The organism is Kosakonia sp. AG348 (genome assembly GCF_003337365.1).
In the GTDB taxonomy this organism is placed as follows: Bacteria; Pseudomonadota; Gammaproteobacteria; order Enterobacterales; family Enterobacteriaceae; genus Kosakonia.
In genome coordinates this window covers 634939-689067 of the sequence record NZ_QPJR01000002.1, presented here as the reverse complement: position 1 = coordinate 689067, position 54129 = coordinate 634939, and the positions used below count along the sequence as shown (strand labels likewise).

Genomic DNA, 54129 nt, shown 5'->3' with positions numbered 1-54129 from the left:
TTAAACTCTTCGGGATAACGCTTACCGCTCATGGGCACCTCTCTTTAAGCCATCTTAAATGACTCTGAGGTGTCTGTTAAACCCGTGGCGATTCAGTTGATAAAGATCGTTTTACTTACAACAAGTATTCACAGTTACCTCAGATAAGTTCCAAATGCTGCCGACACCATGTCCATTCACAAATTGTTCACTGCTAAATCCCCAAGTCGGCTCATCTTTTCACGCACACAGCCTCCGCAAATAGCGAGGTGAGAAACTATTAAAATGCCCTACAAACAAGATTTCATTGCTGCTCTACTGGCTGCTAAAGAGCAGGGTATCGGCGCAATACTGGCGTTTGCTATGGCGTATCTGCGCGGGCGCTATAACGGTGGCCCGGTTGTGAAAACGCTCATTGATGCCACCATGTGCGCGATGATTGCTTGGTTCGCACGTGACCTGCTGGACTTCTTCGGCATGGCTAAAAACCTGACGTACATAGCCAGCGTATTTATTGGCTACGTAGGGACCGATTTTATCGGCGGGTTTATCAAGCGTTTTGCCGCCAGAAAAGCAGGAGTGGACGATGCGAATCAGCAATAGAGGAATTGCTTTAATTAAGCAGTTTGAAGGTATGCGGCTGACGGCGTATCAGGACAGCGTTGGCGTGTGGACGATCGGCTATGGCTGGACACGCCCTGTCGATGGAAAGCCGATCCGCGCAGGGATGACAATCAAAGAGGACACGGCAGAACGCCTGCTGCGAACCGGTCTTGTTGGCTATGAAAGCGACGTGTCGAAACTGGTAAAAGTTAAACTGACGCAGGGCCAGTTCGATGCGCTGGTTTCTGTCGCCTACAACCTCGGCACCCGCGCGCTCTCCACCTCAACGCTGCTGAAAAAGCTTAACGCAGGTGATTACCTCGGCGCTGCCGATGAATTCCTGTGCTGGAACAAAGCAGGCGGGCAGGTGCTGGCTGGTCTTACCCGACGTCGCGAGGCAGAGAGCGCTCTGTTCCTGTCGTGATTGGCGCGCTGGTAAAACGCTACTGGTTTCAGTTGTCAGTTATCGCTTTCATCACCGTGCTTGGACTGCTGGTAAGTCGCTACCGCGGCAACGCCATCACCTATAAAGAGCAGCGCGATAAAGCCACCAGCGATTTAAAACTGGCAAAAGATACCATCACTGATATGCAGACCCGTCAGCGCGACGTTGCCGCACTGGATGCCAAATACACCGGAGAACTGGCACATGCACAGGCCACTATTGATCAGCTTGAACGCGATGTTGCTGCTGGCAAACGCAGGCTGCAACTCAACGCCACCTGTAGAAAGGACGGAGCGTCCACCTCCGGCAGCATGGGCGATGCAACCAGCCCCCAACTTACTGGAGCCGCTGAGCGGGATTATTGGCGTCTCAGAGCCAGAATCGAAACCATCACCGGGCAAGTGAACTATTTGCAGGACTACATCAGGCAGCAATGCCTTAAATAGCGGTGAAGCTCAACGTTTATGCATGGCTCATTGTGATGCATAATTATGATTCAATGCATCTTACTTGAGTGAACTATGGAAATAGACATTGGACATTTCACACGTGTTAAGGGCGATACTGTCTATGCAGAAGTGACGATTTATACCGATCCCGATTCGGGTGGTGAAAACGTGTCTCTGTATCTGAAGTTGCCTTACCAGCATGAAGCAACGCTTGCTGAGTTAGAGGAACTGGCTAAAAAAGAGGCCTTTAAACAAATGCGCTCTGCGGCGGATTGGTTAGCAAAAAATTCTTGTTAGTTGTACCTGACCTGCTCCCCGTTGATTAATATACCGCGATGTTAGTAATGTCTTCATCAGCAACATGAGGACAACCCCATGAAGAAGCGTTTTTCCGACGAACATATCATCAGTATTCTCCGCGAGGCTGAAGCCGGGGTTTCTGCCCGTGAGCTCTGCCGTAAGCACGCCATTTCCGACGCCACCTTTTACACCTGGCGTAAGAAGTATGGCGGTATGGAGGTGCCCGAGGTTAAGCGCCTGAAGTCGCTTGAGGAAGAGAACGCCAGGCTCAGGAAGCTGCCTGCCGAAGCCATGCTGGATAAGGAGGCGCTTCAGGTGGCTCTGGGGCGAAAGTACTGACGACAGGCCAGAAGCGGGAAGCCGTGGTGTTGATGTGTGATGCGACCGGTCTGTCGCAACGTCGTGCCTGCCGGCTGACAGGTTTGTCCCTGTCGACCTGCCGTTATGATGCTCAGCGTCCGGTTGCTGATGCACATTTATCAGGGCGTATTACTGAGCTGGCGCCTGAACGCAGACGTTTTGGTTATCGGCGCATCTGGCAGTTGCTGCGTAGGGAGGGCCTTCACGTCAATCACAAGCGGGTATACCGTATTTACCACCTTAATGGACTGAGCGTAAAACGCAGACGGCGCCGTAAAGGGCTGGCGACCGAGCGGTTTCCGCTTCTGCGCCCGGATGCACCGAACCTGACATGGTCGATGGATTTCGTTATGGACGCACTGGCCAATGGTCGCAGGATCAAATGCCTGACCTGTGTGGATGATTTCACGAAGGAGTGTCTGACGATCACCGCTGCTTTCGGTATTTCAGGCGTTCAGGCCACGCGTATTCTGGACCGCATCGCGTTGTTTCGGGGGGATCCGACGACAATAAGAACCGATCAGGGCCCGGAATTTACCTGCCGCGCGCTCGATCCATGGGCCTTTGAGCATAGTGTGGAACTACGGCTTATCCAGCCAGGTAAGCCAACGCAGAACGGATTTATTGAGAGTTTTAACGGACGTTTTCGCGATGAGTGTCTGAATGAACACTGGTTCAGCGATATTCTTCATGCCCGGAAAACGATTAATGACTGGCGGCAGGATTATAACGAGTGCCGTCCCCATTCATCGCTGGATTACCAGACACCAGCTGAATTCGCAACGGACTGGCGAAACAGGAAATATGAAGAAAAACCAACCGATATTACTAACTGAAGGTTGTATCTAATCCCGGGGGCAGGTCATAGCCTCTAAGAGGTGTGAAAAACTAGCTTCCTGAGTTTTTGTTAGCATATCGCCATTGACTCTATAGGCCAGGTAAAGGCTTCTTTATGGGGATCTCTTCACATTGCTGATGAAGACATTATTCATATTGGGGTATGTCAACCAACGGGGGAGATCATGAGATTTTATCTTCACTTTGCAGGACCCAACGCAATGTATTTGGGCCCTGCCAGCCACTTATTGGGACATGCTGTGAATTTTTTCCTTTAATTCCGATACCTTATTGTAATATTCAGTACCTTGCTTAATTTGCTGCAGATGTTTATCAACTATCTGACTGAAGGAACGCCCTTGCTTATTCACGGGGTTAGGGTTAGCTCCGTGCTCCAGCAGAAAGTCAACTTTATCCAAATCGGCTTTAAAAAAAGCGTCAACAAGCGGAGTGTTACCCAGGGTATCCCGGGTGTTTACATCGGCACCCCGTTCTATTAACAATGCAAGCGTGTCTGTGTTTTTTGAATTTAATGCTGAAAAAATAAGAGGAACATTCAGTAATTTATCCCGAGAATTTGGATCAAGCCCGCCGTCAAGCATAGCTTTTAACCAAATATCCTTGTCACCCATAGCCATCATCTGAGCGGGTGTCCCTGGCATATTCGTTTGAGCTTGCTGGGGATCTGCACCAGCGCGCACAAGCTCGGTGACAATATCTAACCTTTTTTGAGCGTTGCCATTATACATGGCCTCATTAAGAGCAAAAAAAAGCAGAGTCAGTTGTTCATGTCCTGGTGTGTTCAGGTCAGTGACTTTTGACAGCCGAAGAACTGATTCACTGTCTGCAGCCTGAATAGCTTTAGCCAGAACCAGCTGCGGGCCGGCAAAATGTTTTTCAGGATCTATCTTTTTCATATCATTACACGCCGATAAAAGAACAAACAGAAAAGAAAAAAGCATCACGGATGCGAGTTTTTGCATGCTAAACCCTACTTTTAATGATTCCAATATCCTCATCCTTTTGCGCCTCAATGCAGTTTATTACCTGTACCATACTGTGTTTGTCCAGCATGCTTCCAGTACCTCCAGTAAGCCCGGTGGGGTTACCTATCGCATTAGGGAACATATTTGAAACGCCTGTTTTTAGTGCAAAAAGGGATGTGTCAAAATTCGCATCTGTCAGGTCCTTAATGCTCACTTCCTGAATTTTAGTCAGCATCTCTCCATTGACTCTGTAGGCGGATATTGCAGAGCCATCACCCATAAGTTGGGCACCATATTTTTCGACCGTTTCGTGATTGAGCCCTGCGGCGTTGAATGTCCACGTTTGCTGACCGCTGGCCATTCCGGCTGCAGAAGCCAGTCCGCCGCCAAGAGAATGGCCAGCTATGTCAATTTTGCTGGCATTTTCTGCAATCATGCGGCCAATATTTACTGCTTTTTCATAATACGATGAGCTAAAGCCTGCTCCCTGAGCAAAATTATTGCCCCAGTCGGCCGTTTTATCTGGTCGCGTCCCCCTGAAAACAACTGTTGGGTTCATATCATCTCCAAAAACATATTTGTCAGGGGCATAAACGCGACTAAAAAAATTGGGTTCAACCGCCTTGTCAAACAACATCTCGCGTTTTAAGCCAAGAGAGGACAAGGCATTCTCATCATTACTTATATCAACCCACCCCTCGGGCACATCCGGCATCGATTCGAGAGCGTTTATTGGTTGTCCCGCACGTCCATAAACGTTCTGAGCAAGCTTCGCCTTTTCAACGGCCACATTATTCTCTGCCAGCCGGTTAGCTGCCGTCTGCGCATCGGGATATACGCTACGCTGGCCTTTACTGATGAGATTTTTTCTCTCCTGCCAGCGCTCGGCTTTTGTGAGGGGGCGAGTGGGCTCATCCAGTCGGCTACCACGACCGCCACCCGCGCTGGGTTCTTCACCTCGCATGGGTGAATCAGTGCGCGTAAATTGCCCTCGAGGTATATCTGTTGGCGGGGGACGTTTACCGAATATACCGACCATTTCTTCATAGCGACGGGTGATAGAGCTCACCGGATAAGTAACGGACAGATTCATCGAAAAAAGCTGAAGGCGCCCCTCCTTATCAATGAAGAACAGCGCTGTCACCGGCGACCATAAACGGAAGCTGTCATCGATAGCCACCATTGTGCCACGTTCAAGATCCACTGCAGCGACAGTACGTATATCCCGACCTGACTGATTGGGATTTGCGCCATTACGTGAGCGAAGCGTGTCCTGACGGCTTAGCATGGCACTTACCGAAGAGGGAGGCATCGTTCTGATTCTTTGCACTGCGAGTTGAGGATGGATAATGAATGAAAATCGCCACGGAGCGACTTTTTCTTCAAAAATGTAGGTCAATGACATGTAATTTGTCATGATACCGACTCCCGGTTCACGCCATTCCATTTACGGGTGTGCATTTGTTCTCCTGAAGAGAAATAACGGCTTTGCGGGAGGGAATCCGCAGTCCGGTCGCTGGCAAACTCCAACCCGGCCCGATAAAGAAGCATATAAATTCTTGCAGAAATTTACAGTAATGACACTAAAAGTCGCCTACCAGGATCAGTGGGTAAGTTTCATGGGCTTTTTGGGGTTGGTAAGAGGGAACTTGAACTACGCCCAGCGACGATGAAAGCGGATTAAATAGGCTTCCCAGGAATTGAATAGCTGCTTACGGATAAGTCGTGTTAACGCATGTTATGCTTTTGTTTTATTAATACTTGTGCTCGAAACCAAAACAAAAACGACTCGCGACGTTGTGAAAAAAAGTGGTTATCAAAGAAAGTTTTATAATCATAGGGTTATTGCTCATTGTAAACTCAACATATCGAGAGCGTAAATTCGTTATTTTTATCAATGGGATATAGATAGTCTCATCAATCATTATTACGCCACATGGGCTAGGTTGAGTCTGCAGATCTGAGCGACAAAGGCATGAGCGACCCGATTATCGCGCACATGTGATCCAGTTTCTGGGTTAAATAAGAACAGGGCCCGGTTGGTTCCCGTTTTTTATGGTTATATACCAGCCTAATTAAAAATAAGAATCCGCTATATGGTTGAGGCAATAAATACTATTTACTCTAATAATGTGTGCTTACTTTAGAGGTATAAAGATCATGTTTAAACGTCGCACTCTTAATGCTGCACTTGCGGCGGTGATTTCGTTGGCCGTATTTTCCGCGCCTGTATTCGCAAATCCGGGAAATGGTAATGGTAATGGAAACGGCGGCGGTCATGGCAACAGTAACGGCAATCATGGCAATAGCGGTAACCATGCTAATAAAAGTAATAACCCCTCTTCCGATGACCAGGTTAACCGTAAAAACTATGGAAAGCCGGACCATGTTGAGTCAGATATTAGTGCCTCGCGTGCCCGTTCCCTGGCAGTCAATTACGGCCTGACCGGCTATCAGTCTCTCCCGCCGGGGATTGCGAAAAATCTTGCCCGTGGCAAACCCTTGCCTCCGGGGATTGCAAAAAAAGCAGTACCGGCCTCCATGCTTGGCCAATTGCCTTACTATCCCGGTTATGAGTGGCGCATTGTCGGAGATGATCTGGTTCTGGTCGCGCTGAGCACCGCTATTGTTACCGCGATCATCAATGGTGTTTTTAATTAATACAGCTCACGTTTTACCCACAAAGCCCCGCAACCTGCGGGGCTTTTTTATACGCCGGAAAAAGAAAGACGCGAATTCTGTGAATACTTAACAAGTCCGTCTCAGCGTTGGCGTTTTTCAGACGAAAAGGCAAGGATTGAAAATTGCCTTCCGCTGCTCAATGAGCTCTACGCTTAGGGTGATGACAGACGAGTAGAATATTTTTTTGACTTAAGGCAAATACAGGCCGGCGGAATATAATTGCCGGTCGCTATTTGTTAAATTGTTCCCTTTTATAAAATAAGCCTTACAAAGGAAGATAATGAAAATTAACGCCGGATATGCGGTGCTATTGGTAACGTCATTATTACTCCCGGGTTGCACCAAGACCGGTTCTGCAACGCAGCGCGCAGGGGGGAACGATAAGGTCGATAACATGTTTGCCGGGTATAAAGGGACACAGGTAACCGCGGCGGAAAGCGATATCAACCGCTATGCAGGGCAGATCAAATCGGCGACTGAAAGCCACCTTTTTGAGGGGGATCGTTACGCAGGGAAATCATGTACGCTGCAAATCAGTCTTGCTGAGAATGGCGCTTTAGAAGATGCGCGGCCGATAAGCGGCGATCTAGCGCTTTGCCGCGCGGCTATTATCGCTGTCACGCAAGCGAGACTCCCGAAACTACCTTCACCAGCGGCGTATGCGGCCTTAAAAAACGCGACGCTGGAATTCAAACTGTAATGGGGAATACAGGAGGCAAAGATAAGCGACTCGCTTTTTCACTATTGCCTGCCGGTGCAGGGGGGAGAAAATTACTCCTGCACCAGCCACATGTCCGACTCTTCAAACATCTCTTCGAGCATACGGTTGAGCTTTTCACGATCGCTTTTGCTGGCGTCGCTGTTCAGGCCATTGGCCTGCATCGGTTTTACGCGCACGTCGGCATCAGGAAAGATGCGGTGCACACGTTTAGTTAGTTCTTCGAGGATAATCTCTTTAGCGCCGGGTAAACCCGCAACATTACGCTTGTCATAAACCAGTTCAACAAACACAAGGCAGCCCTTTTCACTGTTTTTTCGTACAGCACTTATACTGGATGAAAAGCCAGTATTCAAGCAAAGAATCCTTTTGCGTTTAGCAAGGGGGCGATCTTTGGGCAGTGATGGAAGGCGTTGCACAAAAAAATCCCACACGAGGCAGGATGGTCAGTCGTGTTTAATTGACACTCTCTTCCTTTTTAAAATGCTCACCGTTTATCTCATGCTGGAACGAATGCCGTCACAAGCCTGATAGATCTTCGGGATGGTCTAAAACGCACTATTTTTAGCGATCGGGTTCATGTCGGGCATGGCGGCATTAACATTGAGCACCTGACTATATTTCATTACCAGACCGGAGATAAAGACATATACCCGCTTAATAATGAAGACGAGCATTAAAGTAATTAATTTTACTTAAAACCTACTTTCGCCAGGCACATTGAGCAATTATCGGCAGCACTAATCTACGCTTCAACCGCATTTTGTGCGTACTCCTGTGCGCCGCGGCGGCGGTGTGATACTGTTGTATCTATAAGTTTTATGTATTGTTTTACAGGAGTTGTTGTGTTTGCCGAATATGGAGTTCTCAGTTACTGGTCCTATTTTATCGGTGCTATTTTCATCATTTTATTGCCGGGGCCGAATACCTTTTTTGTATTGAAAACCAGTGTTGCCCATGGATTACGAAATGGCTACGTTGCAGCGAGTGCCGTGTTTATTGGTGATGCGGTCCTGATGTTTCTGGCCTATGCAGGCGTTGCCACGCTGATTAAAACCACGCCGGTATTATTCAACATCGTTCGCTATCTTGGGGCGTTTTATCTGCTCTACCTTGGCGTCAAAATGTTGTACAGCACGCTCAAACGTGGCGCGAAAGAAGAGGGCGACCATGACGTGCATAAAGGCGATATCTTCAAGCGGGCGCTGATATTAAGCCTGACGAATCCGAAAGCGATTTTGTTTTATGTCTCCTTCTTTGTGCAATTTATCGACATTACCTTTGCAAAACCAGGGATGTCATTCTTTATTCTCGCCAGTACGCTGGAGTTGATCAGTTTCTGCTATTTCAGTTTCCTGATCGTTTCCGGTTCGTATCTCACACAGTGGGTAAAAACCAGGAAAAAGCTCACCCGGTTGGGTAACTCACTGTTGGGGCTGGTTTTTGTTGGTTTTGCCGCACGCCTGGCGACGCTGCAATCCTGAACCTGAGGCAATAGAGATGCGTTTCTACATCGCGGCTTACCGAAATGCTTTTCGCCGTAGCCATACATTAAGCGGAAAACAACTGGCCACATTTCTGCTTTATAGCGTTGTGGTTTTTGCGCTGTTGATGGGGTTGTATCTGCTGGCGTGGCAAGTGGTGATTTATACGCCGGTGATAAATTATTTAACCGCGCCGGGCGTGATGCAGTTTTCAATCTATGCCGTTCATTTTTTCCAGCTGATTGTCTTGTTACCCGTGGCTATCCACCTTTTGAAAATGGTGGTCGCTTATCTTTGTCGCAAATAATTATCCCAGTGCAATAACCTGATCGCTAAAAAAACCACGTCCGAAGACGTGGTTTTGACGGGTTCACTGTGTTAATTCAGGCATACGATCCATTACAAATCTCAATACTTTTTCTCCATCCATCGACGCGAAAGGGTAACTTTCAATAATGGCAATGGGGGCTTCTTCAGCTATGTGATTTTTGAGTTCACCAAGTTTGTACTGAATGTGCGGCGCAACTAAAAAACAGTCAAAAGCAGGGGCGACGCTGGCGAAGTTATCCACGCCGACAGCGCTGACGAGCAGGGGATAACCATGTTCATTAGCCGCTTTTTGCATCTTTTTGGCCAGTGATGTGGCGGTATTGCCAAAAAGACAACATATTAATAGTTTTTTCATAGGTGCCTCCTCTGGTAGTTGCGACCACACTATGCCCGTCGTTGGCGAGAAAATGAGCGCGATATCCAGGTTTACACCACCTAATACGAAAGTTCATGCAGGCATAATTCAAAGCAGTTTATTCATGTTATAGCCAGTAATCTGGTAACCATTCGCTTCATACACTTTTCTGGCATGTTCGTTTTCGGTCGCCACGCGAAGTTTAATTTGCCGAATCCCCGCCGCGCGAAGATTTGACTCCAGAGATTGCATTGCCTGGCTTCCCAAACCTTTGCCGCGAAAGGCAGGACGCAGGTAAAAATCATAAATAAAAGCGGATTTATCGATAAAGTCGGCTCTGTACCATAGCGATCCCACAATCCGGGTCATGCCGTTGTCGACAAGCGTAATCGTTGTCAATGAATGGCCGGGTGTTTTCTGCGCCTCCGGCAAACTGGTTTCGATTTCTCGCCTGGCTTGTTCTGTCGCCTCATCCTGGGATAAACGGTAATTTGCTGCAATTTCTGTAGCATAATCAGGGATAAAATAAGCAACGAAATCAGCGAATTCAGCCGCTGACATGGGACGTAACCGAATCATTTTCGACCTCAATGTATTCTCCGGGCGTTTTCGCCCGGAGCTCGCTTTGCAAAGGGTTACCGGAATACCGATATCGCTTCCGCCAGGCGAATGGCCTGCTGGTTCAGGCGACCGGTTGCTTCCGCTCCTTCTTGTACTCGTTGTGCATTCTGGTGGGTGATCTTATCCAGATCTTCCACCGCCAGGCTGGCTTCACTCAACGCCGTTGCCTGCTCGGCGGTTGCCGCGCTGATCTGTGCTATCAGCGAGGTCACATTTTGCACTTGCTCAACGATCTCCTTCATGGTTTTTCCCGCGTCGTCCGCCAGTTGGCTGCCGGAATTAACATGCGTCACGCTATTCTCAATCAATGCTTTGATTTCGCTGGCGGCTCGCGCACTACGCTGCGCCAGACTGCGTACCTCTCCTGCGACAACGGCAAAACCTTTACCTTGTTCACCCGCTCGCGCCGCCTCAACTGCCGCGTTCAGCGCCAGAATGTTGGTCTGGAAGGCGATGCTGTCGATAATACTGGTGATACTGGCGATTTGCCGTGAGCTTTCTGCAATCGCCGTCATCATTTCTATCATCTGGTGCATCACCTGGCCACCTTGCCGTGCGGCATCGCGCGTACCTTGTGACAAGGCGGTGACTTCGGCGGCGGTTTCCCGGTTGCTTTTTACCGTGGCGGTTAATTCGTTCATCGTCGCGGCCGTTTGCTCAACGTTCGCCGCCGCCTGTTCTGTCTGGCGGCTCAGGTCATCATTGCCTTGTCTCAGAGACTCCGAGGCTTTCAGCACGGTCATCGCCTGGCCGCTGACATCGTTGACCAGCCAGCGAAACATCAGCCCGAGCTGGCTTATCGCGCGCAATGTCATACCGACTTCATCTACCCGATTGGGTTGATCGACTTGATGTGCTTCGCCACTCGCCACCTGTAAAGCCTGGCGGTACAAGCGCTCAATCGGGCGGACAATTTGCAGCTCCAGCCAGATATTGATAAACAGCAGCAGGAGCGTCATAAAACTGGCGAAACTGACCAGTTGACCGGGCGTCAGATCGTGCCCCCAGGCAGCGGCAAGGCTGAATAGCAACGCGATGATCAACGCCGAACGTAACCGCCAGCGCAGAGGCATGGTGACAAACAGGGAGCGCCAGCGCATCAGGCCCGTGCGGATAATTAACCCTTTATGGAAACGTCGACCGCTCGCCTGGCCTTCACGAAACTGGCGATAAACCTCTTCGGCGGCAGTAACTTCTTCTGCCGCTGGCCGGGTACGCACCGACATGTAACCCTTCACTTTTCCCTGGCGAATCACCGGAATCGCGTTAGCGCGCACCCAGTAATGATCGCCATTACTGCGGCGGTTCTTTACCAGTGCTGTCCAGGGTTCTCCCTGTTTCAATGTCGACCACATATCGGCAAACGCCTGCTTTGGCATATCCGGATGGCGCACCAGATTGTGCGGCTGGCCTTTGATCTCCTCCAGTGAGAAGCCGCTGACATCAATAAATGCATCATTGGCATAATTGATGTAACTGTCCGGATCGGTGGTGGACATTAACGTTGCATCATTATCGAAAACGTACTCTTGCTGTGTAACGGGCTCATTGTTGCGCATAGTGAGTATTCTCGGGAAAAAGGAAGGGCGTGGGATATTGCTAAATTCTTATATCTATTTACGGCATGGTTCACTCTGAGCTTTATATTTTTTGACGCACTTCTGATAACCGTAAAACAAAAAGAGGTTTTGCGCCATAAACATAGCCATACAAAATAAAAGTGCTTTAATTATGGTTAGATTGAAAAAACATTATATATCTGAATTTTTTATCGCCTGGTCAGAAAGGCCGTTTGTGAACATGCCAGATAGTTAGTGTGCTGACGAATATTTAAGATAAGGCACATAAATAAATAGCTGAATCGTTCTCTGGCTCACTAAATACAGCAATGAGCATTTCCGCTGCGTACGGATTCAGCTAATCTGAAATGAACAACAACGAAAGGATTGTTCATATGAAAGGTAATGTCGTTCATCACGAACACCGCATTGGGTTTATTGTTATCCGCGATGAGAACGGCGAGTTCGCTGTCGCGGAGCTACTGGGGAGCTACGATGTCGAAAGGGGCGATGTCGTGTCCGGCGAGCTGCAGACCAGCGGCGGCGGAACGTTATTCAATGAGACGCAGGATGAGTCGATGGATGTTTTTATGAAGGGGTACGGGCTATCGGAACAGGATGCGATAAGCTATATCCTGCGTACGCATTAAACCGCAACAGCGAGCGTGGCTCGCCTCTGCCGGGCGAGCTGACGCAACCCTTCACTTTTTTCCGGACCGGGCATTTTTCCACCGGGAAAGCCGTTTTTCCGTGGTCATGCAGAACCTTAAGTTAAATTTCCGCGCCCTTGACTGAGAACAGGCAAGGGCAGTTGCAGACGATTCTGCAAGACAATTATCCGACTCTGCGTAATGCTAATGTCAGATTAACGCATTATCTTTTTTCTCATACTTTAGCCGTTTTTATGTTTTTACCTTTCAGGTATTTAAAGTTAATGAGCTTAGGATAGATGATGAATACGATCCCGCATAAGATCCACCAGGTCTACACCCGGGGGATGGCAGCGCTACCGGCAGAGGTGCATGCCTCCATCGACAGTCTCAGGCAATTAAATCCCGGCTGGGAATATTATTTTTACGACGAGAAAAAAATGCTGGCCTATCTGCATGAGCATTATGGTCAGGAGATGCTGGCGTTATATGAAAAAATAAATCCGCAGTATGGCGCTGCGCGCGCGGATTTTTTTCGCTATTTATTGATGTATCGTGAAGGTGGCGTTTATTTAGATATCAAAAGCTCTTGCACTGTTCCGTTTAGCGAAGTTATTCCGCCAGATTGCGAAATATTATTATGTAACTGGGATAATAAACCGCAGGGTTGCGATAATAATATGGGCAAACATGAAGAGCTTGCTTTTCTGAAAAATGGCGAGTACCAGCAATGGAATATTATTGTCGCTCCGGCTTCACCTTATATTAAAGCTGTTATTGATGAGGTCGTTGAGCGGCTTAAACGCTATAAGCCGTGGCGCTATGGTGTCGGAATGCGGGGGGTGTTAAATACCACCGGGCCAATTCCGTTTACGCTGGGTATAGAAAAAGTGCGTAAGTGTGAGCGTTTTCGCCAGCGGGAAAATCACCGTGACGTGGGGCTGGTTTATCGCAATGTCAGTAAAAAAGTCATTAAACAATTTAATGCAAGCCACTACAGCAAATTACGAACGCCTGTTGTTACGTTGACCGGAGCGGATCATTTCTATTATTTACTCTGGCGCGCTTTTGTTTTTCCGTTCTGGCGTTTGAAGAAAAATACGATTAATGAGAGCAGGAAGGTGCTGAGCAAGCTAAAGTCGCGTTGTACCTGAAGGGAAGAGAAAAGTAAAAGAAAGATGGCAGTTTCGACATCAAAACTGCCAGCGAAGATTTTTTGAGATTGTTAAAGCGTATATCCATCACTTGCGCACTTTATAACCTGTAGGCATAAAGTGCGCAAACGCAAATTTTTCTGCGGTTGGATTGATAAAATTTATGATCAGCGTATTAATTCATCACTATTGCTGATTGACCAACCCGGAGCCGTGCCCGGAGCTGGTCATCAGGAGCTATGCCGGGATGCGCTGCTCATGCAGTTTGAAAATTTGCACCATCTCCAGCAGATTCTCAGCCTGCTGCTGCATCGCGTGCGCGGCGGCTGAAGATTCCTGCGACAGCGTAGCGTTCTGCTGCGTGGCGGCATCCATCTGGGTAATAGCGATGTGTACCTGATCGATGCCCGTACTTTGCTCATTACTGGCCAGCGAAATCGTCTCCACTAACTGGCTGACGCGTCCCACGCTTTGCATGATCTCTTCCATGGCGTTACCGGCGTTTTTCACCAGCGTATTGCCTTCATCAATACGACTGACTGAGCGCTGGATCAAATCACTGATCTCTTTCGCCGCTGTCGCGGAACGTTGTGCCAGCGCACGAACTTCAGAGGCGACAACCGCAAAGCCGCGGCCTTCGGTTCCTGCTCGTGCGGCTTCCACGGCAGCGTTCAGCGCCAGGATATTGGTCTGGAAGGCGATACTGTCGATTACGCCAATAATGTTGCTGATTTCGCCGGAGAGCTGATTAATTTCACTCATCGTGGTGACAACTTTTTCCACCACTTCGCCGCCCTGGTTTGCCACACGGGTCGCTTCCCGGGTGATATCGCTGGCAACACGCGAATTCTCGGCGTTGTTTTTTACCACCGAGGTGAGCTCTTCCATCGATGCCGCCGTCTGTTCCAGCGCGCTGGCCTGCGCTTCATTACGCGACGAAAGCTCACGGCTGCCGCTGGCGATTTGCTGCGACGCACCGGCAATCGTTTCGGTGCCGGAACGCACGCCGGTAACGATACGCGTCAGGTTACCGTTCATCTCCTGCAGGGCCTGCATCAGTTCGGCGGTTTCATCGCGCCCGGACACCACGATAGCAGACTGTAAATCACCGGCTGCGACATTGCGGGCAACCGATACCGCCTGTGCCAGCGGGTGAGTGATACTGCGGATCAGCCACCAGGTGATCAGCATGCCGACCATCAACGTGAAGGCCATTACCAGCATGAGCATCAGGCGTGTCTGCTGGTAATGCTCATGATTACTCGCGTCGGTCTGCGCACGGATAAGCTCCGCTTGTTTCAGCGTGCTGGCGACCATCTCATCAATCATCCGTGTCGGTTCACGATCGATTCCTGTCACCAGATGATCGACGCGTTGGGCGCTGGTGGCGTCCTGAACACTGTATTGCTGCAGCGCAGCCAGATAATGGCTTTCCAGTTCAGCATGTAAATTGATGGTCTTGATGGCCTCGGTATTGGGCAGCCCAATTTGCGGCAGCAGTTCGCTGAGCGTTTTCAACAGCGCCTGCGTTTTCTGGCTCTGTTCGACAAAGGCGTTTTTATACTTGTCGAACGCTTGTTGTCCCTGCGTGCCGCGCAGCAGGGTGTTTTTCCACTCCTGCACCTGAATCTTAAACTGCACCTGCGCGTTGCGGGCCGTGTCGATACTCTCCGCAACCACCTTCTCCGTGGCCATGATCTGTTGGTTTTGTACTAATCCGCTGGCGTTAATCGACAACCCGCGAATACCCATAAACAGCGTTGCCAGTAAAAGAATGGCCGCCAGGAAACCGAGCCGTTGCCCGATAGTGAGATGGTTGAGTTTCATCAATCGATACTTCCCATAGTCAGTGAGGCGCAAAAATGAGCGCACACCAGCAATATCGACGGGTTTAAGCACAGCTTTAATGAGGGAAGGGCAGTAAACACGCAGAATTTGAGTTAACTACTTGAAGCGGAATGTGATCGGTTTTTTATGACATTTTCGTGACAAAGCCTGACTGTTGGGAAATACAACAGTCAGGCTAATTTATCGACATTACGAACCGTACAAATGTTGCTGCTGCGGCTCTGTCGCCATCTTCGATAATAAGCGGAACGGTTTGTTATCCGCGAGCCAGGCCGGGATCTCCTCGGGTGATAGCGGACGTGAGAAAAGATAGCCCTGCGCTTCATCGCAGCCGTATTCGGCAAGCATTCGCGCGGTTTCCAGATCTTCAATCCCTTCCGCCAGCACCACATAATGCAACTCTTTGAGCATCATAATGACGTTGCGGGCGATAATCCGGCTGCCGGTGTCAGTGGTGACCTGGCTTACCAGCGAACGGTCGAGCTTAATCACATCGATGGGAATGCGACGTAAATAACTGATATTGCTGTATCCAGCGCCAAAGTCATCCAGCAAAATGGTAAAGCCAAGCAATTTTAAACGATCAAGTTCTTCCAGTGCCGGATCGCTTTCCAGCACTTTCTCGGTCTCCAGGCATTCAATACGGACATCCGAGGTGAACAGCCCGGCGGCCAGCACGTTCTGTTCCAGTTCATCGGCAAATCCGGGGCGCGAAAAATCACTGACCGTGACGTTAATGGACACCGGCAGCAGAATACCTTGCTGTTTCCACTGTTTAAGCTGAGAAATCACCGACTTAATCACCCACTGCGTCAAGTCCGTCATCAGCGTGGTTTTTTCCGCCAGCGCCACAATCACTGCCGGTGAGATCTGTCCCAGTTCCGGGTGCTTCCAGCGTAACAGCGCTTCCACGCCTTCGGTTTTGCCAGAACGCAGCGAAATCTTAGGTTGAAAAACGAGGTAGAGCTGATCGGTGGCTTTGATTGCCTCGCTGAGATCGTAGAGCAGCTTAAAATCTTTATTCCGCTTGTGATCGAGAATCGGGTTGAACTGCAACACCCGGATCTTTTCGCGGATTGATTCATGCAGCGCGCTGATGCCCTGGCGTACAATCTCCTGCACGTTATCATCCTGCGGCGAAAATTTCACATAGCCTGCATGGATCGTCAGATTGATATCAATGTCGCCGGTGATTTTCGCCTTTATTCCAGGCAATTTTTCCGCCCGTTTTGCCAGCGTCAGCGCATAGTCCATATCGACCAGCACAGCGTAGCGCCCGGTGGTGAAAGCATACAGCGTGGTCTCTTCTTTCAGCTTTAAGCGCAAGCGCAGCAGTGGCCCGAAACTGCGCAGCATCTTCTCCAGCGCTTCCACGCCCAGGTAGCGGGATAATTCATACGCGCGCGGCATATCAATACAGTCAAAAATCATCAGGGCGTAGCTGCCGCTCGTTTTTTCCAGCGTCAGTCGCTCCATCTCTTTCACCAGAAACTGACGATTCGGTAAACCGGTGAGGGCATCGATTAACCCAATGGTATAGCAGGATTCAAGATAAACGGTGGCGAGCGCGGCGACGCGGTGGAAATTGGTTATCTGGCGTGATGTTGGCGTATAAATTTCAGGATGACTGACACATAACGTGCCCAGCACCGTGCCGTCTTTATTTATCATTGGTGCCGACGCGTAAAAAAGAATATTGCCGCTTTTTACCAAAGGTTGATGATTAAATCGTTCATCAAGCCGAGTATCGGAACTAATAACGGTCTGGCAACCGTGCAGCGAATATTGGCACATGGTCTGTTCGATACGAATTTTGACGTGCTCAATCGGGATATTCTTAACATATTTGATATATTGATATTCGTCGTCGAATGTTGTGATAAAACATCCTTCGACGCCCATCACTTCACATGCCAGACGCGCAAACTCGGCTAGTGCTGCATCGCGGGATTTATCTTCCTTACTCAGCAGCTCCAGTGCGGCAAGCCGTTTGCTTTCGCTTTTTTTGAGACCAGTGAACATAGCGAGCTCCTGCCCAAATCAATGAGACGGTGGTGTTCTGTTCAGATGACTCCATCATGCGCTTAGGCTTACCGCTTAATAAAAATCCTGACGCGCAATTACCACCAACCGAATTGGGTTCCGGCCACAGCAATAACCGCCACGACGAGCATAATGATGGTTGTCTTTCTCACGAAAACTCCTTTGCTGGCGATAATCGCCAGAAATCAATTGTATAAGAAATAGAAGAAAATGAGATTTTTCTCAAGCCTGTATATCACAGAGATATGCTTAATCGAGACGAATAAAAGGTTTTTTTTCTTTATTCTTCTTCACGTGATACATCGCTTCATCTGCCGCTTGTAACGCACCCTCGGCATCGGTCAATTTCGGGTTGATTTCGATGACGCCCACGCTGGCGCCCGGGTAGAAAATTCGTTTTTCCCCGAGCTGATATTCGCCGGTAATGCGTTTGTCGAGGCTCTTTTTCAGCGACGTTAAATGGATACCTTCCGCCTGCTTCAGCGGCCCGCCCAGGCAGGCGAGTAAAAACTCATCACCGCCAAGACGCCCGACGATATCGTCTTTACCGCGATCCGTCGCCAGCCGTTTACCCACTTCAATCAGAAACTGATCGCCAGCCTCATGTCCCAACTGATCATTGATGCCTTTGAAATTATCGAGATCGATAAAAGCGATAATCACGTGCATTTCCAGATGGCGTGCAAGGGAAAATAGCGCTGCGAGATTTTCGAAGATAGCGCGCCGGTTGGGTAGCCCGGTCAGCGCATCGGTATAGGAGTAGGCGATCAGCGCCGCGTTAGCTTCGCGCAACTGATCAACGAGACTCTCTTTTTCAATGAATTGCGCAATCAGCCTGGCAAACAGTCGCAGGACCTGTTTACCACGCATGCTCAGCGATTTTCTGGCATGGCTGGCAGCGCATAACGTGCCATAAAGCGAACCGTCGGCCAGATGAACCGGGGTACTTAAATAGGTGGTGATGCCCAGCGCCTGCGCCGCTTCGCAATCTTTCCAGCGGTTGGCTACGTCATTGCTGAACGGGCAGCCATCATCCAGTGCGCGTTTGCACAGGCTATCGCCCCACGGCAGGGAGAACCCTTCCGGGATATCAAGCTGTTTACTGTTGCGGGAATAGACAATGTGCTGCAGGCGGGGGTTGTCACTAATTTTCGTTAAGTACGTCGATTCCATATCTGTCACCATTTCCAGCATTTCAAGAAACTGGCGAACTAGCCCTTCAAGCGAGTGTTCTTTTGACAGCGTTTCAGAGACACGGGCAAGAATGAAATCGGACATGACTTTTTTACTCCTGTGCCCTGGTGATATGGACATTAAAGCTGAAGATTTTATGGCGCGTCATTAAATCATGAAAAAAACATGATTTACATATCGTAGCGGGGTGGCATTAAAAAGTTGCAGGCGAGAACGAAAAAAAGCCCCGTTGATGAAGCGGGGCAAAAACTCATTGATTACGGAATGATGTTCTCTGGTCATGGGTGAGAACGAGGCTAACTATACCCGCTGAAAGTGCAGTAAGAATGGAGAAATCATGGAGATATCGCTGTTGCATGGCTATGCTGGAAAGCGGTTTACAGGCGATTTAAGGAAAAAAAGATGCGTTATTGGTTACTGGCGTTACCTGTTGTTCTCGCGGCGTGTTCTGCCACACAGCCTGAATCTCCCCGCCCCCCACAAATCGGTATGGCTAACCCGGCGGCGGTTTACTGCCAGCAGCGGGGCGGCGAGCGCGTGCCGGTGCAAAGCCCACAAGGCGTACGCACCGAGTGCAAATTGCCGGGCGGCGAAGTGATCGATGAATGGGCGCTGTGGCGGCGCGATCACCCGTAATTGCACCACGTGACAATCGCCGGGTCGCCAGGGTACACTTCTCTCTCAGAATTATCCTATTTTCAGCTGGCGCGGGAGCGCATGAGAGAAGCATGTTCCAGTTACGTCCGGGCAGCCCGGCTTTAATTATCGGTGCCCAAACCGCCAATGGCCGCAGCAATATTGGCAAATCCGTTGAGCTTTTTGGGCTGTGTCAGCCCGGCGAGCGTTTTCTTAATCCGGTGAACGGCGTGGTAACAGAAATGCCACGTAATGCCATGCGTGCGCTGTGGCTGGTGACCGGCGATGTGACCGCTTTTGATGGTCAGCATGGCTTCGCGTTTGTGCGCGCCGAACATCTGATGCCGCTGCAGCCGGACAGCGAACCTCAGGATGTGCGCGAGCGCGTTATCGGTTAAGCCAGCGAGCGCAGCCACTGAGCCAGCACCAGCGCGTGGTTCTGCTCACTGTTTTTTGCCGCGTATAACAGCGTCACGGTACCTTTTTTCCCGCGTGCCGCCAGCGTTTTTCCTGCCTCTTCCTGCGCGGCAAGTTCCTGACGGTAGCTTTCACTGAACGCGGCAAAATCAATGGCTTCGCCGTGAAACGCTTTGCGCAGTTCTGTTGATGGTGCCAGCGTTTTATTCCATTCATCGCAGGCCAAATCCGTTTTCCTGATGCCGCGCGGCCAGAGCCTGTCGACTAACACCCGATAGCCGTCGTCATCGGCGGCGGGATCATATACCCGTTTGCACTGGATCATTGTGACCTCTCCATCTCTTCAATCCACGCCACCAGCGCCGGTAATTGCCGATCGGAAAAGACGCGAATGCCGTGTTCTTCCAGTAGCGCGGCCGCTACGCCCATACCTTGCCGACGCGTGCCGCTAAAGGTTCCATTATAGATAAACTGGCTGCCGCAGGTGGGGCTGCCATCGGTGAGCAGGGCTGCGCGACATCCCGCGTTCTGCGCAGCCTGCAGCGCCAGCCAGGCGGCTAACTGATAGTGTGCGGTAACGTCCCGCCCATCGTTTTCGACAATCCGCGCCTGTTCACGCATCACGTCTGCGCCGTGGCCGGCGATAATTTCCGCCGGTCTTCGCGGCACGGGTAAACCGGCGGCCAGTTCCGGACAGTGGATCACCAGACGATCTTCCTGCTGCCAGCGTCGTAGCGCCTCATGTAGCGCCGCTTTAGCACTGCCGTTGTAACGCACGTTGAAACCCATCAGGCACGCGCTGACAAGAATTTTAGTTTGGTGCATCTCATTTGCCCTAATGCCTTGCCGGAAAACTATTTTTTCATAATTTTGCATGATATATGCCTGCTGATTTTAAGGTGTTGTGATTACATTAAAAGACAGCTAATGTGATATTCCTTATGTTATTCGTTATCCGCTCCGGCATAAGGACACTTTCATGCATCACATTCCTCCGAAAAAAACATTACGCATCGCATTGGTCGGCGATTACAGCCACGATGTTGTTGCACATCAGGCGATCCCACTGGCGATTGATGATGCCGCTGCCGTGCTGGAAATCACCGCGGATTACGACTGGTTACCCACCAGCGAAATCAACAGCGATGAAGATCTGGTTGGCTATGACGCCATCTGGGTTGTACCGGGAAGCCCCTATAAAAACGCCAATGGCGCCTTTATCGCCATTAAATACGCACGTGAAAACGCGGTGCCGTTCCTCGGGACGTGCGGCGGCTTCCAGCATGCGGTCATTGAATATGCCCGCAATGTTCTGGGCTGGGCAGATGCGGCGCACGCCGAAACGGAAAACGTCGGCCGGATGGTGATCACGCCGCTGACCTGTGCGCTGGTGGACCAAAACGGTGCTATCGAACTGCGACCTAACACGTTAATTGCCCGCGCTTATGGTCGTGAACTGATTGAAGAAGCCTACCGGTGCAGCTTTGGCGTAGCAGAAGAGTTTGCCCGCGAGCTGGAAAGCGGCGATCTGCGGGTTACCGGTTGGGATGAAGACGGAGAGATCCGTGCTGTGGAGCTGGTGACGCACCCGTTTTTTGTTGCCACCTTGTTCCAGCATGAACGCGCGGCGCTCGCCGGGCGTCCGGTACCGCTGGTTCAGGCGATGTTGCGCGCGGCATGTGAATAAAAAAACAGGCCTGCGGGCCTGTTTTTTTTCTACCTCTGAATCCCCTCCGGAAGCGGTGGTGAGTGGCTGGCACGCCTTACGCCATTTCGCGATCGCGCCCGGCGAATGCCCCGCAAACCGCCATAACCACCGATAACACAGCACAGGCCAGCAGCGGAAGATGCCAGTCGCCGCTGGCATCATGAATTTTCCCCATTAGCGGCGGCCCGCAAGCCGCCAGCAGATAACCGACCGATTGCGCCATACCGGAAAGCGCGGCAGCCTGGTGAGCGGAGCTGGCACGCAGACCGATAAACGTTAACCCGAGGATCATCGTCGCGCCGGAGCCAAAGCCAAAAACAAGGGTCCAGAGCGTGGCATGTTCCGGTACCAGCCACAATCCCAGTGAACCGACAGCACACAGCAGCGCGACCACGACAGCGATACCGCGCTGATCTTTCAACCGGTGCAGAACCAGCGGCACCAGCAGCCCCGGCATTGCTGTCGCCAGTTGCAGAATGCCATGTACTGATCCCGCCTGCGCTTCACTGAAGCCGTGCGCTATCAGAATCGACGGCAGCCAGCCAATGACGATGTAATAGATTAATGAGTTGATCCCTAAAAACAGTGTGACCTGCCAGGCAAGCCAGGAGCGCCAGATCCTGCGACTATGCAGCGCGCCGGCGTTACTGAGTGCCGCAGGTGCGCCGTGGCACAGCCGGGGGAGCCACAGCAACAGCGCCAGTAACGGAAAGATCATCAGCATCAATAATGCGCCATGCCAGCCTGCACCGTATTGCGCCAGCGGCACAACGACCGACGAGCCGAGCGCCGCCGCTGCGCCCATAGTGAGTGAGTAAGCGCCTGTCAGTTTCGCCACATGTTGGGCGAAGTCGCGTTTTATTATCCCCGGCAGCAGCACGTTGCCGAGTGCGATCCCGCAACCGATGATCGCTGTACCCGTAAACAGCAGCAGTGCTGAGGGCAGGGAACGAAGGGCGATACCAAGGCAAATCAGCACCATCGCCGCGAACAGGCTGCGTTCCATGCCGAAACGGCGCGCCACACCGGCCGCCAGTGGCGATATCAAGGCAAAAGCCAGCAGTGGCAGGGTGGTGAGCATTCCGGTTTGCGCGGTGGTTAACCCATATTCCGCGCGAATCGCATCCAGCAGCGGCGCTGCGCCAGTAAAGGTGACGCGCAGCGTGGTGGCAATCATCAGGATCCCGGCAATCAGCAGCACGCTTTGCTTACCGCGGGAGGGGAGGCTGTTAGTCATTGTCTTCTCTAAAAAAATAACAGGCCGCTACGATAACGTTTTTTTCTCCGGTTTGAATCAAGCTAGAATGACACTTTATCGCTAAAGTCGGACAAATTAATGCACGGACTTGGGCTCGGCGGTTACGATCCGGATAGCCAGCAGGAAATGGCGGTGGCGTTCAGCATCACCGTTGAAGAGAGTGAACAATTGATCCCGGCGCATCACCATCGCAAAGGGCAACTCATTCTGGCGTTGAAAGGCGCGATTACCTGCGAGGTCGAACATGCCCGCTGGATGGTGCCGCCGCATCATGCGATGTGGCTTCCCGGGCAGGTGCTGCACAGTAACCGCGCGACGGCAAATGCGCAGCTCTGTTTCCTGTTTATTGAACCCTGGTCGGTGGTGATGCCGGATCACTGCTGTACGCTCAAAGTTTCGGCACTGGTACGCGAATTGATCCTCACATTAGCCACGCGCACGCCTGCCCAGCGGCGGCAACCCGCCACCCAGCGGCTGGTGCAGGTGCTGTTTGATGAACTGCCGGCACAGCCGCAAATGCACTTACAGCTTCCGGTTTCCGCACACCCGAAGATCCGCCAGATGGTCGACAGCATGGAAAGCAACCCGGCAGACAGGCAGACACTGGCGCAGTGGGCGCAGGTGTTTGCCATGAGTGAGCGCAATCTGGCGCGGCTGGTTGTCAGGGAAACGGGGTTAAGCTTTCGTCGCTGGCGGCACCAGATGCAGCTGATCCTCGCGTTACGGTTATTAATTGACGGCCATCCGGTGCAGCATATTGCGCAGGCGCTCGGGTATGACTCGACGACCGCGTTTATCACCATGTTTAAAAAGGGGCTTGGGCAGACGCCGGGGCGTTACCTGGCGGCGCTCGGCGAAGCGTGACATTTTCTGCTCTCTATTCCGTTGTTTTTATGTGGATTTGGCATGTTTGTTCTGCCAGGACGGGCAAGATAAGCAGTAAGTATGGGAGGTTTGTTTTTAATAACTTTTACGGATAATCAATGCACTTTTTGATATTTGTCTGATGAATAAGGTTGTGTGACCTTAGCGCTGCGTTAACACAATAACAGGGCATAAGGATTAGCATGGCAACCTCATCACATACGAAAAAAACAGGCGCAATCAGCGCCCTGGCGCTGCTTTCAGCGCTCTCTTTTTCCGCGCACGCGGACAAACTGGCGGATATCAAAGCCGCAGGCGTGGTCAAAGTGGCGACCTTTGATGCCAACCCACCGTTCGGCGCTATCGATGCGAAATCCCATGACATCGTGGGTTATGACGTCGATTTTGCCAAAGCGCTGGCAAAAAGCCTCGGCGTAAAACTGCAACTGGTGGCGACGAACCCGGCGAACCGCATTCCGCTGCTGCAATCCGGCAAAGTGGATTTGATCGTTGCGGATATCACCATCACCCCGGAACGCGCGCAGGTGATCGACTTCTCCACGCCGTATTTTGTCACCGGCCAGCAATTCCTCGTACCGGCTACTGCGGCCGATAAGCTGGACGCCTACAGCAAAGCGCGCATTGGCGCGGTTAAAGGCACCACTGGCGAGCAGACGCTGCACCAGCGTTTCCCGCAATCTCGCGTGCTGGCTTATGACGATATCCCGCTGGCGCTGACCGCGTTGCGTAACGGCAACGTGCAGGCCATCACTCAGGACAGCACCATTCTGGCCGGTTTGCTGGCGGAAGCGCCGGATAAAGCGAAATTCAAAATCCTGCCGGACTTGTTGTCCAAAGAGGAGATCGGTGTCGGTGTGAGTAAAGGTGAAACCGCATTGCTCAACGCGGTGAATACTGAACTGGTCAACCTTGAGAAAAACGGCGAAGCGGCAAAAATCTACGATACCTGGTTTGGTCCGCAAACCAAAACGCCCGCTCCACGCAGCTTTACCATAGAAGCGAAGTAACTATGCTGGCAGGTCTGTTTTCTACCTCTGTGGCGGATGCCACAGAGGTGTTGCCCGTGGCGAAAGGCACGGTGGAGTTTCGCCAGGCGAGCAAACGCTACGGCGACAACGTGGTATTAAAGTCGATTGATTTACAGGTTGCCGCCGGCGAGGTGTTGGCGGTGTGTGGGCCTTCGGGTTCCGGTAAATCAACGCTTATCCGTTTGATTAACCAGCTCGAAACCCTGAGCGGCGGGGAGATCTATGTTGACGGTCAGCCGACCAGCCAACTGAAAGGGCGCCAGCTTCGCGAGTTGCGCCGCCATGTCGGTTTCGTTTTTCAGCAGTTTAATCTTTATGCCCACCTCAACGCGCTGGATAACATTACGCTGGCGTTACGCCGTATTCACGGCAAAAGCGCCGCCGAGGCGCAGGCCATCGCGCTGGCGCTACTGGCGCGCGTTGGTTTGCAGGATAAAGCGCATCACTATCCGGCGCAGCTTTCCGGCGGGCAACAGCAACGCGTGGCAATCGCCCGCACGCTGGCCGCCGATCCGCATATCATTCTGTTTGATGAGCCAACCTCGGCGCTTGATCCGGAGATGATCGGCGAAGTGTTGCAGGTGATGAAATCGCTGGCGCACAGCGGCATTACGCTGATGGTGGTGACCCATGAGATGCAGTTTGCCCGTGAAATCGCCGATCGCGTGATCTTTATCGACGGGGGCGAAATCCTTGAGCAGGCAGCACCGGCGCAATTCTTTTCTGCCCCGCAGCACCCGCGCGCGCAGCGCTTTTTACAGAAAGTGCTCAACCCGCTGCACGCGGATAGCAAGGAGTTGTAATGGCGCTGCATCTCGACTGGGCGGGCGTGCTGACCGGGCAGCCCGCACAATGGATCATTTCCGGTTTTCTTACCACCATCTGGGTTACCGTGGCGGGAACCGTACTGGCGACGGTATTAACGATACTGCTGCTGGCGCTGCGTCTGACCGGTGGCAAGGTCGGGCGAGGCGCGGTGGCGGCGTGGGTATCGCTGTTTCGCAATACGCCGCTTCTGGTGCAGCTATTGTTCTGGTATTTCGCCGCCTGGAATGTGTTGCCGCAGAGTTTCCGCCAGTACGTTAACGACGATCACGCGTTCAGTATTTTGCCAGGCGATGTCTGGTGGTTGACGCCAGAGTTTCTCTCGTCGGCCTGGGCGCTGGGGCTGTTTACCGCTGCCTTTCTGGTTGAAGAGATCCAGGCGGGTTTGCACGCGGTGCCGCGTGGACAGGTTGAAGCCGCGCAATCGCAGGGGTTTAGCCCGCTGGCGTTGTTCCGCTGGGTGCTGCTGCCGCAGGGACTACAAAATGCCTGGCAGCCGGTAGTGGGGCAGTATCTGAATCTGATGAAGCTCTCTTCGCTGGCGACCGGTATCGGGCTGGGGGAATTAACCTACCAGACCCGGCAGATCGAGAGTTTTAACGCCCACGCGCTGGAAGCGTTTGCCATCGGCAGCGCGCTCTATTTACTGCTGGGGCTGGTGATGAGCGTGTTGTTCAACCTGCCACGTAACGGGCGGGCGCAGCGCCGTGCAGCGGAGGGGCAACATGATCGCTAATATCACCGTGATCACCGATAACCTCGATTACTTACTGTGGGGGCGAGCGGCGCAGGGCGAGCCGGGCGGGGTACTGTTATCGCTGCTGATGACCGTCGGCGCGGCGATTCTGGCGTTTCCCGGTGGTGTGCTGCTGGCGTGCTGCGCATGGCGGTTTCGCGGCTGGCCACGCAAAGTGCTCTTTCTCTGGGCGGAGCTGATTCGCGGCATTCCGCTGATCTTCGTGATCTTCTGGCTGTGGTTTTTACTGCCATGGTTAACCGGTGCCGATCTCCCCGGTGCGGTGACCGTAACGCTGGCGCTGGCGTGGTTTACCTCGGCGGCGGTGATGTATTCGACCCTTGCCGCGCTTGGGGCGCTGCCGAAAGGGCAGTACGAAGCCGCGCTCAGTAGCGGGTTTGGCAGTGCGCAAATCCTGTGGCTGGTGCTGTTGCCGCAGGCATTACGCAACGCGTTGCCGTCGTTTATCGGTTTGCTTATCGCGCTGCTGAAAGACACCTCGCTGGCGTTTATTGTCAACGTACCGGAACTGACGACAGTCGCAGGCCAGGTGAATAACCGGGTGCAGGTCTATCCTGCCGCGCTGTTTGTCTTTACCGGCCTGGTCTATTACCTGCTGTGCAGCGCGCTGGAGTTTACGGTCAAACAGTGGCAGCGGCGTCACTCACTGCCGGCCAATTAGCAGCGAAACCAACCCGGCAGCAATCAGTGGCCCGACCGGAACGCCCCGGAACAGGGCCACACCCAACACGGTGCCGACCAGTAATCCCGCCACCAGCGACGGTTGTGAACTCATCAACGTTACGCCGCGTCCACCCAGCCACGAGACAAAAACACCAACCGCAATCGCCACCAGCGATTTCCAGTTCACAAACGAGTGCAGCAGCGTCGAGGGCGGCAATGAGCCGCTGGCGATCGGCGCCATCACGCCAATGGTGAGGATAATAATGCCAACGGTCAGCCCCTGCTTTTCAATCCACGGAAAGAAGGTATTGAGCGGGGTGATGCGCACAATGATCAACACCAGAATAGAGACCGCAACGGTGGTGTTATGGCTGACAAAACCCAGCGTCGCGAGCGCCAGCAGAATAAACAGCGTGGTATCAAACATCAGAAATTCCTTGCCAACAAAGAAACCTGTTTACTCTACGCATAAACCGGTGATGAAACAGGCTTTTTTCGTGCAGGCAGATAATTTCAGGCAGTTGCCAGAAGCGAAGGGCGGTTTTTAATCAAAAGTCAGCTGAATTGTCATCAACGATTCATAATTCAGAGATATGAATTAGGCACCGACAGGCCTTTGCGAGTTACCATCATGCCTTCAGATGTGTTGATTATCACCGCCCTGTTCTTCACGCTGGCCGCCGGGCTGGTGATTTCCGTCTTGATTCTGGAAAGGAGCGGCTGGTAAGCCGCACAAGCGCGTTATTCGCGGCGAAAATCCACCAGTTCCGGCCTGGCGATGCGCAGGTAGTCGCCGGTATTCATGATCACCGATTTCTCCAGTAACCCGGCGTTAAACGCGATGTCATCAAAGCGCTGAAACAGTACCGGGTCGGCGACCAGATGCAGATCCGGGTGAAAGCTGAACGGGGGAATGGCGCCAAATACGCATGCCGTTAACGCATCCACTTCCGCCGGGCTTGCCAGCGAGGCTTTACTGCCACCAAAGTGCTGCGCTAAGCGGGAAAGGTCGGCCTGTAAGTCGGCGGCCAGGATCGCCAGCACATGCTTTTTCACCCCGTTACCTTTGATCTTACACAGCAGCGCTTTTGCGCCCTGGCCCAGCGCGGTACCGCGAATTTCACTGACGGCCTCGCATTTGCCGACGGCCTCGTGTTCAACAACGCGAAAGCGCGCGTCGTGCTGTTCAAGCAGGTTTATCAAATGCTGGTGGATGTTACGGCTGGCAATTTCAGACATATTCACTCCCGATGAAGACGTTGAAGATTAAGAATAATTCACGCACCGGGAGATGAAAATAAAAAAGCCGCCCTAAAGAGGCGGCGAAAAAATACAAGCACTACAAACAACGCTTTTTGTGTGTACTGTTAGTTTCTTTTCAAAAGGCAGCCATATGCCACCAGGCTCAAGGCGTTCACAGGATGAACTGAGCGCAACAGCACCGACGTAAACGTTATCCACGCCCGCCGTGCCACAAATGTTTCGATGGGATTACTGTGCCACATTTACGCGCAGGCAAGAGGGTAAATAGCCGCTATTTTGTACGGCAATTCAGCCATTAGCCCGGCGAAATGCGGTTTTTTTACGCAGATGCGCAATAAAGAGAGGCAGCCGGAAAGGGTTCCGGCTGCGGAAGGTTAGCTGGTGGATGTCGTTTGTTTATGGAAAAGTTCGCGGAATACCGGGTAGATATCCTCCTGATCGCGAATATGCTGGATGGCGAAATTATCGAACATCGTTTGCAGGTGTTCATACTCACGCCATAACGTCTGGTGCGCCCGGCGGGTGATCTCGATATAGCTGTAGTAACGCACCACCGGCAGGATCTTCTTCGCCAGGATTTCGTGACACAGCGGTGAGTCGTCCGCCCAGTTATCGCCGTCCGACGCCTGCGCGGCGTAAATATTCCACTGCGCCGGGTCGTAACGCTCTTTAACCACTTCATCCATCAGTTTCAGCGCGCTGGAAACAATGGTGCCGCCTGTTTCCTGCGAGTAGAAGAACTCATGTTCATCCACCTCTTTCGCCTGCGTATGATGGCGGATATAGACCACTTCGACGTTTTTATAGGTTCGGCTCAGGAACAGATAGAGCAGAATGTAAAAACGCTTGGCCATATCTTTGGTCGCTTGATCCATCGAACCGGAAACGTCCATCAGGCAGAACATCACCGCCTGGCTGGAAGGTTCTGGCCGTTTTTCGTAGTTTTTGTAGCGTAAATCAAAGGTGTCGATAAACGGTACGCGCTCAATTTTTGCCCGCAGTTCGGCAATCTCTTTACGCAGACGCTCCTCTTCAAGTAATTGTGCAGGTTCGCTTTTTGCCACCGTTTCGAGGCTGCTTTCCAGTTCGCGCAGCTCACGACGTTTTCCTGCCGTCATGGCGGTGCGGCGCGCCAGCGAGTTTTGCAACGAACGCACAACGCTGATATTCGCCGGTACGCCGTTGGCGGTGTAGCCCGCGCGGTGCGTTTTGAACTCATTAAGCTGCCGTTGTTGGTTCTTTTTCAGGTTCGGCAGCGCCAGATCCTCAAACAGCAAATCGAGATACTCATCTTTGGAGATCTGGAAAACAAACTCATCCTGGCCTTCGCCGTCAGGGCTGGCTTCGCCCTGGCCGCCGCCACCACCGCCACCGCCGCCTTGTGGGCGCTCGATGCGGTCATTTTGCACAAAATGATCGTTTCCCGGATGTACGCGGTGGCGCAGGCCGCCACGCCCCTGATGGAACATCGGTTCGCTGATATCTTCCGTCGGGATGGAGACGGATTCGCCATTCTCCACGTCGGTTACCGAACGCTTGTTGATCGCTTCGGAGATCGACTGCTTTATTTGCGCTTTATAACGGCGTAAAAATCGCTGGCGGTTAACCGTGCTTTTATTTTTACCGTTCAAACGCCGGTCAATGAACCAGGTCATAGTTCCCTCCCGCTGCGTATGCCAACGTTGCAACTGGCCGCGCACAGGGCGCGGCCAGCGCGTTGTTATGATGATTTACGTACACGCAGATACCATTCGCACAACAGGCGAACCTGTTTGCGGGTGTAGCCTTTCTCCATCATACGGTCGACAAAATCGTCGTGCTTTTTCTGCTCGTCGGTAGAGGTTTTGGCGTTGAACGAAATCACCGGCAACAGCTCTTCGGTGTTCGAGAACATTTTCTTCTCGATAACCGTGCGCAGTTTTTCGTAGCTGGTCCAGTTCGGGTTGCGTCCGTTGTTGTTAGCGCGGGCGCGCAGCACGAAGTTAACGATCTCATTACGGAAATCTTTCGGGTTGCTGATCCCGGCCGGTTTTTCAATTTTTTCCAGTTCCGCGTTCAGGGATTCACGGTCAAACAACTGGCCGGTATCCGGGTCGCGGTACTCCTGATCCTGGATCCAGAAATCCGCATAGGTGACATAACGATCGAAGATGTTCTGTCCATATTCGGAATAGGATTCGAGGTAAGCGGTCTGGATCTCTTTGCCGATAAATTCGGCGTATTTCGGGATCAGATAGCCTTTCAGGAATTCCAGGTAACGTTCAGCCAGCTCCTGTGGGAACTGCTCACGTTCAATTTGTTGTTCCAGTACGTAGAACAGGTGCACCGGGTTGGCTGCTACTTCGACGTGGTCAAAGTTGAACACACGCGAGAGGATCTTAAAGGCAAAACGTGTCGACAGGCCGTTCATCCCTTCATCAACACCGGCGTAATCGCGGTATTCCTGATAGGACTTCGCTTTCGGATCGGTATCTTTCAGGCTTTCACCGTCGTAGACACGCATTTTCGAGTAGATGCTGGAGTTCTCCGGTTCTTTCAGACGCGAAAGAATCGAGAAGCGGGCCAGCGTTTCGAGCGTTCCCGGTGCGCACGGCGCATGGGAGAGCTCACTGTGGTTGAGCAGTTTTTCGTAAATTTTCATCTCTTCCGAGATGCGCAAGCAATAAGGCACTTTGACGATGTAAACACGGTCAAGGAACGCCTCGTTGTTTTTGTTGTTACGGAACTGCACCCATTCGGATTCGTTCGAGTGGGCGAGGATAATGCCGTTAAACGGCAGGGCGGAGATGCCTTCCGTACCGTTGTAGTTGCCCTCCTGCGTGGCAGTCAGCAGGGGGTGTAGCACCTTGATCGGCGCTTTAAACATTTCGACGAACTCCATGATGCCCTGGTTCGCCCGGCACAGCGCGCCGGAGTAGCCATAGGCGTCTGGATCGTTTTGCGCGTGGTTTTCCAGTTTGCGGATATCCACTTTACCGACCAGCGCCGAAATGTCCTGGTTGTTCTCATCGCCCGGTTCTGTTTTGGCAATCGCAATCTGTTCCAGAATCGACGGCCAGACTTTTACCACGCGGAATTTGCTGATATCACCGCCAAACTCGTGCAGGCGTTTGGCGGCCCACGGCGACATGATCGTGCCGAGATAACGGCGCGGGACGCTGTACTCTTTTTCCAGGATCTGTGCGTCTTCCTGCGGGTTAAACAGGCACAATGGGTGGTCGTTAACCGGGCTGCGCTCGCCATTGGCGCTCAGCACGTAAATTGGCACCCGCTGCATTAAGGATTTCAGGCGTTCGGCCAGGGACGATTTACCCCCGCCCACCGGGCCGAGCAGATAGAGGATCTGTTTCTTCTCTTCCAGACCCTGCGCAGCGTGTTTGAGGTATGAGACGATTTGCTCAATCGCCTCTTCCATTCCATAAAATTCCTCGAACGCGGGGTAGCGTCCGATAACCCGGTTCGAAAAGAGACGGGAAAGCCGTGGCTCCTGGGCAGTGTCTACCATCACAGGTTCCCCTATGGCCATCAGCAGCCTTTCAGCAGCATTCGCATAGGCGCTGCGATCTTGCTTACAGATGGCAAGAAACTCCTGCAGAGTGAACTCTTCGTCCTTGGCAGCTTCATAACGCTGGCGATAGTGATCGAATATATTCATGGCATGCCGTCCTTTCGTAATCTGTGGGAACAGTACAGCTATCAGTTTTTCCACTTTTAGCGTCGCAAACCAACGGGATAAAAATTATGCTCCGTCCTATTTGTTATGAGCGTGTATCCAGCTTTGATCAAGTTATCGCTGAAGAAGATTCTGATGGCAGAGGGCCTTTTTTTGCCCTCTATTTGGATTAAATATCTATTGAGTTGGATTTATACAGATTTTTTGTATTTGATATCGGGATTCTGCATTGGAAAATGCCAACATTTTACATCAGGCGAATGTTGGTAAATTTTTACAGGATGTGCGGGATCGCAAGTATAGAAAAAGTGACGCCGTCATGGTCACTTCGCCGAAGCGGAAAGATTATCGACAACAGAAGTACGCGAGCTGTGTTAAAGGATGATGACAGGCAGGATTAACAGGGCGGTTGTCGCCAGCAAAACGAAAGACGCGGTGCCAGGCGGCAATGCCCGGCACCGTAAAATGACATGTTAGCTGCGGTGCTCTTCAATGTATTGCGCGAGATCCGCTGGGGTTTTCAGCACGCTGGCGACTTCTGTTGGTGGGATCATGCAGCCGTAAACGTCCTGCACTTCCAGCACCATATCGACGGCGAGGATGGAGTCGAGAATATCGGACTCAATCAGCTCATCGTGAAAGCCCACTTTGCGGGATAAAATCTTTTCAAACAGCGCGAGAATTTCTTGTTCCATGATTTTTCCTGTGTATTCAGTTGCTGCGGGCATGGGTGTCCAGCAGTTTGCGGTCGATTTTGCCGTTAGGGTTCAGCGGCAAAGCCTCCTGGATGATGATTTGCGACGGCACCATGTATGGCGGTACCACCTGTGAAAGCGAGTGTTTAATCGCGTCCGGCGCCAGATTTGTTACGCAGAATGCCGCGATACGCAGCACGCCGCCGCCCGCTTTCATTAGCGGTAATACCACCGCTTCACGAATGCCGGACATCGCCAGCAGGCGGTTTTCAATCTCGTTAATTTCGATGCGATAACCGTTGAGCTTGATCTGGCTGTCGTTGCGGCCCTGGCAGTAAATAAGCCCATCTTCGTAGCCCAGATCACCGGTCTTGTAGCCGCGCCAGGCTTCGCCCTCACGGTGCAGCAGTTTCGCCGCGTTCTCCTGCGGCAGGCCGAGATAACCGCGCATCACGTTTTTGCCCCAAATAACCAGCTCACCGTCGGCGGTAATCTCCATTCTGCTCTCCGGCATCATGGTGCCGACCGGCAGCAGATCGTTTTCGCTGGCGAGGATGTCGTCCGTGATTTCGACAACGGTAGTGGCGATAGTCGCTTCGGTCGGGCCGTAGGAGTTGAGGATTTTGGCCTGCGGGAAGCGGCGGCGAAGCTGTTTGACCAGCGCTTTGTTTAGCACTTCGCCGATAAACACAAACACGCCGAGCGCGGGCAAATAATCACTGTTGAATTGCGGCGAGAGCAGTTTCTGGTAAGCGAAAGAGGGGGTGGATACCCAGACTGAGACCGCGTTACTTTTCAGGCGCTCAAGCCAGTTTTCTGCCGCGATATCCTCTTTGGCATTCAGCACAATATGGCCGCCGGTTGCCAGGTTTGCCAGCAATGGGATCAGTGACAGGTCAAAGCTGAACACCGCGTGATTCATCAATACCGGTACTTCCGGCAAGGCAAAATCCTGACGCACCCACTGCATAAAGTGCCACACGCTTTCACGGCCGATCTGCACGCCTTTCGGTTTACCCGTGCTGCCGGAGGTGAACATGATATAGGCGAGATCCGGCTCTGCCAGCGGCTGGGCGATTTCACCGGTCGGCACAAACTGCCGGGTCGCTACGTCGTAGTAGTACGGCGCGCTGGCGAGATGGCAAATCTCTTTCAGCCGTTCCTGCGGGTAGATGCAATCTACCGGAATGTAAGGAATGTTATGCAGCAGGCAGCTATAGATAGCGACGGCGAATTCCGCCTGCTGGTGGCCGTACAACACCACTGGCGTCGCCGGCGAAGGCTGACAGCGCTGATAGCGTTCGGCCCAGTCTGTCACCGCGCCAGAGAGCTGTTGCCAGTTAAGTGCTTCATCGCTGCCGCTTATCGCTAACTGATGCGGGCGGGCGGGATCGAGTAATGCCGCACGCAGGAAATCCTGCAGCGCCTGGAGGTCAGAGTGTAGGTTCATAGAGGTGACATTCCGCTAAAAATGTAAAGAGATGCCGCAGCGCTTGCCAGCGTTAACAGGCGTCCTAAAAAGAGGATCGAGGGAAATTGCAGCCAGCGGTTCAGCACCGGGCTACGTTTGGCTGACCACAGCAGCATGTTGTGTGCCACAGAAATGGCGCCAAACAGCGCGCCGCTAATCACATAGTGTCGTTCGAGCCCGTTCCATGCCCCCATACAAAACAGCGTGCAGAAAATACCAATATTCTGCGCCAGTGTTTTGTTCTGACGGAAAAAGTCGAGCTTCATTAAATTCATATAAATCGGCATAAACACCACATCGCGCAGCCACTCTGAAAGGCTGATGTGGAAACGACGCCAGAAATCCTGCGGGTTTTTCGCCAGAATCGGCATATTAAAGTTTGCCGGAACGTTGAGGCCAAACAGACGAGCGGCACCGATGGCCATATTGCTGTAACCGGCGAAATCAAAATAGAGGTAAGCGCTGTAGGCGAGCGACATCACGACGCCGACACTTAATGTAAACGAGCGGTGGCTCCAGTCCTGGATCACCAGGTTATCGATCAGCATGGCGAATAAAAATTTCTGCACGATGCCGGTGAAAATTTGCTCTGCGGCTATGAGAAATTGCTCACGCGTGAGCGTAAACACCGGTTTATTAATATCCGTTATCCACGTCCGCCAGCGGTACATTGGACCGGCCAGAATAATAAACGGCATAAACAGGTAACAGAAGTAGTGCAAAACATTGTTGCCGTCTTTTTTATTGCGATAGAGCAAAACATCGATGGCGCGAAAGGTCATAAAAGATAAGCCAATCATGCCCCAATGGTTATTCAGGTGTAATTTCACCGCAAACAAAGGCACTAATGTTAAACTTACCGCCTGCCAGGTTTTTAACCAGCCTTTCTCTTTTAAGGTGACGAGAATATAAAAGCTGATAAAAACCGCGACGGGAACGATATAGTCGCCCTGAAATATATATCCCCAGCCAAAGGCCGCCAGCACGGAAAAAGCACATAAGTAAGTTAACCGATAGCGCAGCACGCGGTTAACCAGCGCAAATAACAACGCCGAGGAAAAGAGAAAAAAGAAAAAGGTTCCGGAGCTGTACATCATTCATTCCTCAGAACTTTTGATATTCAAAGTGCACTTTTAAATTCATGCTTTCATCAACAGAGGACCACGCGATAACGGTGACCGCCAGTAAGAGATAAAGGAAAAACAGGCGAATAGCGTATTTCATCGTTTAAAACTCTCAATAATAAAGCGGTCCATCGGTACCCATGCCAGATCGGTAGGATGCAGGCGATCCCAGTTCCAGCCGTCCTGATACGGCATGGAGTACATATCAAAATAGGGGATCTGGTTTTCTTTCAGGATGGCGGTGGTTTGCGTTACCGCAGGCTGCACCAGCTCAGGGTTTTGCACCGCACGACGGTTTATCGCATCGATAATGACTACCACCTGAACGTGGCGCTCTTTCAGCAACTTAATCATGGCGCGAAACGCTTTCAACTGTTCCGGCTCAACGGGCGAATCGTCCCATACTTCTGGTTTTTCGCCGGGTTGATAAACCGTTTTGTCCATCCACAAGGTGTCTGCGCTTTCCTGGCGCGCCTCGTTCAGTTCGCGGGCGTGGGCCAGTTCATGTTCCCAGTTCGGCGTGATATCAACAGCGGGTTGTACAGGCCAGGGGCGTGCGGGTGACGCTTCAACATCCAGCAACGCCAGCCAGTCGTTTTTAATCAGTGTGCAGAAATTAGCAAATTCGTAACTGACTTCTTGCCAGATATTATCCAGATCCCAGCCAGCAATTTTCATTTGCTCAAAGGTTAAATGGCTGGTCTCTTTTTTATTGATATGGCGTAAGTAGTTGACCAGGAATGGACGTGCTTGTTCATCCTGCATTAAAGGATTAAAAACCGGTGCCGGAAAATTATTCGCGAAAATAGCCGGAGGTACGCCGGTTGAATAAAAACTATCGGGCGCGAGCAGTAAAACGACTTTACTGTTTGCGTTAAGGTCATTCTTAAAGCGAGACAGCAGAAGAAAATGGGTGACGCTATCATCAAAACTGTCGCCAAATGCAACAACATTACGGTGTAAATCATTATTAAGGTAATTATATACAGCGTAAGGTTCATCTTCTGAGGTGGCGACTTCCGATGCGCCGATGAAAAAAATCGCATTACCCTGCAGGGCATGAGAAATAGTGGCTATTTTTTCCGCCTGTTCTTTTGCCGTACCATCCATTGCTTTAATCAGCGGCTGGAATTTAAGCGGCGGATCAAAACGGGTCAACAGCGGATGAACGCAGAGAAACAGGATGGCGAGAAACGCCATCAGGAAATGTAGGCAGAAAGTATTTTTGATTTTCATTATAAAATTAAAACTACTTGATATTCATTTGTTTAAAATATGTTGTTTTTTAACATTACAGAGGAATTGATCTCTGTTTCCGCGACACTATATACCAGCCTTATGACAGATGATGAGCACTGCCGTGTAACGGTATGTACAGCGCGTCATTTATCACCAGAAATGGCCGAACAGGGTTAATGAACAGGGCGGGAAAGTGTTTTATTGCCCCGATGATGGCAGGCTTTTCGTCCTATCGAATTTGCGTTTTTTTGTAATGTTTAGGTAAAAAAATTTGGGTAGGCTGGCGCGGGCGGTTAAACTTCTTGCGCCAATTATTTGACTACAGGAAAGAAAGGACTGTGACCAAAATCAAACTCGTGGCACTGGGCGTGCTGACCGCGTCCTGCGCTTTTGCAGCAAATGCAGAAAATACCTTTTCACTGGGCGCTGGCGTAGGCGTCGTTGAATCCCCGTATAAACAGTATGATAAACGTGTCCTGCCGGTTCCTGTTATCACCTATGAAAGTGATAATTTCTGGTTTCGCGGCTTAGGCGGCGGTTATTACCTGTGGAATGACCAGGCGGATAAACTCTCCATCACCGCGTTTTACTTCCCATGGGAGTTCAAACCAAAAGACAGTGATAATAACCAGTTGCGTCAGTTGGATCGCCGTAAAGCGACGATGATGGCGGGGCTTTCATACATTCACAATACCGAGTACGGTTTCCTGCGCACCACACTGGCGGGCGATGTGCTGGATAACAGCAACGGCGTTCTGTGGGATATCGGCTGGTTGTACAACTACAACAACGGTGCGCTGAGCGTCACGCCGGGCGTCGGTGTTGAGTGGGCCAGCGATAACCTGAACCAATACTACTACGGTGTGTCGCGCGATGAAGCGCGTCGCAGCGGGCTGAAAAGCTACGATCCGGATAATGGCTGGAGTCCCTATCTGGAGCTAACGGTCAGCTACCGTCTGACGGACAGCTGGACCGTGTACGGCACGGGCCGTTACACCCATCTGTCGGATGAGATCAAAGACAGCCCGATGGTGGATAAATCCTGGGGCGGTCTGTTGTCTACCGGGGTGACGTACCGCTTCTGATTGTGCAGTTGAATAGTGCGATCTGTGCAATAAAACAGGGCCATTGGCCCTGTTTTGCTTTACGGTGCAACGTTTAGCAGGAGGAGAATATGGCAGACAAAAAAGTGGTTTTTGCAGGCCAGGTTTCGCAACCCGCCATTGGCCAGGGCACATGGTACATGGGGGAAAACACGCGACTGCGTCAGAAAGAAGTGGATGCGCTGCGCGCGGGTGTCGATCTGGGATTAACGTTGATTGATACGGCGGAAATGTACGCTGACGGCGGAGCGGAAGAAGTGGTCGGCGAAGCCTTACAGGGCGGTTTGCGTGACAAGGTGTTCCTGGTTTCCAAAGTTTATCCATGGAATGCGGGCGGCAAGAAAGCCATCGCGGCTTGCGAAGCCAGCCTGCGTCGCCTGAAAACAGAGGTTCTCGATCTCTATCTGCTGCACTGGCGTGGTAACTACTCCCTCGCTGAAACCGTCGAGGTGATGGAAACGCTGATCGCGCAGGGCAAAATACGCCGCTGGGGCGTTTCAAATCTGGATCACAGTGATATGCAGGAGCTGATGGGCGTGCGCGGCGGGGACGCCTGTGCGACAAATCAGGTGCTGTATCATCTTGGTTCACGCGGCATTGAATATGATCTGCTGCCGTGGTGCCAGCAACGGGCAATGCCAGTGATGGCCTATTGCCCGCTGGCTCAGGCTGGCCGCCTGCGCGATGGTTTGCTGGAAAACAGCACGGTGCGCGAGATTGCCGCAGCTCATGGGGTGAGTGCTGCGCAAATTTTACTGGCATGGGTGATTAGCCACCAGGGCGTGATTGCCATTCCCAAGGCGTCCAGCGTGGCGCATGTGCAGGAAAATGCGGCGGCATTGAATATCACGTTAAGCAGCGAAGAGTTAATACGGCTGGACAACGCGTTCCCGGCACCAGGCCGTAAAACGCCACTCGACGTGGTGTGACAGGAGTAATAACCCTCTCCTGTCGGGAGAGGGTCGACAGGATCAGCGTTTAACGACGCGGATAGTCTGCGCCAGGCGGGACGGCTTCTCTTCAGTGGTTTTCTGCGGCACGGTCGCGTTAACCGATTCCACACAGACAAACGTTTTGTAACCATCATCCGGCATGTCAGTCATGCTGACGGAGAGTGCCGGGCCGGGGTTCCACGCCACGACATTTGCGTTATGGCTGTGGATGACTTCTATGGTGCGGTTAAGCGCGCTGTCGTGGATCAGGCTGCAGGCTTCCGCATTCAGATAGACGCGGTCGGTGCGATCCGGGAACGTCTGTACACCATCGGCCAGTACATCTTCTTTCGCATCGTTGACTTTGTCGATAAAGCGATCGCCAAGACCACTCACTTTTACGGCTGCGATATCACCGACATTGAAATAGGTGTGCAGTGCCGAGGTGGTTTCAAACTCACCGTGAGCTTCCAGCTCCATTTCGCAGGTCGCGCCCAGTTTATAGCGGGCATACACCGTAAAGTCGTGTGGCCAGAATTTGCGCGATGCATCGCTGCTCTGCAGTTCAAAGGTCAGTACAACGCCGCTGGCGTCTTCGTTATGTGCTTTCAGCGCCCATGGCAGATTGCGCGCAAAACCATGCGCTGGCAGGCCTTGCTGTTTTGCCGGGCCGAACCACGGCCAGCAGACCGGCACGCCGCCGCGCAGTGCGACGCCATTTTTAAACGGCGTGTTGCCGCTCAGCCACAGGACTTCTTCTTCGCCCTGCGGTTTCCATGAGAGCAGATGTGCGCCCTGTAAGGCGAATGAACCTTTAACCTGCGGATGGTCGACGACGATAACGTCCAGCTCGTCCATTTTGCGCAGGGTGAGAGTAGAGGTAATTTGTTCGACTACCGGAAGTGCAAAAATTTTATTAATCATTAACGCAATCCTCTGTCTTCAAAACAAAAAAAGAGCGACCGAAGTCGCTCTTTCAGATCATGTTCTCATCTCAATTTATTTGGAGATGTGAGCGATCAGATCCAGAACTTTGTTGGAGTAACCAGTTTCGTTGTCGTACCAGGAAACCAGTTTCACGAAGTTGTCGTTCAGTGCGATACCAGCTTTAGCATCGAACACGGAAGTGCAAACTTCACCGTTGAAATCGGTAGAAACCACGTCGTCTTCGGTGTAACCCAGAACGCCTTTCATCGGGCCTTCAGAAGCGGCTTTGATGGCTTTCTTGATTTCTTCGTAGGACGCAGCTTTTTCCAGACGAACGGTCAGGTCAACAACAGATACGTTCGGAGTCGGAACGCGGAACGCCATACCAGTCAGTTTGCCGTTCAGTTCCGGCAGTACTTTACCTACAGCTTTAGCAGCACCGGTAGAGGACGGGATGATGTTCTGGGATGCGCCGCGGCCGCCGCGCCAGTCTTTGTGAGACGGGCCATCAACGGTTTTCTGAGTGGCGGTGGTCGCGTGAACAGTAGTCATCAGACCTTCGATGATGCCGAAGTTGTCGTTGATAACTTTTGCCAGCGGAGCCAGGCAGTTAGTGGTGCAGGAAGCGTTGGAAACGATGTCCTGGCCAGCATATTTGTCGAAGTTAGCGCCACGTACGAACATCGGGGTGTTGTCTTTGGACGGGCCAGTCAGAACAACTTTTTTCGCGCCAGCGGTGATGTGTTTACGAGCGGTTTCGTCGGTCAGGAAGATACCGGTAGCTTCAGCAACAACGTCAACGCCGATTTCGTTCCATTTCAGGTTAGCCGGGTCTTTCTCAGCAGTAACACGGATGGTTTTGCCGTTAACAACCAGGTGGCCGTCTTTCACTTCTACGGTACCGTTGAAACGACCGTGAGTGGAGTCATACTTCAGCATGTACGCCATGTAATCAGCGTCCAACAGATCGTTGATACCAACGATTTCGATGTCAGAACGTTCCTGAGCAGCACGGAAAACAATGCGACCGATACGGCCAAAACCGTTGATACCTACTTTGATAGTCATATATTCCACCAGCTATTTGTTAGTGAATAAAAGGTTGGCTGTAAAATTACAAAAACCTTACGCAGCGTCAAGCGGAATCGTGTCAATCATTGCGACAAATCAATCCTCCGCATAACCTTTGTTCGACTGACTCGCCTCACTCTTCCTTTGAGCATGCTCCCCATATAGGGGCGCCGCCCGGAATTTTAAAGGTCAGACAGGATAAAAATGTGAGATTAATCACAATTCACCGGCTGCTTTACCGCAACAAATAAGTTTAGAACAAAAGTTAACGCCGCAGTGTTAATGTTTTGTTAGAATCAGGGTGAAAAGTTGTCGAGTTTTTACCGTGAGGCGTGAGCAAATGGCGCATAATTCTTCTGAAGACGACCTGAAAAAAACACTGACTGAAATGCAGTTTTACGTGACGCAGAACCATGGCACCGAGCCGCCGTTCACCGGGCGTTTTCTGCATAACAAACGCGACGGGGTTTATCACTGTCTGGTGTGCGACGCCGCGCTGTTCAATTCGCAAACCAAGTATGATTCTGGCTGCGGCTGGCCAAGTTTCTTTGAGCCGGTGAGCGAAGACGCTATTCGCTATATCAACGATTATTCGCATGGCATGCAACGCGTGGAAATCCGCTGTGGAAAATGTGATGCGCATCTGGGGCACGTCTTTCCGGATGGTCCGCAACCGACCGGCGAACGCTATTGCGTCAACTCTGCTTCCCTGAGTTTTACGGATGACGAAAATGGCGAACGATCTCAGGGTTGAAAAAACGATTCAGCAATTATTCCACGGAGTTTTCAAAGATGAATCTTGATCAAATCGTTAACAGCATGACGCCGGAGATCTACCAGCGCCTGGTAACGGCGGTTGAGTTAGGTAAATGGCCGGATGGCGTTGCGCTGACAGCAGAACAAAAAGAGAACAGTCTGCAACTGGTGATGCTGTGGCAGGCGCGCAATAATACGCAGGCGCAGCACATGACCATTGATACTAACGGCCAGATGGTGATGAAAAGTAAGCAGCAATTAAAAGAGGATTTTGGCATTTCGCCAAAGCCGATCGCGACGTTTAAATCGTAAGTCGCCATGCCGGAGGCGCAACGCCATCCGGCAGGGGCATCATCAGGCATGCGTTTCCTGCCAGTCCGCGAGCGTATAGAGCGTCGCGCCAGCCGCTGACATCTCCATAAACGCCTGCGTGCTGTCCTGCGGATCCAGGTTCACGCCACGGCAACCGTCGGTAATGACATTCACCTCGTATCCAAGTTGTAGCGCATCCAGCACGGTAAATTTCACGCAGTAATCGGTGGCTAAACCGAGAATTACCAGTTCGCGGATGCCGTGCTGCTGCAACCAGTTGTGCAGGGCGGTTTCCTGACGATGGCCGTTATCGAAAAACGCGCTGTAACTGTCAATCAGCGGGTTTTCCCCTTTGTAAAACACCGCATCGATAGCTTTCTGGTTTAGCAACGGATGCAGCGCTGCGCCCTCGCTGTTTTGTACACAGTGATCGGGCCAAAACGTTTGGGTTAACCCGGCCAGTTCGCCAGTTGTGAACGGCGCGACGTGGTGCTGACTGGCGAAACTGCCATGTCCGGCCGGGTGCCAGTCCTGGCTTGCCACGATGGCATTGCCGCGTGTCTTACACCACGTCATCATGGCATTAGCAACATCAACCGTGCTGTCACCTTCGGCTACCGCCAGCGCGCCGCCAGCGCAAAAATCATTCTGAATATCGACCAGCAGCAGTGCGCGTTGCGTCATTCGAGCCTCCTCATTCACCCGGCGTCAGTTCACCGCGCAGGTTGTGTGTCATGGCGGTGCGAATGGAATCAGCGTCCAGATCCTGGCTTAACAGGTAGTGAAGTTTTGTCAACGTCGCTTCCACTGTCATGTCTGCGCCGCCAATCACACCTGCATGGGCGAGGGCGTTGCCGGTGGCGTAGCCGCCCATGTTGACCTTGCCGGACATACATTGTGTCAGGTTGACCACGACAATGCCGCGGGCGCTGGCTTCCTGTAACTCTTTCAGAAACTCACCGTTTTGCGGCGCATTACCCACGCCGTAAGAACGCAGGATCAGCGCTTTTACCGGCTGGCGCAGGAAGTTACGCACCACATCGGCGGAAATGCCTGGATAAATCGTTACCACGCCAATCGGCTGCGGGGTGATCGGGTGGACAACCAGTTCTCCCGTGGTGTGCGGCGCGGGCGGCGTGCCCAGGCGGCGAATATGAATACCCGCTTCCAGTAATGGCGCCAGGTTAGGCGAAGCGAACGCGTCGAAACCATCAGCGTGCGCTTTGGTGGTGCGGTTGCCGCGATACAGACGGTTATTGAAGAACAGCGTCACTTCGTTAATCGGGAAATTCGCCGCCACATATAACGCATTAAGCAGGTTGATTTGGCCATCAGAACGCAGTTCGGCGAGCGGGATTTGTGACCCTGTCACAATAACCGGTTTGCCTAAGTTTTCCAGCATAAACGACAGTGCCGACGCGGTGTAGGCCATCGTGTCTGTACCGTGCAGAATGACAAAACCATCGTAATCGTCATAGTGCGCTTTCACATCGTCTGCGATATGTTGCCAGTCTTCCGGTGTCATATCGGACGAATCCATCAGCGGCTCATATTCATGGATGGTGAAATCAGGCATCTCCGGGCGATGGAATTCAGGCATCAGCGCCAGTTGACGTTGCAGGTGACCGGAAACCGGCACATAGCCGTGTTCTGAGCGTTGCATACCGATAGTACCGCCCGTGTAGGCAACGTAAATGGATTTTTTTTGCATAGTTATATTCTGGCTTCATCAAAAAAATCCCCTCCGGTGGAGGGGACGTGGTCAGGTGATTTTAGCGGATATTGGCGCAGTTCAGACAGAGCGCATAACGATTTTGTGGATCGTTAAACACCGCCAGCTTGTCGGTTTCAGCTTTCATCTGTAGCGCAGCGCTTGCCAGTGGCGCGGGCAAATATGCCTGCAATGCTTTTGGCAGCATGGCGCTTACCGAACCGGACATGCTATCCATTAGCCGATCAAAGAATGTCGGCTCTTCCTCGTAGTAATCGATATGCCACTGTTTCAGTTTCGCAAGCTCAGCCGCTTTCGCCAGCGCGTCGTCGAAATCGCCCAACGCATCGACCAGCCCGTTATTTTTCGCATCCTGGCCGGTCCAGACGTGACCCTGGGCGATTTTATCAACCTGCTCAGGCGTGCTGTTGCGCGACTGCGCCACCAGCGTGATAAAGCGTTTGTAGCCATTCTCAATGCTCAACTGCATCATCTGCGAAACTTCGTCCGGCAGCGCTTTGGTCATGCTGACATCTGCCAGCGGCGAGGTTGCTACGCCATCGGTATGCACGCCGATGCTGTCGAGGCTGTTTTCCAGCGTGTTGATAACCCCGAAGATACCAATCGAGCCGGTCAGCGTGCTGGCACTGGCGACAATGTAGTTCGCCGGGGTCGAGATCCAGTAACCGCCGGAGGCCGCCATGCCGCCCATTGATACCACGACAGGTTTACCTGCCGCGCGGGCTGCCGCCAGTTCGGAGCGGATCACTTCCGATGCGCTGACGCTGCCGCCTGGGCTGTTGACACGCAGCACAATGGCTTTCACTTTCGGATCCAGACGTGCGTCGCGGATCTGTGCGGCAGTGGTGTCGCCGCCTACGTTCCCCGGCGTCTCTTCGCCGTCCATGATCGCGCCGTTAGCGAAAATCACTGCCAAGGTATCGCCGACATCGCTCGGTTTTTTCGCCTGGTAATCATACATGCTGACTGCGCGGAAGTTCTTATCCTCCGTGCTCCAGCCAAACTGTTTAACCATTGCTTTTTCCGCATCGGTTGCCGAGCCCAGCTCATCCACCAGCTTGTTGTCCAGCGCATATTTTGCCGTGTCGCCATCCACTTTACGCAGCCCATCCAGCATCGCTTGCGCGCCCGGGAAGACCTGCTGCGCGGTGATTTGGCGGTTAGCGGCAACGGTGTTGAGGTAGTTCTGCCACAACTCATTAATCCAGCGGCTATCTGCGTCGCGTGCTGCCGGGGACATATCGTCGCGAATAAACGGCTCAACGGCGGATTTATAGGTGCCGACGCGGAATACGTGGGTGGTGACTTTCAGCTTATCAAGCAGCGATTTATAGTAGAGGCCGTTGGTGGCAAAGCCATGCAGATCAACCACACCCTGTGGCGACAGCCAGATCTTGTTGGCGAAGCTGGCAAGGTAATACTGGCCCTGACTGTAATTGTCGCCCACGGCATAAACCGGCTTACCGCTGTCGCGGAACTCACGCAGCGCTTTGCCGATATACTGCATCGACGGTTGATCGGCACCAGCGAAATTTTTCAGATCCATCACAATCCCGGTGATATTCCGGTCATGCTGCGCCTGGCGAATGGTATCGACGATGTCAAACAGTGAGTTTTCCTGCAGACGATCCGAACTGGCACCAAACAACTGGCGGCCCAGTGCGCCAAGCCGGCTGCTGGCCGAGGTTTTGTCCACCACTACGCCGGAAATATCCAGCAGCAATGCGCCCCGACTGTTACTGCTGGTTTTGCTGTCGCTCATTTGCATCCACACGCCTGCGACAACCAGCACCAACAAAATAAAGAAAAGATTCAGCACCAGCTTGCGGATAAAGTTCAGCAATCGCCAGCTCCACTTGAAAAAACCGGCAATAATACGCCAAAGGGTTCGCATGTATTCTCCCTGGTAGTTAACGACCACCGCTGCCCGAGCGGCAAAGTGTGGTTATCCTAATTACCCCGCTGCCACTTGTCAGCAGGAATCGCCTCCGGCGCTGTAACAATTTCTACGCCCGTGTTAATTTTGTGAACAAATTTCAATACAGGAGTTTAACTAATGGACGCACTTGAGCTGCTCGTCAATCGTCGTAGCGCATCACGGCTGGCAGAACCGGCCCCGGCAGGTGAACAACTGGATAACATTGTGCGTGCGGGGATGCGCGCGCCGGATCACGGTACGCTTCAGCCATGGCACTTTTTTGTCATCGAAGGGGAAGGACGCGAACGTTTCAGTCAGACGCTGGAGCAGGCCGCGATTGCCGCAGGCCAGGATGAAAAAGGCGTCGAAAAAGCGCGTACATCGCCTTTTCGCGCACCGTTAATCATCGCGGTGGTGGCAAAATGCGACATTCACCATAAAGTCCCGCAGTGGGAGCAGTTGCTCTCTGCCGGCTGCGCGGTAATGGCAATGCAGATGGCGGCGCTGGCGCAGGGGTTTAACGGTATCTGGCGCACAGGCCCGCTGACCGACAGCCCGGTGGTTCGCCAGGCATTTGACTGCCGCGAACAGGATAAAATCGTCGGTTTTCTGTATCTCGGCACACCGCAACTGAAAGCCTCGACTACTGTCACCGTACCGGATATCACGCCGTTTGTGACACGTTTCTAAGCTCCGCCTGATATCGGACGGCTGCGACAACTCTGCCGCAGCCGTTTTCTTTTAAAGTCCAGTCTGCTTTCGCCGATAACGTGTTCTTATTAAGGAAAAATAAGGAAAGATGATGCGTGGCGAAATGAAAGCAGGGATGGTAATTGTGGGGGCAATGACGCTGGCAGGTTGCACCATCTCCACTTCCACGATGGACGATTACTCAGCAGCGGATGCGGCAAAGCTACGCGTTGAAAACTATGCGACACCATTGGTGGCAGAAATTTACCAGCAGTCGGGAAGTTGCCTTCGTCAGGTCGATCAAAAATCGCTGACATCCGCAGTGAATATCCTTGGCATTAAATCCACCCGCAATAAAAAAATCGCTGGTATTGCCCCGTTACCCGCCAGCTCGCCATTACAGGGCAAAGATGTGATGGAGTTTTCCGTTAAGCCTGGCCAGTTCTTGCGCATCGGCTATGTCACCGTTTCGCAAACCACCTATTCGCAAACCGTGCATGAATCATTTCGCAGCGTATCGCCAAAAGCGGGGCACAGCTACGAGGTATACACCTTGCCCGGCGGCTACTACACCCACGAAATTATGATCACGGACGTTACCGAAGGCAAAGATACTCCGGCACCGGTGTGGGCACTGAATGAGTGCCCGTATGATTACAATCTGTTCCACACCAAAGTTTATCGCTAAGCGGTGGAATGCTGATGAAACGTCTGATATCCACTGCCGTGATGCTGCTGTTGGCTGGCTCACTGACGGGCTGCATTGAGGTAGCGAATAAAGTCGATAAAGTTATGACATTGCGCACCTGGGAGACGGAAAACAGTCCGGTCATCTATGCCACATTCAATGCGGCAACCGGCGTGCGCGTTAGTTTTTCGACGCGCACATTCCCGGTGCAAATCGCCGATAGTGATGCGTGGTTACGTTTTACCATTGATTACGGTAATGCTTTTGTTCAGTTGCACAAAATCGAAGTCACTCACCTGGCACGCGATCTCCAGCCCTTTGACGCGTTTCTGGCATGGGCTGATAAGCCGCTAGCTACCCGACAGGCTGAAAAGGCGCAGATTAATGCGCGTGCGGACTATGTCAGCAATCACTATTCCGTGGTTAATGAAGCGGGTACGGATGAACCGTTGTTTATTTTCAGAGGAGATATTTTCCTGTTCTCTGACCCCGTCCAGCTGGCGCTCACGCGTGCAGATGTAGCCAACATCATTGTAGAGGCGCAGCGGGTACAACGCCTCTATAACCTGAAAAACGCGAAGGGATCATCGTAAAAGCACGCCCGTCCGGGCGTGCGGTTTACTTATGCTGGGCGGCAAACTCGTCCTTGGCTTTCTGCAACTGTTGCTGGAACGCCGGATTGGTATGCAAAGTGGCAACGACAGCGGAGCCAACAATGCGCGCGGCGTCCACGTCACTTTGCCAGTGGTAGCCACAAATCACCCGGCTTTGCCCCAGGTCGTAGCCGCGTTTGAGGATCTGATCCTGACGCTGTGGGTTAATCTCTGCCAGCACCAGTGCGGTAGCCCAACCGATAGAGGTATGACCGGACGGATAAGAGCCGTTTTTCGCCAGTGAATCCTGCTCTTTGGTGTTGCAGGTTGGTACGCCGTAGAAGGCAAACGGGCGGATACGCATATATTTTTGCTTCGCGCCGCGGGTTGCCAGATCGCCTGCATCTTCGATCATATTGGTCAATAGCTTATGCAACTGCGGGGAGTCTTTCTCGGTGATCGGTGAGCCAAATGCGCCGGAGAAGGCGTTTGCCACGCCGCCGCTGCTCAGGTTTGCGTCTTCCGCTGCCTGTTTGCCGCGCTCGGTGTTACGCAGCAAGCGGCCCTGCTCGTACATCGCCTGATCGTTTAAAAACGCGATGCTACCGACTTCCGGCGGTGGTGGTAACAGCGCCAGGCTATCAATCGCCTGCGCATTTTTCAGGTAATAAAGATCAGGTTTGGTGGTGGCATCATTCCCGGATGGAACCAGAGCAAAAGCGCTGGTAGAGAGCAAACTAGCAAGACAAAACGCGAGGATATTTTTTTTCATGAGCGGTTCCTTTGTGTAAAAAAGCATCTGTAGCCCTCAGTGGCTGCTGTCATATTTCTGTCATGAAAAGCCAAAAAGAACATTGCGGTGACTCGCAAAATGGCCGATGTAGTTATAAATATGAAGTTTACGAGCGAAAAATCATCGCATGCAATCTCTGTTTCGTTTGCTTAATGAGCAATAACGCGCGAATTAAGATTGCCAGACTTACCAGCTCAGCATTTGGGCGCTACCATAGCGCGATTGCAATGACAGGAGATGTCCATGAGCGAGCAAGCCATTCGTTTAACGCAATACAGCCACGGAGCCGGTTGCGGTTGTAAAATTTCCCCCAAAGTGCTGGATACCATTCTGCATAGCGAGCAGGCGAAGTTTCTCGACCCGAACCTGCTTGTCGGCAACGAAACGCGTGATGACGCCGCCGTTTACGATTTGGGTAACGGTACCTGCATTATCAGCACCACCGACTTCTTTATGCCGATTGTCGATAACCCCTTCGACTTTGGCCGCATTGCCGCGACCAACGCCATCAGCGACGTTTTCGCGATGGGCGGCAAACCGATTATGGCGATTGCCATTCTGGGCTGGCCACTCGACAAACTGGCACCGGAAATCGCGCGTGAGGTAATTGACGGTGGGCGTTTTGCCTGCCAGCAGGCGGGGATCGCGCTAGCGGGCGGTCACTCAATCGACGCGCCGGAGCCGATTTTCGGTCTTGCCGTAACCGGTGTGGTGCCAACCGAACGCGTGAAGAAAAACAGCACCGCCCAGGCGGGCTGCAAACTGTTCCTCACCAAGCCGCTGGGCATTGGCGTATTAACCACGGCGGAGAAAAAATCGCTGCTCAAACCGGAACACGTTGGTCTGGCAACGGAAGTGATGTGCCGCATGAACCTTGCCGGTGCCGCCTTTGCCGGGATCGACGGCGTAAAAGCGATGACCGATGTCACCGGCTTTGGCCTGCTCGGTCACCTGAGTGAAATGTGCCAGGGCGCGGGTGTACAGGCGCAGGTCTGGTATCAGGATGTGCCGAAATTGCCGGGTGTGGAAGAGTACATCGCCCAGGGCGCAGTGCCCGGCGGTACCCAGCGTAACTTCGCCAGCTATGGTCATCTGATGGGTGAGATGCCAACGGCAGTGCGCGATTTGTTGTGCGATCCGCAAACGTCCGGCGGCTTGCTGCTGGCGGTGGCACCGGGTGCAGAAGAGGAAGTTAAAGCGACGGCGGCGGAATACGGTATTCAACTGAGCGCGATTGGTGAACTGGTCAGCGCACGCGGCGGTCGCCCGATGATCGAGATCCGTTAATCCTATGCGGTTATTTATTGCCGAAAAGCCCAGTCTGGCGCGTGCCATTGCCGATGTGCTGCCTAAGCCGCATCGCAAAGGCGACGGCTATATTGAGTGCGGTAATGGTCAGGTGGTGACCTGGTGCATTGGTCACCTGCTTGAGCAGGCGCAGCCGGACGTCTATGACAGCCGCTATGCACGCTGGAACCTGGCCGATCTTCCGATCGTGCCGGAAAAGTGGCAGTTGCAGCCGCGCCCGTCGGTGCTTAAGCAAATCAATGTTATCAAACGCCTGCTCGCCGATGCCAAACAGGTGGTGCACGCCGGTGACCCGGATCGAGAAGGGCAGTTGCTGGTTGATGAAGTGATTGACTACCTGCAACTGCCAGCTGAAAAACGCCAGCAGGTGCAGCGTTGCCTGATTAACGATCTCAATCCGCAGGCGGTAGAGCGGGCGATTGAGCGCCTGCGGGCAAATAGCGAATTTATTCCACTGTGTGTGTCGGCGCTGGCGCGCGCCCGTGCCGACTGGCTCTATGGCATCAACATGACCCGCGCTTATACGCTGCTAGGGCGCAATGCCGGCTATCAGGGCGTGCTCTCCGTTGGACGCGTGCAAACGCCGGTGCTGGGGCTGGTGGTGCGTCGTGACGAAGAGATTGAGAACTTCGTGGCGAAAGATTTCTTTGAGGTGAAAGCGCATATCGTCACGCCAGCCGGGGAGCGCTTTACCGCCCTGTGGCAGCCGAGCGAGGCGTGTGAACCTTATCAGGACGAAGAGGGGCGCTTATTGCATCGTCCGCTGGCGGAACATGTGGTGAACCGCATTAGCGGCCAACCCGCGCTGGTGACGGCCTATAACGATAAACGGGAATCAGAACTCGCGCCGCTGCCGTTTTCGCTTTCGGCGTTGCAAATTGAAGCGGCAAAACGCTATGGGCTCAGTGCGCAGAATGTGCTCGATATTTGCCAGAAACTCTACGAAACCCACAAGCTGATCACCTATCCGCGTTCTGATTGTCGTTATTTACCGGAAGAGCATTTTGCCGGACGACACGCGGTGATGAACGCGATTGGTGCGCATGCTCCGGATTTGTTGCCGCAGCCGGTGGTGAACCCGGACACGCGCAACCGCTGCTGGGACGATAAAAAAGTCGATGCGCACCATGCGATTATCCCGACGGCCCGCGCCTCGAAGGTCAATCTCAGCGATAACGAAGCTAACGTTTATAACCTAATTGCTCGCCAGTATCTGATGCAGTTCTGCCCGGATGCGGTGTTCCGCAAATGCCAGATCGATCTCGACATCGCCAACGGCAAGTTTATCGCCAAAGCGCGTTTTCTGGCGGAGGCCGGGTGGCGCACGCTGCTTGGTTCGAAAGAGCGCGATGAAGAGAACGACGGCACACCGTTGCCGGTGGTGGCAAAAGGCGACGAATTGCTGTGCGAAAAAGGCGAAGTAGTCGCGCGCCAGACCCAGCCGCCGCGCCACTTTACCGATGCAACATTGCTGTCGGCGATGACCGGGATTGCGCGTTTCGTACAGGACAAGGATCTAAAGAAAATTCTGCGTGCTACCGACGGTCTGGGCACCGAGGCGACGCGTGCCGGGATTATCGAACTGCTGTTTAAGCGCGGTTTTCTGGTGAAAAAAGGGCGCTACATCCACTCGACCGAACCGGGACGGGCGTTGATCCACTCGCTGCCGGAGATGGCGGCGCGGCCTGATATGACCGCGCACTGGGAGTCGGTGCTGACGCAAATCAGTGAGAAAGAGTGCCGCTATCAGGACTTTATGCAGCCGCTGGTGGGGACGCTGCACGAGCTGATTCACCAGGCGCGTAACACGCCGGTGCGTCAGTTCCGTGGGCTGGTGGCACCGGGCGGTGAGAAGAAAAAACCGTTTGCCAAAGGTCGCGGGAAGAAACGCCCGCCATCAGCAGAGGCGGGCGGTGACGCGGCAACGGCGGCCGGATAACGCGTTTTCGCTGTTACCCGGCCAGCTTATTAAATCACGCCCTGCGCCAGCATCGCGTCGGCGACTTTCACGAAGCTCGCAATGTTGGCACCGCGCACATAGTGCGTCTGTTTGCCCTCGCCACCGTACTCAACGCAAGCCTGGTGAATATCCAGCATGATGTGATGCAAACGCGCATCCACTTTTTCCGCTTTCCAGCCCATACGTGCGGCATTCTGCGCCATCTCCAGACCGGAGGTGGCAACCCCGCCTGCATTAGCCGCCTTCCCCGGCGCGAACAGCACGCCCGCCTCGAGGAACAGTTCGGTGGCATCAATGGTGGCAGGCATATTGGCACCTTCCGCCACCGCTTTTACGCCGTTGGCAATCAATATACGCGCCGCGTCGATATCCAGCTCATTTTGCGTGGCACACGGCAGCGCGATGTCGACCGGCACTGACCACGGCTGTTTGCCTTCGAGGTATGTCAGACCAAATTCCCGTGCATAATCGGCTATACGGCCGTCGCGGCTGGTTTTGATCTCGCACAGACGGGCCAGTTTTTCACGGTTAAATCCGGCTTCATCTACTACCGTACCGGCAGAGTCCGACGCGGTAATCACCCGCGCGCCAAAAGCCATCGCTTTTTCAATCGCGTACTGCGCCACGTTGCCGGAGCCGGAAACCGCCACACGCATCCCTTCAAAGCTAAGACCGTGACGCTTGAGCATCGCTTCGGTGAAATAGACCAGGCCGTAACCCGTCGCTTCCGGGCGGATCAGACTGCCGCCAAACGACAGCCCCTTGCCGGTAAACACACAAGCAGTATTGTTGGAAAGCTTTTTCATCATCCCGGCCATAAAACCGACTTCCCGTGCGCCGACGCCAATATCTCCGGCGGGCACGTCGGTATCCGCGCCAAGATGGCGATACAGTTCGCTTATCAGCGCCTGGCAGAAGCGCATCACTTCGCCATCGCTTTTGCCTTTCGGATCGAAATCACTGCCGCCTTTGCCACCGCCCATCGGCAGGGTAGTGAGCGCGTTTTTGAACGTTTGTTCGAAGCCGAGGAATTTGAGGATCGACAAATTTACCGACGGATGAAAACGCATACCGCCTTTATAGGGGCCAATAGCCGAACTGAACTGTACGCGCCACGCGCGGTTAACCTGCACCTGATTGCGGTCATCAACCCAGGCGACGCGAAACTGGATCACGCGCTCCGGTTCAACGAGGCGTTCGAGTAAAGACATCTGGCGGTAACGCGGGTGAGCTTCAAGGAAGGGCCAGAGGGTAGTCATCACTTCACGAACGGCCTGGGAGAACTCCGGCTGGTGCGGGTCACGCTGTTCGACATACTGGAGAAATGATGCAAGAGAGTGCGTCTGATCCATAGATATAAGAGTCTCTTATTGTTGTGGTGAATTTGTTGTGATGGTGGTGCGCAAAAAGCAGGCACTTTCGGACTATAACATCCGCAAAGCTATATGCCGCAAGGGAAAAAAACGCACTCCAGGCAAATTAATAATTGGCAATCTGTCATAACTAAAAACGATGATCGGTGTAATTAAAGTCCTGCCGCAGAGATCCGTTATAGTAATGAGTGGCGTCAATCAAAAAGGACAAGTTATGGCCCGAATTAAGTGGATAGCAGCAGCGTTACTGGTTGCTGCCTCAACCAGCGTGCTGGCTGAACGTTTACCGTCGCCGGGGATCGAGGTGAATGTGCCGCCGGAAGTGTTCAGCTCCGGTGGGCAGACGCAGACCACGCAGCCCTGCATGCAATGCTGCGTATACGGTAATCAAAACTACAGCGAAGGGGCGGTTATCAAAACCGAGGGTGTGTTATTACAATGCCAGCGCGATGAGAGAGCCATTTCCACTAACCCGCTGGTGTGGCGGCGCGTGAAGCCATAAACGCTTCCAGCAGCGGAATATCCGCCGGAGCCAGCGGCAGTTTTAGCGCTTCGGCGGGTAAGCACCACAATAACGCGCGGTGATAGTGACGTACCGCTTCACCGCTAAAATTCACCACATGCCAGGCGTGCAAATGAATCAGCCGCCCGGAAACCTCCCGCTGATGGCTGGCAACATAGCGCGCAGGTACAGCATCAATACCCAACTCTTCCCGCAACTCGCGCGTTAGCGCCTGCGGCTGTGTTTCCCCGGCTTCGACTTTTCCACCGGCAAATTCCCACAGACCGGCCTGATCGGCATGGTCGGGTCGCTGCGCCAGTAAAATGTTTCCATCGCGCTCAATGATGGCGGCCACGACATCCAGGGATTTCAGAAAGGTCATTACTGCGTTCCGTTAGTGTGCTGGCTCCATTCGAACCAGCCGCCATCATACACGGCGATATCTGCCCAGCCGAGCGCGCGGGCAATAAAAAAGGCAAACGAGGCGCGCCAGCCGGTACCGCAATAAAAAATCACCGGGTTATCGCCAGTGATGTGCTGTTGTTGCCAGAGTGCGGCGATCTCAGACGGGTTTCGCACCGTGCCGTCCGCATGGTGAAAATTGGTAATCAACTGGCTGTCGCCTGCTGCCTGCCCCCAGCGGGCGCCGGGAATATCGCCGACAGCGGCGATATAGTCGTAACCGCTTGTCTGACCGCTAAACTCAGGCCAACTGCGGATACTGACCAGCAATGTGTCGGGCTGCGCCAGACGCTGCTGGGTTTGCGCCATATTGAGCAGAAGCTCAGGCCGCGCCGGGATATTCACGCCAAAATCCGATTGCGGGTTGATGCCTGACGATGCACCGGTTTGCCGGGCGAAACCGGCGCGCAACCAGCTCTGCCAGCCGCCATCCAGTAAGTGAACCTCTCTGATCCCGGCGTATAACAAAATGTGCGCCATCCGCTCCGCCGCATAATTGCCGCGGCCGTAAAGGATGGCGGTACTCTCCGCGCGCAGGCCATGACTGAGCAGCACTTGGCGTAATTGTTCTGGCTTGAGCACATTCCACAGCGGCAGGCTTTCTACTTCGCGGGTGTCGATATAATCCGCGCCGGGAATATGCCCGGCGCGATAGCGGTGTTCAGCGTCACAGCCCACTTCCAGCAGCCGCCACTCGCCCTGCGGGCCCGCGGTGACCGGGCGGTGTTGCAGCAGATCCGCCAGCCACGCTGCACAAACCCACGGAGAGC

The 54129-nt window shown here is 52.7% G+C and carries 59 protein-coding genes (1 of these 59 only partly in view); 29 read left to right on the top strand and 30 right to left on the bottom strand.

What is annotated here, in order from left to right:
* Nucleotides 1-258 precede the first annotated feature (258 nt).
* The 5 genes from DFO56_RS07050 to DFO56_RS07030 all read left to right on the top strand — a co-directional run bounded on the left by DFO56_RS07050 (nt 259) and on the right by DFO56_RS07030 (nt 2972).
* Nucleotides 259-582, top strand: coding sequence for a phage holin, lambda family (locus tag DFO56_RS07050; protein WP_045514827.1), 324 nt, complete (start codon nt 259-261; stop codon nt 580-582).
* Nucleotides 566-1006 (top strand): lysozyme, encoded by a 441-nt coding sequence (locus DFO56_RS07045; RefSeq protein WP_045514823.1) that lies wholly within the window; start codon nt 566-568, stop codon nt 1004-1006. Before DFO56_RS07050 ends, DFO56_RS07045 begins: the two co-directional genes overlap by 17 nt.
* Nucleotides 1003-1473 (top strand): lysis protein, encoded by a 471-nt coding sequence (locus DFO56_RS07040; RefSeq protein ID WP_045514819.1) that lies wholly within the window; start codon nt 1003-1005, stop codon nt 1471-1473. Before DFO56_RS07045 ends, DFO56_RS07040 begins: the two co-directional genes overlap by 4 nt.
* Nucleotides 1474-1548: 75 nt before the next feature.
* Nucleotides 1549-1773 (top strand): hypothetical protein, encoded by a 225-nt coding sequence (locus tag DFO56_RS07035; RefSeq protein ID WP_045514817.1) that lies wholly within the window; start codon nt 1549-1551, stop codon nt 1771-1773.
* 78 nt (nt 1774-1851) lie between these two features.
* Nucleotides 1852-2972, top strand: a protein-coding gene (locus DFO56_RS07030) for an IS3 family transposase (RefSeq protein ID WP_114413845.1) whose coding sequence is annotated in 2 segments (ribosomal slippage) — nt 1852-2110 and nt 2110-2972 — 1122 coding nt in all. Because the reading frame shifts where the segments join, the coding sequence is not laid out codon by codon here.
* Between the two features lie 246 nt (nt 2973-3218).
* Here DFO56_RS07030 and DFO56_RS07025 read toward each other — a convergent pair.
* Both DFO56_RS07025 and DFO56_RS07020 read right to left on the bottom strand, forming a co-directional pair.
* Complete coding sequence (locus tag DFO56_RS07025; RefSeq protein ID WP_045511636.1) at nt 3219-3956, bottom strand: ankyrin repeat domain-containing protein; 738 nt, start codon at nt 3954-3956, stop codon at nt 3219-3221.
* 1 nt (nt 3957) lies between these two features.
* A complete protein-coding gene (locus DFO56_RS07020) occupies nt 3958-5376 on the bottom strand; it encodes a DUF2974 domain-containing protein (RefSeq protein WP_045511653.1) in 1419 nt (472 codons plus the stop codon).
* Nucleotides 5377-6119: 743 nt separating this feature from the next.
* On the opposite strand from DFO56_RS07020, the gene DFO56_RS07015 reads away from it, so the two are divergent.
* Both DFO56_RS07015 and tolA read left to right on the top strand, forming a co-directional pair.
* A complete protein-coding gene (locus tag DFO56_RS07015) occupies nt 6120-6620 on the top strand; it encodes an anti-virulence regulator CigR family protein (RefSeq protein ID WP_045511634.1) in 501 nt (166 codons plus the stop codon).
* A 301-nt stretch (nt 6621-6921) separates the two neighbouring features.
* Complete coding sequence (gene tolA / locus DFO56_RS07010) at nt 6922-7341, top strand: cell envelope integrity protein TolA (protein WP_052679814.1); 420 nt, start codon at nt 6922-6924, stop codon at nt 7339-7341.
* Between the two features lie 71 nt (nt 7342-7412).
* Here the strand turns inward: tolA and DFO56_RS07005 are convergent, their stop codons facing one another.
* Entirely contained in the window at nt 7413-7652 is a 240-nt protein-coding gene (locus DFO56_RS07005) for a DinI family protein (protein ID WP_020454063.1), read from the bottom strand.
* A gap of 552 nt (nt 7653-8204) precedes the next feature.
* Between DFO56_RS07005 and leuE the strand changes: the two genes are divergently transcribed.
* A complete protein-coding gene (gene leuE, locus DFO56_RS07000; RefSeq protein WP_045511630.1) occupies nt 8205-8843 on the top strand; it encodes a leucine efflux protein LeuE in 639 nt (212 codons plus the stop codon).
* 16 nt (nt 8844-8859) lie between these two features.
* Complete coding sequence (locus DFO56_RS06995) at nt 8860-9150, top strand: hypothetical protein (RefSeq protein ID WP_045511627.1); 291 nt, start codon at nt 8860-8862, stop codon at nt 9148-9150.
* A 63-nt stretch (nt 9151-9213) separates the two neighbouring features.
* Here the strand turns inward: DFO56_RS06995 and DFO56_RS06990 are convergent, their stop codons facing one another.
* From DFO56_RS06990 to DFO56_RS06980, 3 genes are all read right to left on the bottom strand, one after another.
* Nucleotides 9214-9528, bottom strand: a complete 315-nt coding sequence (locus tag DFO56_RS06990; protein ID WP_020454059.1) for a PTS sugar transporter subunit IIB — start codon at nt 9526-9528, stop codon at nt 9214-9216.
* 108 nt (nt 9529-9636) lie between these two features.
* Entirely contained in the window at nt 9637-10107 is a 471-nt protein-coding gene (locus DFO56_RS06985; protein ID WP_233500383.1) for a GNAT family N-acetyltransferase, read from the bottom strand.
* 56 nt (nt 10108-10163) lie between these two features.
* A complete protein-coding gene (locus DFO56_RS06980) occupies nt 10164-11708 on the bottom strand; it encodes a PAS domain-containing methyl-accepting chemotaxis protein (protein WP_020454057.1) in 1545 nt (514 codons plus the stop codon).
* A 395-nt stretch (nt 11709-12103) separates the two neighbouring features.
* Here DFO56_RS06980 and DFO56_RS06975 point away from each other — a divergent pair, with 395 nt between their 5' ends.
* Together DFO56_RS06975 and DFO56_RS06970 are read left to right on the top strand one after the other, a co-directional pair.
* Nucleotides 12104-12358, top strand: a complete 255-nt coding sequence (locus DFO56_RS06975) for a hypothetical protein (RefSeq protein ID WP_020454056.1) — start codon at nt 12104-12106, stop codon at nt 12356-12358.
* A 347-nt stretch (nt 12359-12705) separates the two neighbouring features.
* Nucleotides 12706-13512, top strand: a complete 807-nt coding sequence (locus tag DFO56_RS06970) for a glycosyltransferase family 32 protein (protein WP_233500382.1) — start codon at nt 12706-12708, stop codon at nt 13510-13512.
* Between the two features lie 237 nt (nt 13513-13749).
* On the opposite strand, the gene DFO56_RS06965 is transcribed toward DFO56_RS06970, so the two are convergent.
* From DFO56_RS06965 to DFO56_RS06950, 4 genes are all read right to left on the bottom strand, one after another.
* Nucleotides 13750-15339 (bottom strand): methyl-accepting chemotaxis protein, encoded by a 1590-nt coding sequence (locus DFO56_RS06965; protein ID WP_045511621.1) that lies wholly within the window; start codon nt 15337-15339, stop codon nt 13750-13752.
* Between the two features lie 210 nt (nt 15340-15549).
* On the bottom strand, nt 15550-17382 hold the full coding sequence (locus DFO56_RS06960; RefSeq protein ID WP_045511613.1) for an EAL domain-containing protein: 1833 nt from the start codon (nt 17380-17382) through the stop codon (nt 15550-15552).
* 98 nt (nt 17383-17480) lie between these two features.
* Nucleotides 17481-17534: a hypothetical protein gene (locus tag DFO56_RS25130; protein ID WP_071925284.1), complete on the bottom strand. Its 54-nt coding sequence runs from the start codon at nt 17532-17534 to the stop codon at nt 17481-17483.
* Nucleotides 17535-17652: 118 nt separating this feature from the next.
* Nucleotides 17653-18681 carry a sensor domain-containing diguanylate cyclase gene (locus DFO56_RS06950; protein ID WP_045511611.1) on the bottom strand — a complete coding sequence of 343 codons (1029 nt, stop codon included), beginning with the start codon at nt 18679-18681 and terminating at the stop codon, nt 17653-17655.
* Between the two features lie 318 nt (nt 18682-18999).
* Between DFO56_RS06950 and DFO56_RS06945 the strand changes: the two genes are divergently transcribed.
* A complete protein-coding gene (locus DFO56_RS06945) occupies nt 19000-19233 on the top strand; it encodes a DUF333 domain-containing protein (protein ID WP_020454050.1) in 234 nt (77 codons plus the stop codon).
* A 92-nt stretch (nt 19234-19325) separates the two neighbouring features.
* Nucleotides 19326-19631: a hypothetical protein gene (locus DFO56_RS06940; protein ID WP_045511608.1), complete on the top strand. Its 306-nt coding sequence runs from the start codon at nt 19326-19328 to the stop codon at nt 19629-19631.
* On the opposite strand, the gene DFO56_RS06935 is transcribed toward DFO56_RS06940, so the two are convergent.
* Both DFO56_RS06935 and DFO56_RS06930 read right to left on the bottom strand, forming a co-directional pair.
* Nucleotides 19628-19975 carry a DUF488 domain-containing protein gene (locus DFO56_RS06935; protein ID WP_020454048.1) on the bottom strand — a complete coding sequence of 116 codons (348 nt, stop codon included), beginning with the start codon at nt 19973-19975 and terminating at the stop codon, nt 19628-19630. The genes DFO56_RS06940 and DFO56_RS06935 overlap by 4 nt on opposite strands.
* Nucleotides 19972-20475 (bottom strand): DUF523 domain-containing protein, encoded by a 504-nt coding sequence (locus DFO56_RS06930; RefSeq protein ID WP_045511650.1) that lies wholly within the window; start codon nt 20473-20475, stop codon nt 19972-19974. Before DFO56_RS06930 ends, DFO56_RS06935 begins: the two co-directional genes overlap by 4 nt.
* 154 nt (nt 20476-20629) lie before the next feature.
* Here DFO56_RS06930 and DFO56_RS06925 point away from each other — a divergent pair, with 154 nt between their 5' ends.
* Nucleotides 20630-21337 carry a CTP synthase gene (locus DFO56_RS06925; RefSeq protein ID WP_020454046.1) on the top strand — a complete coding sequence of 236 codons (708 nt, stop codon included), beginning with the start codon at nt 20630-20632 and terminating at the stop codon, nt 21335-21337.
* Nucleotides 21338-21413: 76 nt separating this feature from the next.
* Here the strand turns inward: DFO56_RS06925 and DFO56_RS06920 are convergent, their stop codons facing one another.
* Complete coding sequence (locus tag DFO56_RS06920) at nt 21414-22595, bottom strand: CynX/NimT family MFS transporter (protein WP_045511606.1); 1182 nt, start codon at nt 22593-22595, stop codon at nt 21414-21416.
* A 99-nt stretch (nt 22596-22694) separates the two neighbouring features.
* Between DFO56_RS06920 and DFO56_RS06915 the strand changes: the two genes are divergently transcribed.
* The 5 genes from DFO56_RS06915 to DFO56_RS06895 all read left to right on the top strand — a co-directional run bounded on the left by DFO56_RS06915 (nt 22695) and on the right by DFO56_RS06895 (nt 26772).
* Entirely contained in the window at nt 22695-23480 is a 786-nt protein-coding gene (locus DFO56_RS06915; protein ID WP_020454044.1) for a helix-turn-helix domain-containing protein, read from the top strand.
* 203 nt (nt 23481-23683) lie between these two features.
* Nucleotides 23684-24508, top strand: a complete 825-nt coding sequence (locus DFO56_RS06910; RefSeq protein ID WP_045511604.1) for an ABC transporter substrate-binding protein — start codon at nt 23684-23686, stop codon at nt 24506-24508.
* A 2-nt stretch (nt 24509-24510) separates the two neighbouring features.
* On the top strand, nt 24511-25332 hold the full coding sequence (locus tag DFO56_RS06905; RefSeq protein WP_020454042.1) for an amino acid ABC transporter ATP-binding protein: 822 nt from the start codon (nt 24511-24513) through the stop codon (nt 25330-25332).
* Nucleotides 25332-26090 carry an amino acid ABC transporter permease gene (locus DFO56_RS06900; RefSeq protein ID WP_045511602.1) on the top strand — a complete coding sequence of 253 codons (759 nt, stop codon included), beginning with the start codon at nt 25332-25334 and terminating at the stop codon, nt 26088-26090. Before DFO56_RS06905 ends, DFO56_RS06900 begins: the two co-directional genes overlap by 1 nt.
* Nucleotides 26080-26772, top strand: coding sequence for an amino acid ABC transporter permease (locus tag DFO56_RS06895; protein WP_045511600.1), 693 nt, complete (start codon nt 26080-26082; stop codon nt 26770-26772). Before DFO56_RS06900 ends, DFO56_RS06895 begins: the two co-directional genes overlap by 11 nt.
* Here DFO56_RS06895 and DFO56_RS06890 read toward each other — a convergent pair.
* From DFO56_RS06890 to DFO56_RS06855, 8 genes are all read right to left on the bottom strand, one after another.
* The gene (locus DFO56_RS06890) at nt 26755-27201 is read right to left on the bottom strand and encodes a DUF441 domain-containing protein (RefSeq protein WP_045511598.1); all 447 of its coding nucleotides are present in this window, start codon (nt 27199-27201) and stop codon (nt 26755-26757) included. The two genes, DFO56_RS06895 and DFO56_RS06890, sit on opposite strands and share 18 nt — an antisense overlap.
* Nucleotides 27202-27515: 314 nt before the next feature.
* The gene (locus DFO56_RS06885) at nt 27516-28013 is read right to left on the bottom strand and encodes a YbaK/prolyl-tRNA synthetase associated domain-containing protein (protein WP_020454037.1); all 498 of its coding nucleotides are present in this window, start codon (nt 28011-28013) and stop codon (nt 27516-27518) included.
* 398 nt (nt 28014-28411) lie between these two features.
* The gene (locus tag DFO56_RS06880; protein ID WP_020454036.1) at nt 28412-29692 is read right to left on the bottom strand and encodes a YeaH/YhbH family protein; all 1281 of its coding nucleotides are present in this window, start codon (nt 29690-29692) and stop codon (nt 28412-28414) included.
* A 65-nt stretch (nt 29693-29757) separates the two neighbouring features.
* On the bottom strand, nt 29758-31692 hold the full coding sequence (gene yeaG / locus DFO56_RS06875) for a protein kinase YeaG (RefSeq protein WP_020454035.1): 1935 nt from the start codon (nt 31690-31692) through the stop codon (nt 29758-29760).
* A 491-nt stretch (nt 31693-32183) separates the two neighbouring features.
* Complete coding sequence (locus DFO56_RS06870) at nt 32184-32405, bottom strand: acyl carrier protein (protein ID WP_020454034.1); 222 nt, start codon at nt 32403-32405, stop codon at nt 32184-32186.
* A gap of 16 nt (nt 32406-32421) precedes the next feature.
* Entirely contained in the window at nt 32422-33855 is a 1434-nt protein-coding gene (locus DFO56_RS06865; protein ID WP_020454033.1) for an AMP-binding protein, read from the bottom strand.
* Nucleotides 33852-34970 carry an MBOAT family O-acyltransferase gene (locus DFO56_RS06860; RefSeq protein ID WP_045511593.1) on the bottom strand — a complete coding sequence of 373 codons (1119 nt, stop codon included), beginning with the start codon at nt 34968-34970 and terminating at the stop codon, nt 33852-33854. The genes DFO56_RS06865 and DFO56_RS06860 overlap by 4 nt, the downstream gene beginning before the upstream one ends.
* A 126-nt stretch (nt 34971-35096) precedes the next feature.
* Nucleotides 35097-36236, bottom strand: coding sequence for a D-alanyl-lipoteichoic acid biosynthesis protein DltD (locus DFO56_RS06855; RefSeq protein ID WP_045511590.1), 1140 nt, complete (start codon nt 36234-36236; stop codon nt 35097-35099).
* A 341-nt stretch (nt 36237-36577) separates the two neighbouring features.
* Between DFO56_RS06855 and DFO56_RS06850 the strand changes: the two genes are divergently transcribed.
* Both DFO56_RS06850 and DFO56_RS06845 read left to right on the top strand, forming a co-directional pair.
* Complete coding sequence (locus tag DFO56_RS06850; protein ID WP_020454030.1) at nt 36578-37324, top strand: MipA/OmpV family protein; 747 nt, start codon at nt 36578-36580, stop codon at nt 37322-37324.
* A gap of 89 nt (nt 37325-37413) precedes the next feature.
* On the top strand, nt 37414-38271 hold the full coding sequence (locus DFO56_RS06845) for an aldo/keto reductase (protein ID WP_045511587.1): 858 nt from the start codon (nt 37414-37416) through the stop codon (nt 38269-38271).
* A 42-nt stretch (nt 38272-38313) separates the two neighbouring features.
* Here DFO56_RS06845 and DFO56_RS06840 read toward each other — a convergent pair whose 3' ends face one another.
* Nucleotides 38314-39198 (bottom strand): D-hexose-6-phosphate mutarotase, encoded by an 885-nt coding sequence (locus DFO56_RS06840; RefSeq protein WP_045511585.1) that lies wholly within the window; start codon nt 39196-39198, stop codon nt 38314-38316.
* A 75-nt stretch (nt 39199-39273) separates the two neighbouring features.
* Complete coding sequence (gene gapA, locus DFO56_RS06835) at nt 39274-40269, bottom strand: glyceraldehyde-3-phosphate dehydrogenase (protein WP_020454027.1); 996 nt, start codon at nt 40267-40269, stop codon at nt 39274-39276.
* 343 nt (nt 40270-40612) lie between these two features.
* Between gapA and msrB the strand changes: the two genes are divergently transcribed.
* Nucleotides 40613-41026, top strand: coding sequence for a peptide-methionine (R)-S-oxide reductase MsrB (gene msrB, locus DFO56_RS06830; protein WP_020454026.1), 414 nt, complete (start codon nt 40613-40615; stop codon nt 41024-41026).
* 38 nt (nt 41027-41064) lie between these two features.
* The gene (locus tag DFO56_RS06825) at nt 41065-41340 is read left to right on the top strand and encodes a YeaC family protein (protein ID WP_020454025.1); all 276 of its coding nucleotides are present in this window, start codon (nt 41065-41067) and stop codon (nt 41338-41340) included.
* Nucleotides 41341-41382: 42 nt separating this feature from the next.
* On the opposite strand, the gene pncA is transcribed toward DFO56_RS06825, so the two are convergent.
* From pncA to sppA, 3 genes are all read right to left on the bottom strand, one after another.
* Nucleotides 41383-42024, bottom strand: a complete 642-nt coding sequence (pncA, locus tag DFO56_RS06820) for a bifunctional nicotinamidase/pyrazinamidase (RefSeq protein WP_045511582.1) — start codon at nt 42022-42024, stop codon at nt 41383-41385.
* A gap of 10 nt (nt 42025-42034) precedes the next feature.
* A complete protein-coding gene (gene ansA / locus DFO56_RS06815) occupies nt 42035-43051 on the bottom strand; it encodes an asparaginase (protein ID WP_045511580.1) in 1017 nt (338 codons plus the stop codon).
* Between the two features lie 61 nt (nt 43052-43112).
* Complete coding sequence (gene sppA / locus DFO56_RS06810) at nt 43113-44966, bottom strand: signal peptide peptidase SppA (RefSeq protein ID WP_045511576.1); 1854 nt, start codon at nt 44964-44966, stop codon at nt 43113-43115.
* A 162-nt stretch (nt 44967-45128) separates the two neighbouring features.
* Here sppA and DFO56_RS06805 point away from each other — a divergent pair, with 162 nt between their 5' ends.
* The 3 genes from DFO56_RS06805 to DFO56_RS06795 all read left to right on the top strand — a co-directional run bounded on the left by DFO56_RS06805 (nt 45129) and on the right by DFO56_RS06795 (nt 46961).
* Entirely contained in the window at nt 45129-45680 is a 552-nt protein-coding gene (locus tag DFO56_RS06805) for an NAD(P)H nitroreductase (protein WP_045511572.1), read from the top strand.
* 109 nt (nt 45681-45789) lie between these two features.
* Entirely contained in the window at nt 45790-46368 is a 579-nt protein-coding gene (locus tag DFO56_RS06800; protein ID WP_233500381.1) for a hypothetical protein, read from the top strand.
* Nucleotides 46369-46382: 14 nt separating this feature from the next.
* Nucleotides 46383-46961 (top strand): hypothetical protein, encoded by a 579-nt coding sequence (locus DFO56_RS06795; protein WP_020454019.1) that lies wholly within the window; start codon nt 46383-46385, stop codon nt 46959-46961.
* Nucleotides 46962-46986: 25 nt separating this feature from the next.
* On the opposite strand, the gene phoC is transcribed toward DFO56_RS06795, so the two are convergent.
* Nucleotides 46987-47733, bottom strand: coding sequence for an acid phosphatase PhoC (gene phoC, locus DFO56_RS06790; RefSeq protein ID WP_020454018.1), 747 nt, complete (start codon nt 47731-47733; stop codon nt 46987-46989).
* Between the two features lie 264 nt (nt 47734-47997).
* On the opposite strand from phoC, the gene selD reads away from it, so the two are divergent.
* Both selD and DFO56_RS06775 read left to right on the top strand, forming a co-directional pair.
* Complete coding sequence (gene selD, locus DFO56_RS06780; RefSeq protein WP_045511568.1) at nt 47998-49041, top strand: selenide, water dikinase SelD; 1044 nt, start codon at nt 47998-48000, stop codon at nt 49039-49041.
* A 4-nt stretch (nt 49042-49045) separates the two neighbouring features.
* A complete protein-coding gene (locus tag DFO56_RS06775) occupies nt 49046-51001 on the top strand; it encodes a DNA topoisomerase III (RefSeq protein WP_045511565.1) in 1956 nt (651 codons plus the stop codon).
* 29 nt (nt 51002-51030) lie between these two features.
* On the opposite strand, the gene gdhA is transcribed toward DFO56_RS06775, so the two are convergent.
* Nucleotides 51031-52374, bottom strand: coding sequence for an NADP-specific glutamate dehydrogenase (gene gdhA / locus DFO56_RS06770; RefSeq protein ID WP_045511562.1), 1344 nt, complete (start codon nt 52372-52374; stop codon nt 51031-51033).
* Between the two features lie 235 nt (nt 52375-52609).
* Between gdhA and DFO56_RS06765 the strand changes: the two genes are divergently transcribed.
* On the top strand, nt 52610-52897 hold the full coding sequence (locus tag DFO56_RS06765) for a DUF1496 domain-containing protein (protein ID WP_020454014.1): 288 nt from the start codon (nt 52610-52612) through the stop codon (nt 52895-52897).
* On the opposite strand, the gene DFO56_RS06760 is transcribed toward DFO56_RS06765, so the two are convergent.
* Both DFO56_RS06760 and DFO56_RS06755 read right to left on the bottom strand, forming a co-directional pair.
* Nucleotides 52863-53279 (bottom strand): pyrimidine (deoxy)nucleoside triphosphate diphosphatase, encoded by a 417-nt coding sequence (locus DFO56_RS06760; protein ID WP_045511559.1) that lies wholly within the window; start codon nt 53277-53279, stop codon nt 52863-52865. The genes DFO56_RS06765 and DFO56_RS06760 overlap by 35 nt on opposite strands.
* On the bottom strand, nt 53279-54129 hold the 3' portion of the coding sequence (locus DFO56_RS06755) for a sulfurtransferase (protein WP_045511556.1). The gene runs 13 nt beyond the window's last position; 851 of the gene's 864 nt are visible here — the last part of the coding sequence; the start codon falls outside the window, past its right edge — the gene reads right to left on this strand; its stop codon occupies nt 53279-53281. The genes DFO56_RS06760 and DFO56_RS06755 overlap by 1 nt, the downstream gene beginning before the upstream one ends.

What these genes read in the sequence shown, in the direction of transcription:
- DFO56_RS07035 (WP_045514817.1), top strand. Translation starts at nt 1,549, where the DNA reads ATGGAAATAGACATTGGACATTTCACACGTGTTAAGGGCGATACTGTC.
- gapA (WP_020454027.1), bottom strand. Translation starts at nt 40,269, where the DNA reads ATGACTATCAAAGTAGGTATCAACGGTTTTGGCCGTATCGGTCGCATT.
- DFO56_RS06765 (WP_020454014.1), top strand. Translation starts at nt 52,610, where the DNA reads ATGGCCCGAATTAAGTGGATAGCAGCAGCGTTACTGGTTGCTGCCTCA.
- DFO56_RS07020 (WP_045511653.1), bottom strand. Translation starts at nt 5,376, where the DNA reads ATGACAAATTACATGTCATTGACCTACATTTTTGAAGAAAAAGTCGCT.
- msrB (WP_020454026.1), top strand. Translation starts at nt 40,613, where the DNA reads ATGGCGCATAATTCTTCTGAAGACGACCTGAAAAAAACACTGACTGAA.
- DFO56_RS07015 (WP_045511634.1), top strand. Translation starts at nt 6,120, where the DNA reads ATGTTTAAACGTCGCACTCTTAATGCTGCACTTGCGGCGGTGATTTCG.
- gdhA (WP_045511562.1), bottom strand. Translation starts at nt 52,374, where the DNA reads ATGGATCAGACGCACTCTCTTGCATCATTTCTCCAGTATGTCGAACAG.
- DFO56_RS06840 (WP_045511585.1), bottom strand. Translation starts at nt 39,198, where the DNA reads ATGATTAATAAAATTTTTGCACTTCCGGTAGTCGAACAAATTACCTCT.
- DFO56_RS06895 (WP_045511600.1), top strand. Translation starts at nt 26,080, where the DNA reads ATGATCGCTAATATCACCGTGATCACCGATAACCTCGATTACTTACTG.
- DFO56_RS06925 (WP_020454046.1), top strand. Translation starts at nt 20,630, where the DNA reads ATGCATCACATTCCTCCGAAAAAAACATTACGCATCGCATTGGTCGGC.
- DFO56_RS06910 (WP_045511604.1), top strand. Translation starts at nt 23,684, where the DNA reads ATGGCAACCTCATCACATACGAAAAAAACAGGCGCAATCAGCGCCCTG.
- DFO56_RS07025 (WP_045511636.1), bottom strand. Translation starts at nt 3,956, where the DNA reads ATGCAAAAACTCGCATCCGTGATGCTTTTTTCTTTTCTGTTTGTTCTT.
- DFO56_RS06870 (WP_020454034.1), bottom strand. Translation starts at nt 32,405, where the DNA reads ATGGAACAAGAAATTCTCGCGCTGTTTGAAAAGATTTTATCCCGCAAA.
- DFO56_RS06900 (WP_045511602.1), top strand. Translation starts at nt 25,332, where the DNA reads ATGGCGCTGCATCTCGACTGGGCGGGCGTGCTGACCGGGCAGCCCGCA.
- DFO56_RS06795 (WP_020454019.1), top strand. Translation starts at nt 46,383, where the DNA reads ATGAAACGTCTGATATCCACTGCCGTGATGCTGCTGTTGGCTGGCTCA.
- DFO56_RS06930 (WP_045511650.1), bottom strand. Translation starts at nt 20,475, where the DNA reads ATGCACCAAACTAAAATTCTTGTCAGCGCGTGCCTGATGGGTTTCAAC.
- DFO56_RS06775 (WP_045511565.1), top strand. Translation starts at nt 49,046, where the DNA reads ATGCGGTTATTTATTGCCGAAAAGCCCAGTCTGGCGCGTGCCATTGCC.
- DFO56_RS06950 (WP_045511611.1), bottom strand. Translation starts at nt 18,681, where the DNA reads ATGTCCGATTTCATTCTTGCCCGTGTCTCTGAAACGCTGTCAAAAGAA.
- sppA (WP_045511576.1), bottom strand. Translation starts at nt 44,966, where the DNA reads ATGCGAACCCTTTGGCGTATTATTGCCGGTTTTTTCAAGTGGAGCTGG.
- DFO56_RS07045 (WP_045514823.1), top strand. Translation starts at nt 566, where the DNA reads ATGCGAATCAGCAATAGAGGAATTGCTTTAATTAAGCAGTTTGAAGGT.
- DFO56_RS06865 (WP_020454033.1), bottom strand. Translation starts at nt 33,855, where the DNA reads ATGAACCTACACTCTGACCTCCAGGCGCTGCAGGATTTCCTGCGTGCG.
- DFO56_RS06975 (WP_020454056.1), top strand. Translation starts at nt 12,104, where the DNA reads ATGAAAGGTAATGTCGTTCATCACGAACACCGCATTGGGTTTATTGTT.
- DFO56_RS06805 (WP_045511572.1), top strand. Translation starts at nt 45,129, where the DNA reads ATGGACGCACTTGAGCTGCTCGTCAATCGTCGTAGCGCATCACGGCTG.
- DFO56_RS06800 (WP_233500381.1), top strand. Translation starts at nt 45,790, where the DNA reads ATGATGCGTGGCGAAATGAAAGCAGGGATGGTAATTGTGGGGGCAATG.
- selD (WP_045511568.1), top strand. Translation starts at nt 47,998, where the DNA reads ATGAGCGAGCAAGCCATTCGTTTAACGCAATACAGCCACGGAGCCGGT.
- DFO56_RS06885 (WP_020454037.1), bottom strand. Translation starts at nt 28,013, where the DNA reads ATGTCTGAAATTGCCAGCCGTAACATCCACCAGCATTTGATAAACCTG.
- yeaG (WP_020454035.1), bottom strand. Translation starts at nt 31,692, where the DNA reads ATGAATATATTCGATCACTATCGCCAGCGTTATGAAGCTGCCAAGGAC.
- tolA (WP_052679814.1), top strand. Translation starts at nt 6,922, where the DNA reads ATGAAAATTAACGCCGGATATGCGGTGCTATTGGTAACGTCATTATTA.
- DFO56_RS06825 (WP_020454025.1), top strand. Translation starts at nt 41,065, where the DNA reads ATGAATCTTGATCAAATCGTTAACAGCATGACGCCGGAGATCTACCAG.
- DFO56_RS06880 (WP_020454036.1), bottom strand. Translation starts at nt 29,692, where the DNA reads ATGACCTGGTTCATTGACCGGCGTTTGAACGGTAAAAATAAAAGCACG.
- DFO56_RS06985 (WP_233500383.1), bottom strand. Translation starts at nt 10,107, where the DNA reads ATGATTCGGTTACGTCCCATGTCAGCGGCTGAATTCGCTGATTTCGTT.
- DFO56_RS06935 (WP_020454048.1), bottom strand. Translation starts at nt 19,975, where the DNA reads ATGATCCAGTGCAAACGGGTATATGATCCCGCCGCCGATGACGACGGC.
- phoC (WP_020454018.1), bottom strand. Translation starts at nt 47,733, where the DNA reads ATGAAAAAAAATATCCTCGCGTTTTGTCTTGCTAGTTTGCTCTCTACC.
- DFO56_RS06760 (WP_045511559.1), bottom strand. Translation starts at nt 53,279, where the DNA reads ATGACCTTTCTGAAATCCCTGGATGTCGTGGCCGCCATCATTGAGCGC.
- DFO56_RS06890 (WP_045511598.1), bottom strand. Translation starts at nt 27,201, where the DNA reads ATGTTTGATACCACGCTGTTTATTCTGCTGGCGCTCGCGACGCTGGGT.
- DFO56_RS06995 (WP_045511627.1), top strand. Translation starts at nt 8,860, where the DNA reads ATGCGTTTCTACATCGCGGCTTACCGAAATGCTTTTCGCCGTAGCCAT.
- ansA (WP_045511580.1), bottom strand. Translation starts at nt 43,051, where the DNA reads ATGCAAAAAAAATCCATTTACGTTGCCTACACGGGCGGTACTATCGGT.
- DFO56_RS06960 (WP_045511613.1), bottom strand. Translation starts at nt 17,382, where the DNA reads ATGTTCACTGGTCTCAAAAAAAGCGAAAGCAAACGGCTTGCCGCACTG.
- DFO56_RS06970 (WP_233500382.1), top strand. Translation starts at nt 12,706, where the DNA reads ATGGCAGCGCTACCGGCAGAGGTGCATGCCTCCATCGACAGTCTCAGG.
- DFO56_RS06965 (WP_045511621.1), bottom strand. Translation starts at nt 15,339, where the DNA reads ATGAAACTCAACCATCTCACTATCGGGCAACGGCTCGGTTTCCTGGCG.
- DFO56_RS06915 (WP_020454044.1), top strand. Translation starts at nt 22,695, where the DNA reads ATGCACGGACTTGGGCTCGGCGGTTACGATCCGGATAGCCAGCAGGAA.
- DFO56_RS06920 (WP_045511606.1), bottom strand. Translation starts at nt 22,595, where the DNA reads ATGACTAACAGCCTCCCCTCCCGCGGTAAGCAAAGCGTGCTGCTGATT.
- DFO56_RS06855 (WP_045511590.1), bottom strand. Translation starts at nt 36,236, where the DNA reads ATGAAAATCAAAAATACTTTCTGCCTACATTTCCTGATGGCGTTTCTC.
- DFO56_RS06940 (WP_045511608.1), top strand. Translation starts at nt 19,326, where the DNA reads ATGTTCCAGTTACGTCCGGGCAGCCCGGCTTTAATTATCGGTGCCCAA.
- DFO56_RS06845 (WP_045511587.1), top strand. Translation starts at nt 37,414, where the DNA reads ATGGCAGACAAAAAAGTGGTTTTTGCAGGCCAGGTTTCGCAACCCGCC.
- DFO56_RS06945 (WP_020454050.1), top strand. Translation starts at nt 19,000, where the DNA reads ATGCGTTATTGGTTACTGGCGTTACCTGTTGTTCTCGCGGCGTGTTCT.
- DFO56_RS06860 (WP_045511593.1), bottom strand. Translation starts at nt 34,970, where the DNA reads ATGTACAGCTCCGGAACCTTTTTCTTTTTTCTCTTTTCCTCGGCGTTG.
- pncA (WP_045511582.1), bottom strand. Translation starts at nt 42,024, where the DNA reads ATGACGCAACGCGCACTGCTGCTGGTCGATATTCAGAATGATTTTTGC.
- DFO56_RS06905 (WP_020454042.1), top strand. Translation starts at nt 24,511, where the DNA reads ATGCTGGCAGGTCTGTTTTCTACCTCTGTGGCGGATGCCACAGAGGTG.
- DFO56_RS06990 (WP_020454059.1), bottom strand. Translation starts at nt 9,528, where the DNA reads ATGAAAAAACTATTAATATGTTGTCTTTTTGGCAATACCGCCACATCA.
- DFO56_RS06980 (WP_020454057.1), bottom strand. Translation starts at nt 11,708, where the DNA reads ATGCGCAACAATGAGCCCGTTACACAGCAAGAGTACGTTTTCGATAAT.